Annotated in this window: 46 protein-coding genes and 1 tRNA gene (1 of these 47 running past the window's edge); 25 read left to right on the top strand and 22 right to left on the bottom strand. The window is 70.7% G+C overall.

The features are described 5' to 3' along the window. From odhB to lpdA, 3 genes are all read left to right on the top strand, one after another. Nucleotides 1-704, top strand: the 3' portion of a protein-coding gene (gene odhB / locus GGQ91_RS09605; protein WP_075379766.1) for a 2-oxoglutarate dehydrogenase complex dihydrolipoyllysine-residue succinyltransferase. Its footprint begins 625 nt before the window's first position; only the last 704 of its 1,329 coding nucleotides appear in the window; the start codon falls outside the window, past its left edge; its stop codon occupies nucleotides 702-704. A 7-nt stretch (nucleotides 705-711) separates the two neighbouring features. Beyond that, complete coding sequence (locus GGQ91_RS09600; RefSeq protein ID WP_075379767.1) at nucleotides 712-1,467, top strand: SDR family oxidoreductase; 756 nt, start codon at nucleotides 712-714, stop codon at nucleotides 1,465-1,467. Nucleotides 1,468-1,534: 67 nt separating this feature from the next. Beyond that, the gene (lpdA, locus tag GGQ91_RS09595) at nucleotides 1,535-2,938 is read left to right on the top strand and encodes a dihydrolipoyl dehydrogenase (RefSeq protein WP_043756043.1); all 1,404 of its coding nucleotides are present in this window, start codon (nucleotides 1,535-1,537) and stop codon (nucleotides 2,936-2,938) included. A 216-nt stretch (nucleotides 2,939-3,154) separates the two neighbouring features. Here lpdA and GGQ91_RS09590 read toward each other — a convergent pair whose 3' ends face one another. Beyond that, entirely contained in the window at nucleotides 3,155-4,012 is an 858-nt protein-coding gene (locus GGQ91_RS09590; protein WP_043354938.1) for a response regulator, read from the bottom strand. A 155-nt stretch (nucleotides 4,013-4,167) separates the two neighbouring features. Beyond that, a complete protein-coding gene (locus tag GGQ91_RS09585) occupies nucleotides 4,168-5,136 on the bottom strand; it encodes a tyrosine recombinase XerC (RefSeq protein ID WP_078947303.1) in 969 nt (322 codons plus the stop codon). Between the two features lie 113 nt (nucleotides 5,137-5,249). Between GGQ91_RS09585 and ruvC the strand changes: the two genes are divergently transcribed. Further along, nucleotides 5,250-5,873, top strand: a complete 624-nt coding sequence (ruvC, locus tag GGQ91_RS09580; RefSeq protein ID WP_043354934.1) for a crossover junction endodeoxyribonuclease RuvC — start codon at nucleotides 5,250-5,252, stop codon at nucleotides 5,871-5,873. Between the two features lie 17 nt (nucleotides 5,874-5,890). Here the strand turns inward: ruvC and GGQ91_RS09575 are convergent. Further along, nucleotides 5,891-5,974 (bottom strand) — tRNA-Tyr (locus GGQ91_RS09575). 256 nt (nucleotides 5,975-6,230) lie between these two features. Here GGQ91_RS09575 and GGQ91_RS09570 point away from each other — a divergent pair. The 4 genes from GGQ91_RS09570 to GGQ91_RS09555 all read left to right on the top strand — a co-directional run bounded on the left by GGQ91_RS09570 (nucleotide 6,231) and on the right by GGQ91_RS09555 (nucleotide 9,809). Continuing rightward, on the top strand, nucleotides 6,231-8,081 hold the full coding sequence (locus GGQ91_RS09570) for a DEAD/DEAH box helicase (protein WP_182591872.1): 1,851 nt from the start codon (nucleotides 6,231-6,233) through the stop codon (nucleotides 8,079-8,081). Between the two features lie 23 nt (nucleotides 8,082-8,104). Beyond that, the gene (locus GGQ91_RS09565; protein WP_182591871.1) at nucleotides 8,105-8,428 is read left to right on the top strand and encodes a hypothetical protein; all 324 of its coding nucleotides are present in this window, start codon (nucleotides 8,105-8,107) and stop codon (nucleotides 8,426-8,428) included. Between the two features lie 97 nt (nucleotides 8,429-8,525). Then, nucleotides 8,526-8,927, top strand: coding sequence for a DUF3597 domain-containing protein (locus tag GGQ91_RS09560; RefSeq protein WP_043388871.1), 402 nt, complete (start codon nucleotides 8,526-8,528; stop codon nucleotides 8,925-8,927). 42 nt (nucleotides 8,928-8,969) lie between these two features. Next, on the top strand, nucleotides 8,970-9,809 hold the full coding sequence (locus tag GGQ91_RS09555) for an ankyrin repeat domain-containing protein (RefSeq protein WP_343066776.1): 840 nt from the start codon (nucleotides 8,970-8,972) through the stop codon (nucleotides 9,807-9,809). Between the two features lie 147 nt (nucleotides 9,810-9,956). Here GGQ91_RS09555 and GGQ91_RS09550 read toward each other — a convergent pair whose 3' ends face one another. Together GGQ91_RS09550 and GGQ91_RS09545 are read right to left on the bottom strand one after the other, a co-directional pair. After that, nucleotides 9,957-11,084: a polyamine ABC transporter substrate-binding protein gene (locus tag GGQ91_RS09550; protein ID WP_075379771.1), complete on the bottom strand. Its 1,128-nt coding sequence runs from the start codon at nucleotides 11,082-11,084 to the stop codon at nucleotides 9,957-9,959. Next, nucleotides 11,081-11,437: a RidA family protein gene (locus GGQ91_RS09545; protein ID WP_043354990.1), complete on the bottom strand. Its 357-nt coding sequence runs from the start codon at nucleotides 11,435-11,437 to the stop codon at nucleotides 11,081-11,083. The genes GGQ91_RS09550 and GGQ91_RS09545 overlap by 4 nt, the downstream gene beginning before the upstream one ends. Before the next feature lie 182 nt (nucleotides 11,438-11,619). Here GGQ91_RS09545 and GGQ91_RS09540 point away from each other — a divergent pair, with 182 nt between their 5' ends. Further along, nucleotides 11,620-11,883 carry a GlsB/YeaQ/YmgE family stress response membrane protein gene (locus GGQ91_RS09540; RefSeq protein WP_043354988.1) on the top strand — a complete coding sequence of 88 codons (264 nt, stop codon included), beginning with the start codon at nucleotides 11,620-11,622 and terminating at the stop codon, nucleotides 11,881-11,883. A gap of 80 nt (nucleotides 11,884-11,963) precedes the next feature. On the opposite strand, the gene GGQ91_RS09535 is transcribed toward GGQ91_RS09540, so the two are convergent. The 3 genes from GGQ91_RS09535 to rpsO all read right to left on the bottom strand — a co-directional run bounded on the left by GGQ91_RS09535 (nucleotide 11,964) and on the right by rpsO (nucleotide 15,666). Further along, entirely contained in the window at nucleotides 11,964-12,185 is a 222-nt protein-coding gene (locus GGQ91_RS09535; protein WP_043354986.1) for a YgaP family membrane protein, read from the bottom strand. A gap of 783 nt (nucleotides 12,186-12,968) precedes the next feature. Next, complete coding sequence (pnp, locus tag GGQ91_RS09530) at nucleotides 12,969-15,188, bottom strand: polyribonucleotide nucleotidyltransferase (protein ID WP_043388877.1); 2,220 nt, start codon at nucleotides 15,186-15,188, stop codon at nucleotides 12,969-12,971. 208 nt (nucleotides 15,189-15,396) lie between these two features. Continuing rightward, nucleotides 15,397-15,666 carry a 30S ribosomal protein S15 gene (gene rpsO, locus GGQ91_RS09525; protein ID WP_012317943.1) on the bottom strand — a complete coding sequence of 90 codons (270 nt, stop codon included), beginning with the start codon at nucleotides 15,664-15,666 and terminating at the stop codon, nucleotides 15,397-15,399. A gap of 479 nt (nucleotides 15,667-16,145) precedes the next feature. Here rpsO and GGQ91_RS09520 point away from each other — a divergent pair, with 479 nt between their 5' ends. The 3 genes from GGQ91_RS09520 to GGQ91_RS09510 all read left to right on the top strand — a co-directional run bounded on the left by GGQ91_RS09520 (nucleotide 16,146) and on the right by GGQ91_RS09510 (nucleotide 20,334). Next, entirely contained in the window at nucleotides 16,146-18,146 is a 2,001-nt protein-coding gene (locus tag GGQ91_RS09520) for a hypothetical protein (protein ID WP_182591870.1), read from the top strand. Next, the gene (locus tag GGQ91_RS09515) at nucleotides 18,139-18,813 is read left to right on the top strand and encodes a hypothetical protein (protein WP_182591869.1); all 675 of its coding nucleotides are present in this window, start codon (nucleotides 18,139-18,141) and stop codon (nucleotides 18,811-18,813) included. Before GGQ91_RS09520 ends, GGQ91_RS09515 begins: the two co-directional genes overlap by 8 nt. Before the next feature lie 132 nt (nucleotides 18,814-18,945). Then, the gene (locus GGQ91_RS09510) at nucleotides 18,946-20,334 is read left to right on the top strand and encodes an amino acid permease (RefSeq protein WP_403091098.1); all 1,389 of its coding nucleotides are present in this window, start codon (nucleotides 18,946-18,948) and stop codon (nucleotides 20,332-20,334) included. Here the strand turns inward: GGQ91_RS09510 and GGQ91_RS09505 are convergent. The 4 genes from GGQ91_RS09505 to GGQ91_RS09490 form a co-directional block, all read right to left on the bottom strand. Continuing rightward, nucleotides 20,318-20,728, bottom strand: a complete 411-nt coding sequence (locus GGQ91_RS09505; protein WP_043348870.1) for a flagellar basal body rod protein FlgC — start codon at nucleotides 20,726-20,728, stop codon at nucleotides 20,318-20,320. The genes GGQ91_RS09510 and GGQ91_RS09505 overlap by 17 nt on opposite strands. A gap of 62 nt (nucleotides 20,729-20,790) precedes the next feature. Beyond that, on the bottom strand, nucleotides 20,791-21,651 hold the full coding sequence (locus tag GGQ91_RS09500; protein ID WP_182591867.1) for a formyltransferase family protein: 861 nt from the start codon (nucleotides 21,649-21,651) through the stop codon (nucleotides 20,791-20,793). Continuing rightward, a complete protein-coding gene (locus GGQ91_RS09495; RefSeq protein WP_043348866.1) occupies nucleotides 21,651-22,418 on the bottom strand; it encodes an SDR family NAD(P)-dependent oxidoreductase in 768 nt (255 codons plus the stop codon). The genes GGQ91_RS09500 and GGQ91_RS09495 overlap by 1 nt, the downstream gene beginning before the upstream one ends. Nucleotides 22,419-22,526: 108 nt before the next feature. Beyond that, nucleotides 22,527-23,834, bottom strand: a complete 1,308-nt coding sequence (locus GGQ91_RS09490) for a capsule biosynthesis protein (protein ID WP_043348864.1) — start codon at nucleotides 23,832-23,834, stop codon at nucleotides 22,527-22,529. Between the two features lie 335 nt (nucleotides 23,835-24,169). Between GGQ91_RS09490 and GGQ91_RS09485 the strand changes: the two genes are divergently transcribed. From GGQ91_RS09485 to GGQ91_RS09475, 3 genes are all read left to right on the top strand, one after another. Beyond that, complete coding sequence (locus GGQ91_RS09485) at nucleotides 24,170-25,672, top strand: capsular polysaccharide export protein, LipB/KpsS family (RefSeq protein ID WP_182591866.1); 1,503 nt, start codon at nucleotides 24,170-24,172, stop codon at nucleotides 25,670-25,672. 218 nt (nucleotides 25,673-25,890) lie between these two features. Next, the gene (locus tag GGQ91_RS09480) at nucleotides 25,891-27,381 is read left to right on the top strand and encodes an LTA synthase family protein (RefSeq protein ID WP_182591865.1); all 1,491 of its coding nucleotides are present in this window, start codon (nucleotides 25,891-25,893) and stop codon (nucleotides 27,379-27,381) included. 193 nt (nucleotides 27,382-27,574) lie between these two features. Beyond that, complete coding sequence (locus GGQ91_RS09475; protein ID WP_182591864.1) at nucleotides 27,575-28,759, top strand: polysaccharide biosynthesis/export family protein; 1,185 nt, start codon at nucleotides 27,575-27,577, stop codon at nucleotides 28,757-28,759. Nucleotides 28,760-28,948: 189 nt separating this feature from the next. Here GGQ91_RS09475 and GGQ91_RS09470 read toward each other — a convergent pair whose 3' ends face one another. From GGQ91_RS09470 to GGQ91_RS09460, 3 genes are all read right to left on the bottom strand, one after another. Further along, the gene (locus tag GGQ91_RS09470) at nucleotides 28,949-30,316 is read right to left on the bottom strand and encodes an aminotransferase class I/II-fold pyridoxal phosphate-dependent enzyme (protein WP_043351049.1); all 1,368 of its coding nucleotides are present in this window, start codon (nucleotides 30,314-30,316) and stop codon (nucleotides 28,949-28,951) included. Beyond that, the gene (locus GGQ91_RS09465; protein WP_182591863.1) at nucleotides 30,313-37,755 is read right to left on the bottom strand and encodes a type I polyketide synthase; all 7,443 of its coding nucleotides are present in this window, start codon (nucleotides 37,753-37,755) and stop codon (nucleotides 30,313-30,315) included. The genes GGQ91_RS09470 and GGQ91_RS09465 overlap by 4 nt, the downstream gene beginning before the upstream one ends. A gap of 368 nt (nucleotides 37,756-38,123) precedes the next feature. Continuing rightward, nucleotides 38,124-39,467: a UDP-glucose dehydrogenase family protein gene (locus tag GGQ91_RS09460; RefSeq protein ID WP_043386365.1), complete on the bottom strand. Its 1,344-nt coding sequence runs from the start codon at nucleotides 39,465-39,467 to the stop codon at nucleotides 38,124-38,126. A 311-nt stretch (nucleotides 39,468-39,778) separates the two neighbouring features. Between GGQ91_RS09460 and argB the strand changes: the two genes are divergently transcribed. The 3 genes from argB to rplS all read left to right on the top strand — a co-directional run bounded on the left by argB (nucleotide 39,779) and on the right by rplS (nucleotide 42,155). Next, nucleotides 39,779-40,672 (top strand): acetylglutamate kinase, encoded by an 894-nt coding sequence (gene argB / locus GGQ91_RS09455; RefSeq protein WP_043351054.1) that lies wholly within the window; start codon nucleotides 39,779-39,781, stop codon nucleotides 40,670-40,672. Between the two features lie 188 nt (nucleotides 40,673-40,860). After that, nucleotides 40,861-41,622 carry a pyrimidine 5'-nucleotidase gene (locus tag GGQ91_RS09450; RefSeq protein ID WP_043351056.1) on the top strand — a complete coding sequence of 254 codons (762 nt, stop codon included), beginning with the start codon at nucleotides 40,861-40,863 and terminating at the stop codon, nucleotides 41,620-41,622. Between the two features lie 131 nt (nucleotides 41,623-41,753). Continuing rightward, nucleotides 41,754-42,155, top strand: coding sequence for a 50S ribosomal protein L19 (rplS, locus tag GGQ91_RS09445; protein ID WP_043351057.1), 402 nt, complete (start codon nucleotides 41,754-41,756; stop codon nucleotides 42,153-42,155). A gap of 115 nt (nucleotides 42,156-42,270) precedes the next feature. On the opposite strand, the gene GGQ91_RS09440 is transcribed toward rplS, so the two are convergent. The 3 genes from GGQ91_RS09440 to GGQ91_RS09430 form a co-directional block, all read right to left on the bottom strand. Continuing rightward, entirely contained in the window at nucleotides 42,271-43,857 is a 1,587-nt protein-coding gene (locus GGQ91_RS09440) for a methyl-accepting chemotaxis protein (RefSeq protein WP_246410640.1), read from the bottom strand. Between the two features lie 496 nt (nucleotides 43,858-44,353). Next, complete coding sequence (locus tag GGQ91_RS09435; protein WP_182591861.1) at nucleotides 44,354-44,737, bottom strand: Rid family hydrolase; 384 nt, start codon at nucleotides 44,735-44,737, stop codon at nucleotides 44,354-44,356. Beyond that, a complete protein-coding gene (locus tag GGQ91_RS09430) occupies nucleotides 44,734-45,948 on the bottom strand; it encodes a lytic murein transglycosylase (protein WP_182591860.1) in 1,215 nt (404 codons plus the stop codon). Before GGQ91_RS09430 ends, GGQ91_RS09435 begins: the two co-directional genes overlap by 4 nt. 171 nt (nucleotides 45,949-46,119) lie before the next feature. Between GGQ91_RS09430 and GGQ91_RS09425 the strand changes: the two genes are divergently transcribed. Beyond that, nucleotides 46,120-46,461, top strand: coding sequence for a carboxymuconolactone decarboxylase family protein (locus GGQ91_RS09425; protein ID WP_210281225.1), 342 nt, complete (start codon nucleotides 46,120-46,122; stop codon nucleotides 46,459-46,461). 50 nt (nucleotides 46,462-46,511) lie between these two features. Here the strand turns inward: GGQ91_RS09425 and GGQ91_RS09420 are convergent, their stop codons facing one another. Continuing rightward, on the bottom strand, nucleotides 46,512-47,165 hold the full coding sequence (locus GGQ91_RS09420) for a TetR/AcrR family transcriptional regulator (RefSeq protein WP_043350541.1): 654 nt from the start codon (nucleotides 47,163-47,165) through the stop codon (nucleotides 46,512-46,514). A 94-nt stretch (nucleotides 47,166-47,259) separates the two neighbouring features. On the opposite strand from GGQ91_RS09420, the gene GGQ91_RS09415 reads away from it, so the two are divergent. Continuing rightward, nucleotides 47,260-47,931: an O-methyltransferase gene (locus GGQ91_RS09415; RefSeq protein ID WP_043350544.1), complete on the top strand. Its 672-nt coding sequence runs from the start codon at nucleotides 47,260-47,262 to the stop codon at nucleotides 47,929-47,931. 73 nt (nucleotides 47,932-48,004) lie between these two features. On the opposite strand, the gene leuD is transcribed toward GGQ91_RS09415, so the two are convergent. Beyond that, nucleotides 48,005-48,607, bottom strand: coding sequence for a 3-isopropylmalate dehydratase small subunit (gene leuD, locus GGQ91_RS09410; RefSeq protein WP_043350546.1), 603 nt, complete (start codon nucleotides 48,605-48,607; stop codon nucleotides 48,005-48,007). 69 nt (nucleotides 48,608-48,676) lie between these two features. Further along, on the bottom strand, nucleotides 48,677-49,408 hold the full coding sequence (locus GGQ91_RS09405) for a HisA/HisF-related TIM barrel protein (RefSeq protein WP_182591859.1): 732 nt from the start codon (nucleotides 49,406-49,408) through the stop codon (nucleotides 48,677-48,679). A 9-nt stretch (nucleotides 49,409-49,417) separates the two neighbouring features. Here GGQ91_RS09405 and GGQ91_RS09400 point away from each other — a divergent pair, with 9 nt between their 5' ends. Genes GGQ91_RS09400 through GGQ91_RS09385 form a run of 4 tightly spaced genes read left to right on the top strand, consistent with a single transcriptional unit; the run spans nucleotide 49,418 to nucleotide 52,125 of the window. Then, nucleotides 49,418-50,467, top strand: coding sequence for a hydantoinase/oxoprolinase family protein (locus GGQ91_RS09400; RefSeq protein WP_182591858.1), 1,050 nt, complete (start codon nucleotides 49,418-49,420; stop codon nucleotides 50,465-50,467). Beyond that, nucleotides 50,464-50,664, top strand: a complete 201-nt coding sequence (locus GGQ91_RS09395; protein ID WP_043350558.1) for a hypothetical protein — start codon at nucleotides 50,464-50,466, stop codon at nucleotides 50,662-50,664. Before GGQ91_RS09400 ends, GGQ91_RS09395 begins: the two co-directional genes overlap by 4 nt. Nucleotides 50,665-50,687: 23 nt before the next feature. Then, complete coding sequence (locus GGQ91_RS09390) at nucleotides 50,688-51,470, top strand: hypothetical protein (RefSeq protein ID WP_182591857.1); 783 nt, start codon at nucleotides 50,688-50,690, stop codon at nucleotides 51,468-51,470. Between the two features lie 34 nt (nucleotides 51,471-51,504). Beyond that, nucleotides 51,505-52,125 (top strand): GNAT family N-acetyltransferase, encoded by a 621-nt coding sequence (locus GGQ91_RS09385; protein WP_182591856.1) that lies wholly within the window; start codon nucleotides 51,505-51,507, stop codon nucleotides 52,123-52,125. 78 nt (nucleotides 52,126-52,203) lie between these two features. On the opposite strand, the gene hpnH is transcribed toward GGQ91_RS09385, so the two are convergent. Then, nucleotides 52,204-53,367: an adenosyl-hopene transferase HpnH gene (gene hpnH / locus GGQ91_RS09380; protein ID WP_043386340.1), complete on the bottom strand. Its 1,164-nt coding sequence runs from the start codon at nucleotides 53,365-53,367 to the stop codon at nucleotides 52,204-52,206. Nucleotides 53,368-53,987: 620 nt separating this feature from the next. Between hpnH and GGQ91_RS09375 the strand changes: the two genes are divergently transcribed. Further along, nucleotides 53,988-56,654: an MMPL family transporter gene (locus GGQ91_RS09375; RefSeq protein WP_043386381.1), complete on the top strand. Its 2,667-nt coding sequence runs from the start codon at nucleotides 53,988-53,990 to the stop codon at nucleotides 56,652-56,654. Nucleotides 56,655-56,688 lie beyond the last annotated feature (34 nt).

Raw genomic sequence — 56,688 nt, 5'->3', positions numbered from 1 at the left:
ACGCCGCGCGCGAGGAACGCGTGCGGATGACGAAGCTGCGCCAGACCATCGCGCGCCGCCTCAAGGACGCGCAGGACACGGCGGCGATGCTGACGACGTTCAACGACGTCGACATGTCGGCCGTGATGGCGATGCGCAGCCAGTACAAGGATATCTTCGAGAAGAAGCACGGCACGAAGCTCGGCTTCATGGGCTTCTTCACCAAGGCGGTGATCGGCGCCCTCAAGGACGTGCCGGCGGTCAACGCCGAGATCGACGGGCAGGACCTTGTCTACAAGAACTACTACCACATCGGCATCGCGGTCGGGACCGATAAGGGGCTCGTCGTGCCGGTGGTGCGCGACGCCGACGACCTGTCGATCGCCGGCATCGAGAAGAAGATCGCGGGCTTCGGCAAGAAGGCCCGCGACGGCAAGCTCTCCATCGAGGAGATGCAGGGCGGCACCTTCACGATCACCAACGGCGGCATCTACGGCTCGCTGATGTCGACGCCGATCCTCAACGCGCCGCAATCGGGCATCCTCGGCATGCACCGCATCGAGGAGCGCCCGGTGGTCCGGGCCGGCAAGATCGAGGCCCGGCCGATGATGTACCTCGCGCTGTCGTACGATCATCGCATCGTCGACGGTAAGGAGGCTGTGACCTTCCTGGTGCGGGTGAAGGAGGCGCTGGAGGATCCGGCGCGGCTCGTGCTGGACCTCTGAGGTCGTCATGTCGGGCGCTGAGAACAGGGTTGCGATCGTCACCGGCGGCAGCCGCGGCATCGGCCGGGCCGTGTCGCTGCTTCTCGCGGAGCGCGGCTACGCGGTCTGCCTGAGCTACGTGTCGGACGCCGCCGCAGCCAAGACCGTGGTGGACGCGATCACCGCCCAGGGCGGCAAGGCGCGCGCCGTGAAGGGCGATGTCGGCAGCGAGGCCGACGTCATCGCGCTGTTCAGGGCGGCCGATGGGCTCGGGCGCCTCGCGGCTTTGGTCAACAATGCCGGCGTCGTCGACGTGAAGTCCGACGTCGCCGACATGACCGAGGGCCGGCTCCAGCGGATGATGACAACCAACGTGGTCGGCAGCTTCCTGTGCGCCCGCGAGGCGGTCCGGCGGATGTCGACCAAGCGCGGCGGGGCAGGGGGCGCCATCGTCAACCTGTCCTCGGTGGCGGCGCGGCTGGGCGGCCCCGGTCAGTTCGTGGATTACGCCGCCTCGAAGGGGGCCATCGACGCGCTGACGATCGGGCTCGCCCGGGAGGTGGCCGCCGAAGGCATCCGGGTCAACGCGGTGGCGCCCGGCATCATCGCCACCGAGATCCATGCCAGCGGCGGCGAGCCGGACCGGGTGGAGCGCCTCGGCCCGGGCGTCCCGATGAAGCGGGCCGGCACCGCCGAGGAGGTGGCCGCACCGATCGTGTGGCTGCTCTCGGAGGAGGCCTCCTACACCACGGGCGCCATCCTCGACGTCGGCGGCGGCCGCTGAGCCTCAGCCCGACCTGACATTCCCTGCCCGTCTCACACGCGGCACGACCGAGCGGAAGCGAAGCCTCATGTCCTACGATCTCGTCGTCATCGGCACCGGTCCCGGCGGCTACGTGTGCGCCATCCGCGCGGCGCAGCTCGGCCTGCGGACCGCCGTGGTCGAGAAGCGCGCGACCCATGGCGGCACCTGCCTCAATGTCGGCTGCATCCCGTCCAAGGCCCTGCTGCACGCCTCCGAGGCGTTCGAGGAGGCCAACACGCATTTCGCCGATCTCGGCATCGATGTCGGCACGCCGAAGCTCGACCTGAAAAAGATGATGGCCTTCAAGGCCGAGGGCGTGGCGGGCAACACCAAGGGCGTCGAGTTCCTGCTCAAGAAGAACAAGGTCGAGACCTTCCACGGCACCGGCCGGATCGCGGGAGCCGGCCGGGTCGAGGTCGTGTCCGAGGATGGCGGCAACCAGATGCTCGAGACCAAGAGCATCGTCATCGCCACCGGCTCGGACGTGGCGCGGCTGCCCGGCGTCACCATCGACGAGAAGGTGGTGGTTTCCTCGACCGGCGCCCTGGAGCTCGACCGGGTGCCGAAGAAGCTCCTGGTCATCGGCGCCGGCGTGATCGGTCTGGAGCTGGGCTCCGTCTGGCGCCGGCTCGGCTCCGAGGTCACCGTGGTCGAGTATCTCGACCGGGTGCTGCCCGGCATGGACGGAGAGGTCGGCAAGCAGTTCCAGCGGATCCTGACCAAGCAGGGCATCGCCTTCAAGTTGTCCACCAAGGTGACCGGCGTCGAGGTCGGCAAGAAGGGCGGCGCGACCGTCACCGTGGAGCCGGCCGCGGGCGGCGCGGCGGAAACGCTCCAGGCGGACGCGGTGCTCGTCTGCATCGGCCGGGTCCCCTACACGGAGGGCCTGGGCCTCGACACGGTGGGCGTCCAGCGGGACGACAAGGGCCGGATCCTCACGGACTCGCACTACGCCACCAACGTCACCGGCATCTACGCCATCGGTGACGTGATTGCCGGCCCGATGCTGGCCCACAAGGCCGAGGACGAGGGCGTCGCGGTGGCCGAGATGCTGGCCGGCCAGTCCGGCCACGTGAATTACGGCGTGATCCCGAACGTGGTCTACACGTTCCCGGAGGTCGCCTCGGTGGGCAAGACCGAGGAGGAGTTGAAGAAGGACGGCGTCGCCTACAATGCCGGCAAGTTCCCCTTCACGGCCAACGGCCGGGCCAAGGCGAACGGCACCACGGACGGCTTCGTGAAGGTGCTGGCCGACGCCCAGACCGACCGCGTGCTGGGCGTGCACATCGTCGGCGCGGATGCCGGCAACCTGATCGCCGAGGCGGCGGTGGCGATGGAGTTCGGTGCCTCCTCGGAGGACATCGCCCGGACCTGCCACGCGCATCCGACGCTGACCGAGGCCGTCAAGGAAGCCGCCCTGGCGGTGAGCAAGCGCGCGATCCACGTCTGAGTGGCGGGCGGACGCAGGAGCGTCCATCCGCAGGGGCGCTGGGACAAAAGGGGCGGCTGACCGAACTGCCCCTTGTCCTGAGTCGCCGGAGCGCAGCGCAGACCATGCGGGAGGGCGCCGGAGACCGTCGCGCTCCCCGAAGCCCTCCTTCGAGGCCCGCTTCGCGGGCACCTCAGAAAGAAGCTGGGAGATCGCAGCCGCCTGCCGGCGGCGGGATCAGGCGATCTTGCGCCTGGAGTTCGGCAGGTCGGCGATCCGCAGGAGGGCACTCGGTGCGGGCGGCGCCGTCAGGGCGTTGAGCAGGTAGGGCCTGCGCAGGCCCAGGGCGTTGTGCAAGGCGAGGTCGATGTCGCGGGCGTAGAACGGCATTCGCAGGACCGCATCGACGCCGAAGTAGCGGCCGGCCTGGGCGACGGGCTCCAGCTCGGACGTCGTCAACAGTGTGATCCGGGTCGGAAGGCTGAGGGGCTGGATCTGGCAGGCCAGTTCGAGCCCGTCGATGCCACCGAGCTTCACGTCGATGAAGGCGAAGTCGTAGGCGGCAAACTTCAGCTGCCTGAGGGCGTGGCGTCCGTCATCCGTCTCGTCGAGGTCGATGGCGAAGCCGCTGCGCGCCACGACACGGCTGATGGCCGAGCGCCCCGCCGGGGTCGAGCAGGCGAGCAGAGCCCGGGTCGGGGCGCGGCGCCGGGCATCGGCGTGGAGCAGCTGCTCGATATGGCCTGGATCGAGGGGGGTCTTCAGGACCTCGTAGGCCCCGAGGCTGGTGGCGATCTCCTGCCAGTGCGGCAGGACGCGGGTGGCGACCAGAACCAGACAGGGCGGCTCCGCACCCGCGCGACGCGCCACGGCGACGGCTTCGGGCCCGCTCAGGTCGTCAAGCTGAAGCCCGACGAAGGCCAGAGTCGGGCGGTGACGCAGCAGGATGTCGCAGAGCGCCTGACCGGAGGTCGCCTCGTCGATCACGGCGCGTGGATCGAAGCGCAGGACGATCTCTCGCAGGGAGAGGCGCCGGCCCGGATCGCAATCCGCGATCACGACACGTGCCGGCGCCCCTCCGTCCTCAAGCTCCATGACGCCCGCCCAAGCCGATCCGAATGTTCATGCTCATAGTGGCTGAAGATCGTGACGAAGCTCTTAAAAAGTGCGGTTGTGCAATGAGCCGATCGAATGACGCGTCTATAGATGATGTTGAACAGCCCCGAAGTCGAAACTTCCAGCACTCTTGATCAGCGACCCGCCCGGGGATGGGCCGCCGCGTAGGCGCTCATGAGACGGGCGGCATCGACCTGGGTGTAGAGCTGAGTGGTGGACAGGGAGGCGTGGCCGAGGAGTTCCTGGATCGCGCGCAATTCTCCCTGGCGGGCCAGCAGATGGGTGGCGAAGGAGTGCCGCAGGGCGTGCGGCGTGGCGCTGTCGGGCAGGCCGAGGGCTCCCCGCGCGCGGGCCACCGTATACTGGATGATCCGCGGCGACAGGGCCCCCCCGCGCGCGCCGACGAAGAGCGGCCCCTCCGGCGGCAGCGGCAGCGGGCAGGCGGCGACGTAGTCGGCCACGGCCTGCGCCACCACGGGCAGGATCGGCACCATGCGCTGCTTGCCGCCCTTGCCGAGCACGGTGACCTGGTCGACCCCGGGCAGGGGCGCGTCGCGGCGAGTCAGTCCGAGGGCCTCGGAGATGCGCAGGCCTGCGCCGTAGAGCAGCGCCAGCACGGCGGCATCCCGGGCGAGAACCCAGGGCGCGCGTTCCTCGCCGGCGCGAATCGCCGTGTCGGTCAATGCCACGGCGGCGCTGACGGGCAGGGGTCGCGGAAGCCGCCGCGGAACCTTGGGCGAGCGCACGCCGCCCAGGGCCGAGACGGTGCCGAAGCCCTCGCGTTCGAGGAAGCGTGCGAAGGAGCGCAGGCCCGCGAGCATGCGCATCAGCGAGCGTCCGGAGACCTCCTCGGCCCGGCGCGCCGCCATGAAGGCGCGGATGTCCCGCACCTTCAAGCCGACGAGCATCGGGATGGTCGGCGTGCTCTGCCGCGACGCGAGGTGGTGGAGAAACTGACGGAGGTCACGCCCGTAGGCCTCGACGGTGTTGGGCGACATTCGCCGCTCGCGGGCCAGCCCCTCGATCCAGGCCTGGACGGCCGCGCGGAGGCGGGCATCGCCCGGAAACAGCAGCCGATCGCCTTCGGTTTCGTGCGCGCTCATGGAGCCACTCGACCGGATCATCCTTGCTGGGAGCTTAAGACCCTGCCTTGGTGAAACCGGGCGTTCACGATACGTACGGCAGCCTCGGGCCGTTCACCGAGCCGTGGAGCCGCATGACAACCCCCATCCGCATCCTCGGCATCGATCCCGGCCTGCGCCGCACCGGCTGGGGCCTGATCACCGCGCAGGGCACGAAGCTCACCTACGGCGATTGCGGCGTCGTGACCTCGGACGGCGACCTGCCGCTGGCCCTGCGCCTGCGCGAGCTGTTCGAGGGGATCAGCCGCATCGTCGAGACCGTGCGGCCCGACGAGGTCGCCGTGGAGGAGACCTTCGTCAACAAGGACGCGCAGGCGACGCTCAAGCTGGGTCACGCCCGGGCGATGGCGCTGGTGGTGCCGGCCCTCGCCGGCCTGCCCGTGTTCGAATACGCCGCGAACCTGATCAAGAAGACCGTGGCGGGCTCCGGTCACGCCGAGAAGGTACAGATCCAGGCGATGGTGCGCTTCCTCCTGCCGAAGGCCGAGTTCCGCGTGGCGGACGCCGCCGACGCGCTGGCCATCGCGATCACCCATGCCAGCCATCGGGACGCCCACGCCCTTCGGCAGGCGCATCTGCCGAAGGGCAAGCGCCGCACGCTCACAGGCCAGGCGTCCGCAGGACAGGGGCTCGAAGGGAAGGGATTCTCCGCCGCCGCAGCCGCGCGCATCGAGGCCGCATTGGCGAAACAGGGCTGACGGGATCGGGAAGGACTTGGTGGGGGAAGTAGGACTCGAACCTACGAAGCTTACGCAGCGGATTTACAGTCCGCCCCCTTTGCCGCTCGGGACATTCCCCCAAGGCAGGTTTCTCACCCGCGGCGCCCTTATGGTGAGGGGGCGGCCGGGTGTCAACGCTTATGGTGAGCTGATCCGCGTTGGCGCGTGCGGCAACCGTGGAGAGCGGTGCGGTTTCGATTGATCGCACCGCGCGAGCGCCTCCCTGTCCGCCCCTCGGGGAGGGGGACGAAAACGCGAACGTTCCGCGACTCCAGGGATTCACAAAGGAATCCGGATCGGCCACGGTGCGCGGATGTCATCCTGCTTCGCCAGTCCTTGACCCGCCCCGCCCCGTCTCTGCGGTCCCACCAGCGCACGCTGATGGCCCTGGTCGCGGCCATGGCGCGCGGCGAGGCGGCCCATGTCCGGAAGATCCTGGCCGCGGTGACGCCGGGCGGCGGCAAGTCGCTGCTGCCGGTGATCGCCGCGCACGGGCTGATCGCCGCCGGGCTCGTCGAGCGCGTGGTCTGGGTGGTGCCGCGGGATTCCCTGCGATTGCAGGCGGAGGAGGCTTTCGCCGACCCACTCTGGCGCGCCGCGTTCGGGCACGCCCTCAGCGTGCGGGCGGCGGACAACGAGCGCGACCCGGCGCGGGGTCTGGCCGGCTACGTCACCACCTATCAGGCGGTCGCCGCCGCCCCGGCGCTCCACCTCGCGGAAGCCCGGGCGCACCGGACCCTGCTGGTCGTCGATGAGGTCCATCACCTGCCGGTGCCCGGACGGCCCGGCGCCGACGAGAACGCCGCCGAGGACGCGGAAGCGGGGGCGTGGTCCCGCGCGATGCTGCCCGTCATGGAGGCAGCGACCGTTCGCCTCTACCTGTCCGGGACGCTGGAGCGCGCGGACGGGCGACGCATCCTCGGCCTGCCCTATCAGCCCGCCGCGCCCGGCCGCGGGCCGGATCTCGACCTCGACGCGCCCGGCCTCGCGGTGATCGGCTATTCGCGGGCCCAGGCGCTGGCGGAGCGGGCGGTGCTGCCGGTGACCTTCGGCGCCATCGACGGCGAGGCCAGCTGGCTGGAGGGCGGCCGGATCGCCGGCGACAGTCCGCGGGTCGGCCCGCACCGGCTGGGTGCGGGCTCGGTCCGGATCACCACCCGGCCGGCCCTGTTCACCGCCCTGCGGACCGGCTTCGCCCGCGACCTGCTGAGCGAGGCCTTCTTCGCCACGAAGCGCCTGCGTGCCCGGCGCCGGGCCGAGCGGGATCTCCCGCCCGGCGAGCCGGCCCGGGGGCTCGGCAAGCTCCTCGTGGTGGCGCCCGATCAGGCGAGCGCGCGGGCCTACCTCGCCACCCTGCGGGACTGGATGCCGGCCGGGCAGGGCGAGCGCGACGTCCGGCTCGCGACCTCCGGCCAGGGCGACGCCCACGCGGCGCTCGCCGCGTTCCGGCTCACGCCGGAACCGGCCGTGCTGGTGACGGTGGCCATGGCGTATGAGGGCCTCGACGCCCCCGAGGTCGCGGTGGTCGCAGCGCTGACCCATATCCGCTCGCGGCCCTGGCTGGAGCAAATGCTCGCCCGGGCCACCCGGGTCGATCCGCATGCGGGCCCCTACGACGGGCAGCAGGCCCTGATCTTCCACCCCGACGACCCGCTCTTCGCCCGGTTCCGCCTGGAACTGGAGACCGAGCAGGGCAGCAGCGTGCGGCCGCCCCGCGAGCGGCCGGCGAGCGCCATCGTGCCCGAGCGGACCCGCTGGCGCGACGACGAGCCGGCCGGGATCACGCCCCTGGAGAGCAACGCGATCGGGCTGCGCTACGCCCTGCTGCGCCCCCGCCTGCCCGAGCCTGTCCCCACGACACCCGCGCCCGAACCGCCGTCCATCACCGAGCGGACCCTGCGCCAGCGGCTCGCCGCCGCGGTGGCGGCCCAGGCGGTCGAGGACGAGACGTCCCTGCGGGTGCCCCGCGGCGGCAACCTCGCCCACCGGTACAACGCCGTGCTCAAGCGCGTCCTCGGCAAGGGGCGTGCGACCATGACCCTGCCCGAGCTGGAGGCGGCCTTGTCCTGGCTTGAACGCAACCGCCTCGCCGACCATCTCGACTGCCTCGACGGCGATGCCCGCTACGCGTGGTCCGCCCGCCAGCGCCGCGGCCGCTGGCTGCCGGAGCGCGCCGCCGGCCGCTGAACCGGCACGGGAGGGAGAGAGCCGTGACCGAGAGCCTGCCCGCCGCCTTCACCGCGACACTCTCGGCGCCCGAGCCGCCGCCCGGCTGGCCCGCACCGCTCGCCGCGCTCTGGTGGCTCGCCCACGATCCGTCCGGACCCGCCTCCGACGCCTGGGACCGGGCCCACCGCCTCGTTCAGGACGCCGCCGGGCCCGATGCCGCCTGGGTGCACGCCCATCTCCACCGGATCGAGGGCGATGACGGCAATGCGCGCTACTGGTACGGCCGCGCCGGCCAACCGGGCCCGCATGGCACGCTCGCGCAGGAGCGGGCCGCGCTCGTCGGCGCCCTCTTTAAGCCGATCTGATCGCCCGGCCCCCGCCGAGTCTCGGAACGCCCGGCCTCACAGCCAGTTGAATGGCCGCCCGGTGCGGAGATCGGGCCTCGATCATCGGAGCGGATCCATGAGCCTTCTCGGCAGCATCGTCAGCAAAATCCTCCATCCGTTCGGCGGGGGTAGCGCGGACGCGGCCCCCGCCCCCTCCGGCGGCACGACCGGCACGAGCGCCCCGTCCACCCCGTCGGCCCCCGGCACCGCCGGCGGCGAACCCGTGGACGTCGCGGCGGTCCTCACCGGCCTCGCCGAGAAGAACCCGCAGAAGCTCGACTGGCGCCACTCGATCGTCGACCTGATGAAGCTGCTGGGCCTCGATTCCGGTCTCGCCTCGCGCAAGCAGCTCGCCGACGAGCTGCACTACACCGGCGACAAGGACGATTCGGCCAGCATGAACATCTGGCTGCACAAGCAGGTCATGCAGAAGCTCGCCGAGAACGGCGGCAAGGTCCCGGACGATCTGAAGCACTAGATCGCCCGTTTCATCTTACCTGAGCATCGCCGCGGGCGGCCTGTGACGGCCGCCCGCGGCACTGTCCCGGACGATGCGGGCGGGAGAAGCGAGGCTGCCGAACGCCTGCGCTTGTCCCCGGCAGCGGGCCTTGCAGGGGCCCTGTCCTTTCCGATCACATGGACCGCGTCACACAGCGCCGAATCACGGGGCGCCGGGGAGCGATCGGTCATGTCCATACCGATGGGGCATCACAGGGACCCGTTCCGAGGGCTGCACCTTGCGCCCATCGCCGCCGCCGTCGCCCGCGGCGATCTCGCCGGCATCGCCGCGCTGGCCCCGGGCGTGAACCTGTCCGACCGCGGCGACCAGAACATGACCCTCCTCGAATGGGCAATCTGGAACGGGCAGCCGCGCGCAGTGTCCGCGCTTCTCGAGGCCGGCGCCGACCCGTCCGAACCGGGCCTCGACCAAGAGACCGTCATGCACATGGCGGCGATGGTCGAGGATCCGCACTATCTGGAGATCCTGCTGCGGCACGGCGCGTCGGTCGATCCCGTGAGCGTGCCCCGTCACTGGACGCCCCTGTTCCGTGCAGTCCAGAATCGCCGGGAGGCACAGATTGCGTCGCTGCTGCAGGCCGGCGCGGATCCGAACCGGGTCGATGACACCGGCAATTCCCTGCTCCATCTGGCAGCGCAGGTCGGTGCGGCCAATCCGTGGGTGCTGAGGCTGCTTCAGGCCGGCCTCGACCCGACGCTGCGCAATGCACAGCAGAAGACATTCCAGCCGTATTTCTTCACGACGCCCGATCATCTGCTGAACGATGCCGCGCGGCAGACCCGCTCCGCCGTCCGCACCTGGCTGATCAATCACGACATCCCGCTGGACGAGGCGTGCTGACGGGGCATCCACAGGGTCCGACGCGTCAGCGCGGCCAAGGCATGCCCGGGCCGGCCACGCGCGATCCGTCCGATCCGCCGCGAAGCCCCCGCGGGACATCGCATCGGCGGGGGGCCGAGAGGCACACGCCCCCCCGGCTCTCGCCCGTCAGCGCCCGGTGCGGACCCGGGTCCAGAGCCGGGTGACGAAGCGCTGGGTACGGTCGTCCCAGGCGGTGTTGATCGACAGGCGCTGCATCGTCGCCTCGTCCGGGTAGATGCCGGTATTGTTCAGGATCTCGGGCTTCACGAATTTCTTCGCCGCGAGGTTGCCGCTGGCATAGGACACGAAGTTGGTGTTGGCCGCCGCCACATCGGGCCGCATCATGTAGTCGATGAAGGCCAGGGCCTCGGCCGGGTGGGCGGCATCCTTCGGGATCGCGAAGGTGTCGAACCACATCAGCGCGCCCTCTTTCGGCACCACGTAGGCGATGTCGATCCCGTTCTTGGCCTCCTCGGCCCGGCGCTTGGCCTGCATGATGTCGCCGGAATAGCCCACCGCCAGGCAGATATCGCCGTTGGCCAGCGCCTGGATGTATTCCGACGAGTGGAACTTCCGCACGGCGCCGCGCACCTTGTAGAGGGCGTCGGTCACCAGGGTCAGGTCGTCCCAGCGCTTCGAATCCGCCTTGGCGCCGAAGACCGGGAGCAGGCTGGGGATCAGATCCTCGGGGCTGTCGAGCATCATGATCCCGCACTCCTTCAGCTTGTTCGCCGAAGCGGGATTGAGGACGACGCCCCAAGAGTTCAGCGGCGCATTGGGACCCAGCCGCTCGCGGACGGCGGCGACGTTGTAGCCGATGCCGGTCGTGCCCCACATGTAGTCGACGGCATAGGTGTTGCCGGGGTCGTAGGCCGCCAGCCGGCTGGTGACCTCCGGCCAGAGATTGCCGAGGTTCTTGAGCTTGGACTTGTCCAGCGGCAGGAAGGCGCCGGCCCGGATCAGCCGCTGCAGGTAGGGCCCCGACGGCACGACGATGTCGTAGCCGGACCGGCCGGCGAGCAGCTTGGTCTCCAGGATCTCGTTGTTGTCGTAGGTGTCGTAGACGACCTTGATGCCGGTCTCGCGGGTGAAGGCCTCGAGCACCTTCGGGTCGATGTAATCCGACCAATTGTAGATGTTGACGACCCGCTCCTCGGCGGCCGGGGCGGGCGGCACGAGGGGCAGGGCCGCCAGGACGCCTCCCAGCAGGGCGGCCGCGGCGGCCGCCAGCACCGAGCGACGGCGGCCGCTCATCGGCTCTTCGCGGCCACGATCACGATCTCCACGAGGTACTCGGGCGCCGCGAGCTTGGCCTCGACGGTGGCGCGCGCCGGCGGGTTCTCCGGGGAGACCCAGGCATCCCACGCGGCGTTCATCTCCGCGAAGGTCGCGATGTCGGCGAGGTAGATCGTGGCCGCGAGGATGCGCGCCTTGTCGCTGCCGGCGGCGGCCAGGAGACGGTCGATCTCCGACAGGATCTGCTGGGTCTGGATCGTCACCCCGGTGCCGACCGTGTCGGACGCGACCTGACCGGCGAGATAGACCATGTCGCCGAAGACGACGGCCTGCGACATCCGCTTGCCCGGCTCGATCCGCTGAATGTCCATACCCGCCTCCACAACCTTGAGAACCGGCGTATCTGCCGTCGCACCCACCCGGCCGTAAAGGGCCACACACGCACGCACCGCTGGAACACGCGGAAAATCGTCACCGCGGGGCAGGGTGCGGGCAACCGTCGCGGGTCTCGAAGCGTTCTGCCGCCATCGACAGTCATGCTTTGGGGTTTGTCATGGGTATCCTCTGGACCATCATCATCGGTTTCCTCGCGGGCGTCATCGCCAAGTTTCTCATGCCGGGACCGAATGAGCCGGCGGGCTTCATCCTCACGACGATCCTCGGCATCGTCGGCGCCTTCGTGGCGACGTTCCTCGGCCAGGCCGTGGGCTGGTACGGGCCGAACCAGGGAGCGGGCTTCATCGGCGCCATCGTGGGCGCCGTGGTGGTTCTGTTCATCTACGGCATGATCGCCGGCCGCCGCACCACCACCTACTGATCCTTCCGGCCGACCCGGAAACGATGAGGGGCGCCCCGCGGGGCGCCCCTTTTTCTTTGTCGTCCGATCGGCCTGCGCGCTCAGAAATGCTCGGAGGCGGCCTTCACGGCGCAGTGGCCGGTCGCGCCACGCACCGCCAGGCCGACGCCGACGACGAGCGCCAGCAGGCTCAGAAGCTTGTTGGGCCGCGGCTGTGCGGCCACGGCCGCGATCCCGAGCCCGAGAGCCACCGAGACAGCGCGCTCGGTGGTGGAGATGTTCGGCTCCCCGCTGAAGATGTCGTGCATCATGTCGTTGGCCATGGACGGATCCCTGTTGTGAAGGTCGCCGGTCGAACGCGGGCGCGCCGGCTGCGTTCCCTTCGCGGTCGGACGGGGCGGCCGCGGATGCCGCCGGACCCGTCGCGCAGGGTGCCGGACGCGGTGGCGATCCTGGTCCTCGCTTACACCCCCGGTGTTCCAGCGCGGCGCCCTAGCGCTGCGCCGGCCCGTGACCCGCCGCGGCGAGGCTGCGGGTGCTCGACGACGCCGTGGACGCGCCGCCGGGCCGGAGACTCCGCGGGCCGTGCTGCGGCACCTCGCGGAGGCCGCGCATGCGTGTCCTCCGGACTGGGTGATCGCCCTCGCGGATCACCGGTCGCCGTCGATCAGGCCTCTTACACATCGAAGGCGCAGGGCCTGTATCCGCCGTTTGGCCTTCGGCTGGCGCCCTTGTCCGCGTGGATCGCGCAGACGCGCGATGTCCTGAAACCCGGAACGGCTTGGGCCGTCGCCCCACTCGCGAGATGACGAGCGACGGGCGCGGATCGCCAAGACGGGCCATGCGCAGGCGTGGCAGCGACGTCCGCTTCGGTGCGTGTACAGCCGGGACGCGAACCGTCGCGAAGCCACCCATCGCAGCCCCCATGCGGTCGAACCGGGCAGGCTCCGTGCGGGTGCGCGTCGCCGCGCCCGCGATGAGGGAGGGGGCACCGCTCCGGGCGGAGGCGGGGCGATGCGCCATGAAAAAGGGCGCGGCCCCGTAGGACCGCGCCCATCTGAACCATCCCGCGCCGGCCGAAGCCCGCACGGGGTGCGTGCGCGCGCTTACTCGCCCGCCTCGCGGCGGCGCTCGCCGCGGTGACGGCCGCCCTCGCGGGGCTCGCGGGACTCGCCGTCCCGCTCGCCGCGGCTGGAATCGCGCTCGGCCTTCACCTTCTCGGTGATGTCCTCGCCGGTCTGCTGATCGACGACCTTCATGGACAGGCGGATCTTGCCGCGGTCGTCCTGACCGAGGAACTTCACCTTGACCTTGTCGCCCTCCTTGACGACGTCCTGCACCTTGGCGACCCGCTGGGCGGCGAGTTCCGAGATGTGGACGAGGCCGTCCTTGGCGCCGAAGAAGTTCACGAAGGCACCGAACTCCATGCACTTCACGATCGTGCCGTCGTAGATCACGCCGACCTCCGGCTCCGCCACGATCGAGCGGATCCAGTTGTAGGCCGCCTTGATCGCCTTGCCGTCGGCCGAGGCGATCTTGACGATGCCGGTATCCTCGATGTTGATCTTGGCGCCGGTCTTCTCGACGATCTCGCGGATCACCTTGCCGCCGGTGCCGATCACGTCGCGGATCTTGTCGGTCGGGATCTGCATCGTCTCGATGCGCGGCGCGTACTCGCCGAGCTCCGGACGGGCAGCGGTCAGGGCCTTGGCCATCTCGGCCAGGATGTGGGCGCGCCCGTCCTTCGCCTGATCGAGGGCGACCCGCATGATCTCCTCGGTGATGCCGGCGATCTTGATGTCCATCTGGAGCGAGGTCACGCCCTCGTCCGTGCCGGCCACCTTGAAGTCCATGTCGCCGAGGTGATCCTCGTCGCCGAGGATGTCGGACAGGACCGCGAAGCGCTCACCCTCGAGGATGAGGCCCATGGCGATGCCGGCCACGGGACGGCGCAGGGGCACGCCCGCATCCATCAGCGACAGCGAGCCGCCGCAGACCGAGGCCATCGAGGACGAGCCGTTCGACTCGGTGATCTCCGACACGACGCGGATCGTGTAGGGGAACTCGTGGGCCGGCGGCAGGACCGGGCGGATCGCCCGCCACGCCAGCTTGCCGTGGCCGATCTCGCGACGGCCGGGGGAACCCATCCGGCCGGTCTCGCCGACGGAATAGGGAGGGAAGTTGTAGTGAAGCAGGAAGCGCTCCTTGTAGGTGCCTTCCAGCGAGTCGATGAACTGCTCGTCCTCACCGGTGCCGAGCGTGGCGACCACGAGGGCCTGGGTCTCGCCGCGGGTGAACAGCGACGAGCCGTGGGCGCGGGGCAGGACGCCGACTTCGGAGACGATCGGGCGGACCGTCTTCAGGTCACGGCCGTCTATGCGCGAGCCGGTGTCGAGCACGTTCCAGCGCACGACCTTCGACTGGGCTTCCTTGAAGGCGGCCTTGACCTTCTCGGCCGGGAACTTCTCGGCACCCTCGGGGCAGAGGGCGGCCATCACCTTCGCCTTCACGGCGTCGACGGCGGCGTAGCGCTCCTGCTTGACGGTCTTGGTGTAGGCGGCGCGCAGCTCCGTCTCGCAGATCTCCAGGACCGCCTTCTCGACGTCGGCGTTCTCGGGGGCCTTGAAGTCGCGCGGCTCCTTGGCGGCCTTCTCGGCCAGGCGGATGATCGCCTCGATCACCGGCTGGAAATGCTTGTGGCCGAACATCACGGCGCCGAGCATCACGTCCTCGGAGAGCTCCTTAGCCTCCGACTCGACCATCAGCACCGCGTCCTGCGTGCCGGCGACGACGAGATCGAGGCTGGATTCCTCCTTGGTCTCGGTGACCAGCGGGTTCAGCCGGTAGCCGCCGTTGATGTAGCCGACGCGGGCGCCGCCGATCGGGCCCATGAACGGGACGCCCGACAGGGTCAGGGCCGCGGAAGCCGCCACCATGGCGACGATGTCGGGATCGTTCTCGAGGTCGTGGGTCAGGACGGTGACGACGACCTGCGTGTCGTTGCGCCAGCCCTCGACGAAGAGCGGACGGATCGGGCGGTCGATCAGGCGGGAGACCAGGGTCTCCTTCTCGGAGGGACGGCCCTCGCGCTTGAAGTAGCCGCCGGGGATGCGGCCGGCCGCGTAGGCCCGCTCCTGGTAGTTCACGGTGAGCGGCATGAAGTCGATGCCGGGCTTGGGCTCCTTCGTGGCGACCACGGTGGCGAGCACCGAGGTCTCGCCGTAGGTGGCGACCACGGCGCCGTCGGCCTGACGGGCGACCTTGCCGGTCTCGAGGACGAGCTTGCGGTCGCCCCACATCAGCTCTTCGCGTTGAACGTCGAACATTCTTGATCTCTTCCTTGCCTGCGACGGGCCTGGCCCGGCGCCGCCCGGGGGCAAGACGGCGCGACACTTCCCGCTGAAGTGTCGTGCGATCCTGCCCCGATGCCGGCGCCTCGAAGCGGCCCGTTTGTCGGGAGGCCGGACCCATTCCGGCAGCCCGCGATGGTGAAACGCGGCCCCGGGCCGGGCCCGGAACCGCGCGAAACGCGCCTTAGCGGCGGATGCCGAGACGCTCGATGAGGGCGCGGTAGCGGGCCTCGTCCTTGCGCTTGACGTAGTCGAGCAGCGAGCGGCGCTGCGAGACCAGCTTCAGGAGGCCGCGGCGGGAATGGTTGTCCTTGCCGTGGGTCTTGAAGTGGCCGGTCAGGTTGGTGATCCGCTCGGTGAGGATCGCCACTTGGACCTCGGGGGACCCGGTGTCCTTGGCGTCCTTGCGGTGTTCCTTGATGAGCGCGGTCTTGCGCTCTGCCGTGATCGACATCGCATGCCTTTCGGGTTGTGCTGGTCGGATGCGGCGCCCCGTTCGGGCGCGCGCGGGCTCGGCGTTCGGCCGGTGCCGGGATGTCGTCCAGCACGGTCACAGCGCCAAGCGGCTCAAGCCCCGCCCGGTAACCCGGGTCGAGGCCGCGCGATCCATACACGAAATCGGCAATTATGCCAGCCCTCGGCGAAGCGGTCGCGACTGGACCGTTCTCGCGGCGACCCGCGTGCCGGCCCCGCCGGGCCGGGCCGGGTCGTGCAAAGCCGCGGCCCCCTGGCGCAGCACCCGTCCGGGAACGGGCATCGGGCTCGCGACGCCCCCGCGGCCCTGGCCCGGACAGGCGGAATGCTCGTGGAAACGGCCCCGATCCTGCGCAAGGACAGGGCGCGAAGCCGCCGCACCAAGGGGCCCCGGATTTTCCAAGGGAACGGTTAACGCGTGCATGGTAGCCGAGCCGGAGCACGAAACGCGGCCCGGCGATGAACGGCACCCTCTCGGATGCGTGCGGCGTCGTGGTGGCGACGCTGCTCGGCATCCCCCTCGTCCTCCTGCCGGGCTACGCCCTGGGCAGGCTGACCGGCATCCTCGGCTTCCGTGCGCTCGCGGCCGGCGACCGCCTGCTGTGCGGGGCGCTCCTCGGGATCGGGCTCCTGCCCGCCCTCGACAGCCTGGTGATCCAGGCAGCGGGCGTCCCGGCTGCGGCACTGGCGAATGGCGTGTTGGGACTCGCCGCGCTGCTTCCGGCCCTGCGAAGCCTGCGGACGTCCCTCAACCGGGCGGTCCTGGCGCTCGCCGCACTCTGGCTCGGCGTCGTGGCCTATGCGCTGATCGACATCGACACCGGCACCGCCCTCTATCAGCCCGTGACGGTCATCGACCTCGTCAAGCACGCGGCCCTCACACGGGCGATCGTCGCGCATGGGCTTCCGCCCGTGGATCCCTTCTTCGCCCGGCCCGATCGGGCGGGCTACTACTATGAGTTCTATACGCTCACCGCGCTGGTCGACGGGGTTGGAGGGCGCCTCGTCGACGGGCGCACCGCCTTCGCGGGGCTGGCCTTCTGGACCGGTCTCGCGCTCCTCGGCCTGCTGGACCGGCTCCTGGCCGCGACCGGCCTCCTGGGAGACGCCGCGCCCCGGCTCGTCCGCCGCGCGGTGCTGTTGTTGCTGCCGGCGGGCGGCCTCGACATCCTGCTGGTCCTCGCCGATCGGGCCGCGTCCGGGACCTGGCTACCGGTTCCGGAATGGGTGAACGAGCAGGTCCTCAACTGGCCCGCCTCCCTGGTCTGGGTGCCGCACCACGTGGCCGGCGCCCTGGCCGGATGGCTCGGCCTCCTGGCCCTGGCCGAGGTGGCCGACCGCACGCAGCCGAGCCGGCATACGGAAGCCGTGGCGATCGGTGTCGCGGGCCTGGCCTTCGCGGCCTGCGCGGGCCTGTCGGTCTGGGTCTGTCTCGGCACGGCGACCGCCGCGGGGATCTGGCTGGTGCTGCTGGGCCTGGAGCGCCGCTGGCGCGCCGCGGCCCGGTTGGCGGTCGCCGGCCTGCTCAGCGCCGCGCTGGCCGCGCCCTGCCTGCTGAGCATCCTGGCGAACCGGACCGATGGTGGCTCGCCGATCCGATTCGCGATCCGGCGATTCGGGCCCCTCGACGGACTCGTCGACGAGCCCGCCCTGAGCGCGCTCCGGATCGTCCTGCTGCCGCTGAACTACTACGTGGCGCTGGGCGTCTTCGCCGCCGGGACGCTGCTGTTCTGGCGGCTCGTCCCGCGCCGTGAAGCGCATGCCTGGGAGGCGGGGCGGTTGCTCACCCTCTGCGCAGCGGCCAGCCTGCTCCTCGGCGGCTTCCTCCGCTCGGCGATCCTCAACAACGACCTCGGCGCCCGCGTGGTCCTGCTGGCGCAGGTCGCGGCCCTCGTCTGGACCGTCGTGGCCCTGAGCCGCCTGGTCGAGGCGCGGCGGCTCCGGTTCCCCGGCCTGCTCGCCACGCTGTTGATCCTCGGATACGCGACGACCCTCTACGGCTTCGTCGGGATGCGCGCCTATTCCGCCTCCGACCGGCCCGCCTTCGCCCGCTTGGCCGGCCGTCCCGACATCGACCGGGCGCTGCGCGCGGCCTATGCCTGGGCCGGCCTGCACCTGCCCCGGGATCTGGTGCTGCAGCAATCACCGGTGCCGCGGCGGGTGTTCGATTTCGGCCTCTACGGGCTCCAGCCGACGGGAGTGGCCGACGCAGAGGCGCGGCTGTTCGGCGCCCCGCCCGAGGCCGTGGCGTCCCGGCTCGCCGATGTCGCGCCGATCTTCCGCGACCGCCTGGACGGTCGCGAGGTGCGCCGCCGGGCCGAAACGGCCGGGATCGGCGCCCTGGTCGTCACCGCGCAGGATGCCCCCTGGAGCAGCCCGGATTCCTGGGTCTGGCGGCACCGTGCGGTCTATGCCGATCCGCTCGTCCGGATCCTGCGGGTCGAGGATCTTCATGACTGACGCCGGCTCCAGGCCCCCCGCAGGCCAGCGCGCCGGACAGGTCGTGCGCTGGCTCTGCGCCCAGGCGCTGCTTCAGGCCGGCGCCGTCGCCCTCGGCCTCGGCTGCTTCGTGCTGCTGTTCCAGACGGATCTCTGGTCCGGCGTGACCATCCTGTTCTACCGCGGCCTGATCCTGCTGGGCGTCGCCTTCCTGCTGACCCTGGCGGCGACGGCGGCGCTGGCCAGCCTCGGCTGGGCCTGGGGGCTGCGCCGCCGGGACGCCCTCGGCGCCTGCGTCCTGTCGCTGGCCCTCAACCTGAGCGCCTTCGTGATCCTGCCGGTGACGGTCGACCGCTCGATCAGCGTGTTCTTGCTCGGCCAGATGGCGGCCCATCCCGAGGAGCGCTTCACCCCGGAGCGGGCGCGGATGGTGTTCGAGACGGTCTATCTCGGCGCCTTCCGGCAGATGGAGCGGCGCCTGTCCGAGCAGCAGGCCTCGGGCAACGTCGCGCAGACGGCCGACGGCTACGTCATCACCCCCCAGGGCCGCGCCTTCATCCGCTTCTGCGGCCTCGTGGCCCGGGCATTCCGGACCGACACCCGGATGATCGATGCCGCCGCGTCCGCCCCGTCTGCCGCCCGCGATCCGGGAGCGCCCGACGGGTCCGCGGGCGTGGTGCCGCGATAGGCTGGTCCGCCAACGACAGGACTTGGACCGGACCGGATTTGGTCACGCCTCCGGGGAGGCCGGCATCCCGGCATGGACTGTGCCAGATGACCATCCGGGCGAGGGAGAAGGGACGCGATGGCGGATCCCGCGATGACCAAGAATAAGCGCGCGGATGCCGGGGAGGGGCGTGAGCTCGCCCGGAGCCTCACCGCTCCGGGCCTCGTCGCCATCGGCCTCGGCGCCACGATCGGCGCCGGCATCTTCGTGCTGACCGGAACGGCGGCGGCGCAGTATGCGGGTCCCGCGCTCAGCCTCTCCTTCGTGATCGGCGGCATCGCCTGCGGCTTGGTCGGCCTGTGCTACGCCGAATTGGCCGCCATGATCCCGGAGGCGGGATCCACCTACACCTACACCCGCGCCAGCCTCGGCCGCCTCCCGGCCTGGATCATCGGCTGGGACCTCGTCCTCGAATTCGCCGTGGCGGCGGCGACCGTGGCGGTCGGCTGGTCCGGCTACGCGCAATCCCTCGCGGCGGAGTTCGGCCTGCATCTGCCGCCGGCTTTGGCCAGGGCCCCCGGCGATGGCGGGCTCGTCAACCTGCCGGCCGTCGGCATCGTGCTGCTGCTCAGCGCGCTCCTGATGCGCGCGACGAAGCAGGCTTCCCTGGTCAACGGGCTGCTGGTCGCCTGCAAGGTCGCGATCATCCTGGCCTTCGTGGGCGTCGGAGCCGCCCATCTCCGGCCCGAACTCTGGCACCCCTTCGTGCCCGAGAATACCGGCGCCTTCGGCGCCTATGGCTGGAGCGGCGTGTTCCGCGGCGCCGCGGTGGTGTTCTTCGCCTTCGTGGGCTTCGAGACCGTGGCGACGGCCGCGGGCGAGTGCCGGGCGCCGCAGCGCGACGCGCCGGTCGGCCTGATCGGATCGCTCCTGATCACCACGATCCTGTACGTGGCCATGGCGGCCGTCCTCACCGGCCTCGTGCCCTATCGCGATCTGAACGTTGCCGACCCGGTGGCCACGGCGGTGGACGTGATCGGCCTGTCGGGGTTCTCGACCGTGATCAAGGTCGGCGCCCTGATCGGCCTGACGACCTCGGCGCTGACCGCCCTCTACGGACAGAGCCGGATCTTCTTCGCCATCGCCCGGGACGGACTCCTCCCGGAGATCTTCTGCCGGGTCCATCCGGTCACGCGGGTGCCCGTGGCGAGCCAGCTCGTCATCGGCGTGTTCACCGCGGGTGTCGCGGGGCTCGTGCCCATCGACGTGCTCGGCGAGATCGTCAGCATCGGCACGCTCCTGGCCTTCTGCCTCGTCTGCGCCACGGTGCTGATCCTGCGCCGCACCGCCCCGGACCGGGCGCGTCCGTTCCGCGTGCCGGCGGTGACGCTCACGGCGGGGCTCGGGATCCTGTCCTGCGTGACGCTGATGGCCGCCCTTCCGGCCGACACCTGGATCCGCCTCGCGATCTGGCTGGCGATCGGCCTCGCGATCTACGCCGGCTACGGCCGGCGGCACGCCCGGTTCAGCCGATCAGGTTGATCGTGGCCTGCGTGAGCGTTTTGATCGACGACGAGGCGTTGAGGCTGAGCTCGTAGTTCCGGATCACCCGCTGCAGGTCGGCCGATTCCACCGCGATGTTCACGTTCGGCAGGCGGACATAGCCCTGGAGGTCCGCACCGGGATTGGTCGGGTCGTAGCGGCTGCGGAAGCCGGTGGTGTCGCGGACGATCCGGCCGACCGGGTCTCCGGGGGCGTCGGCGACCACGGGGGCGAACACCGCGATCTTGCGCGCATAGGGGGCGCCGCCGGGGGTGGTCGGGACCGAATCGGCGTTGGCGAGGTTCTCGGAGATCGCGCGGATCCGCCCGCTCTGCACCTGCCGGCCGGCGGCCAGCGCGCTGGAGGCCGAGTGGAGGGCGCTGGAATCCGGCATGCGCGGGCCCTGTCGACGGCGAGGATCTGACCGAAACCTTGCCGAACAGCCTTAACCCGCGGTTAAGACGCCCGGGCGGAGAGGCTCAGCGCCTCGCGGAGATCCTGCCCATCCGTCAGACGCAGCCCGCGGCGGCGCAGGGAGGCCAGCATCGCGCGGTCCGGGAATGGGCAGTAGGGCAGCACCGGCTCGGTCCGCCCCTCGGGCAGGCTACCGGTCCGGTCGATCGTGTCGAGCAGCCCGTCCAGCATTCCGCGCCCGTGGGCATGCAGCGCCACGGCGGCCCGGGTGGCGGTGGTGCCGGCAGGCAGCGGCACGGCTTCCTGGGCGAGGATCGCCCCGGTATCGATCGCGGCCGCCAGCCGGTGCAGGGTCATGCCGAAGCTGCCGGGGCCCTCGGCGAGGGCGTGGATCGTCGGCACCGGACCGCGGTGGCGCGGCAGCAGGCCGGGATGTCCGTTGATGCCGCCGAGCCGCGCCAGCCCGATCGTCTCGGGCTTGAGGATCTGGTCGAAATGGTAGGTGAGGATCAGGTCCGGCGCCGTGTCCCGCAGGGTCCGCGCGACCTCGGGACCGTTGACGTCGTCGACCGTCACGGTCGGGATGCCCAGGCGGCGGCACAGGGTCTTGAGCGGTGTCGCCTCCGGCGCATCGCCGCTTCCGGACGCCGCCTGGGTCAGGGGCGCCAAGGGGCGCAGCAGGTCTGGCAGGCCGAAATTGACCGCCAGATACGGCAGGATCCCAGTGCCCGAGCGCGCGAGGTGTCGCCGGATCTGGCCCGTGAGGCCGCCGCTCGAGGGCCGCTCGGCATTGGAGAGGCCCACGAACGCGATGTCGGCCCGGTAATCGGCGACGAGCCGGCGCACCACGCGGGCGTTCGGCAGCGCCTCCAGGACGAACAGCGCGATCCGGGGCCGCGCCATCAGCGCCGCTTCCGGCGCTGGAATCGGAAGGCGTAGAGGCCGGCCTTGCGGACGTTCTCCGGCAGGAGCAGCACGGTGCGGGCGAGCGCCGTGAGGATGAAGGGGAAGGCGATCACGTCGCGGTTGGCCGCGATGCCCTTGGCGATGCGCACGGCGGCCGCCTCGGCACTGATCTCGAGGGGGCGCCAGCCCTTCAACTCGCCGCCCATCGGCGTCTTCACGTAGCCGGGCGTGACGACGTTGACCTTCACGCCCCGGGGCGCGACCTTCTGGCGCAGGGCGAGGCCGTGGGCGACGAGCGCCGCCTTGGCGCCGCTATAGGCCGGCGCGTCCTGAAGCGGCGCGTAGGCCGCCAGCGACGACAGCAGCACGATCTGACCGCGCCCGCGCTCCAGCATCCGCGTCAGGGCGGGCAGCATCACGTTGAGCGAGCCGGTATAGTTGATGTCCGCGGTCTCGAAGGCGACGTCCTCGGCCTCCACCTGGCCCTCTTGATTGCCGCCGTTCACCGCCGCATTGGCGATGACGAGGTCGAGGGGCGCCTCCGTGTCCGACTGCCGCACGAGCGCCACCGTGGCGGCCCGGTCGCGGGTGTCGAGGCGGGCGGTCTCGGCGGTGGCGCCGCTGGCACGGCAGTCGCGGGCGACCGCCTCCAGGCGTTCGGCGTTGCGTCCGACGAGGACGAGGCTCACGCCGGGTTGCGCGTAGTGGCGCGCCAGCGCGGCGCCGATGCCGCTCGACGCGCCGGTGATCAGAATGCGGGGCATGGGGCGGGTTACGCCGCCGCGCATGGAAAGATCAAGGTCGCGAAAGACTCACCGGCGGCGAAAGCCGCATCAAAGGCCGCCGAATGACGACGGACTGCGGCCGGCCGGTCAGTAGACCGGCGCGAGTTCGCCGTCCCGCTCGGCCGCCTCGACGACCGCCCGCGCCGCCGCCAGCATCGAATCGGGCAGGGCCGATTCCATCCGCGGAACCGAGCCGGCCACGGCCCGGTCAATCGCTTCCTTGGAAAAGAAGCCGCCATTGACCTGGGTCCGGTGCAGGACGACGCGGCGGAAATCCGCCATCAGATCCATTTCCGGCGGCGTCGGGCTCTTCCAGAAGCTGTCGAGATCGCCCTGATGGGTCAGGCCGGCCATGTTGTAGATCGCGGTGCCGACCGCGTGGGTCGGACAGCCCATCTCCAGGGACAGCATCCCCACCGTCGAATTGACGATGACCACGCCGCGGGCGCTCTTGATCAGGGCCGGGAGGTCGCCGCCGTCGATGAAGTCCAGCCGATCGCTGACGCCGTGGCGGCGGGCCGAAGCGCGGGCGAACTTGCGCCAGTTGATCAGGCCGCTGTCGAGCGGGTGCAGCTTCACCAGGAGCCGGGTCGGCGCCGAGGAGCCGTCCGCGAAAGACTTGATCACCCGGTCCATAAAGCCCTCGACGCCGAGGAACGGCGAGTGGACCCGGATCTGGTAGTCGCTGTCGAGCTGGAGCGGCAGCAGGAAGTAGTCGCAGCCGACCGCGCGGTAGATCTCGTCGCAGCGCGCCGCCTCGCGGCGGGTATGGGCGCGGCGGGCGAACTTCTTGACCCAGCCGGCATACTCGGCAGCGATATGGGTCGGCCGGTGGCTGCGGAAATGCGGGAAGAGGTAGGGGAACAGGACGTTGGCGAGGTTGTAACCGACGTCCCAGACGCTGCGGCGGGCCATGTCGCCGGTCGAGGGCATCGCCCGGCCGGGCTGCGGCAGGCGCCGCGCCAGAGCCCGGATCTCGGCGGCCGTCCGGGGGAGGGACGAGAAGCCGTTCACGCCGCCGAGTTCGCAGGTGATCCAGTTCGGCCGGATATAGCCTTCCTCGAACACATGCACCCGCAGGCCGCGATACTCGGCGATCATGCGGGCGGCCTTGTGGAACGGCCGGCAATCGCCGAACAGAACGATGTCGGTCACGGTTTCGCGGTCGAGATAGGCCTCGAGATACTCGCCCCAGGCCTCGCGGCGACCGCGGTAATTGTCGGCGTCGCCGCTCCAGAACAGCCAGTCGCCGGGGCAGAGATTGATGCGCCGGACAGTGTGTCCCCGTGCGCGCAGCGCCTTTCCGAGATCGGAGAAGAACGGCGTCGCGATGCCCTGCAGGAAGAGGAAGGTCGCGGGGCGGTCGCGAGGGACGTCGAGGGCGGGCTGTTGCATTCCGCGGCGCTTCTGTCCTTGACCCAGGGCCGGATGAACCGAACCGACGAGAGACTCTTGAGGTGGCACGGCGCCCGGCGGGCCCGCAATCCGAAGCCATGCCGCGGCATGGCATTTCCGCGCCTGCGTGGCCCGTCTGCAACGGTCGCACGCCTGCGGCTCAGCCTTCGGATTAGGCGGGCAATCGCGGCGACGATATGTCCAAATCCTTTCCAGGACGTGGCGACGGCGACGCGCGCTCAGGTTGTCCCCGCCTTGCACCACATCCCAGGCCGACGAAAATGCGCTACAGGCGGGCCCAGCACTTCACCCGACCGGAGCCGGACGCACCGACCATGCCCCCTGACCCGACCTCGTCGCTCTACGCGACCGGCCGCACGATCCGCCGCCTGCGGGCGGAAATCGAGGCCGCGACGGGCCTCGCCTTCGGGGCGGCGCGTCCGGGCGCGATCGGCGCGGTCTGGGGCGCGGGAAGCTTGGCCGCGCGGATTCTGGCGCTGACGGGCCGGCGCCGCCTCGTGGTCGCCCCCGGGCCGCTCCTGAGCCCGTACGACTCGCCGGAGACCGGCTTCGCATCCCTGCGGATCAGCCTCGACGGGGCGCCGGTCGGCGGGGAGGGGGGCGTCCGCTACCTCGACCCCTGGACCCGGCTGCCGATCGACCGCGCGGCGTGCGCCGAGCGGGTGGCATGGCTCGCCGCGCGCTTCGCCGAGAACGACCGGCGGGTGGTCTATGTCGGGATGTCCCGCTGGAAGCGGCCCGCCTTGGACGTCCTCGGCGCCGGGCCCGCCGGCCGGCCGATCCACACCATGACCACCGAGGCCGCGATCGCGGCGGGGCGGCGCCATGACGGCCGCCTCCTCGCCTGGGCGACGCGGGCCCCGGGCCAGCTCGAGGAGGCCTGCGCGCGGGCCGGCCTGCCCCTCGCCCGGGTGGAGGACGGGTTCCTGCGCTCGGTGGGCCTCGGCGCCAGCCTTCAGCCCGGCGCCTCCGTGGTGGTGGACGACCTCGGCATCTACTACGACCCGCGCCGGGAGAGCCGCCTGCAGCGCCTGCTGGCCGAGGCCGACTTCACCCCGGACCTCGTCGCCCGGGCGCGGCGCCTGCGCGAGGAGGTCGTGGCGCGCCGGCTCAGCAAGTACAATGTCGGCCTCGACGCCGCGGCCCTCGACTGGCCCGCCGGACGGCGGATCGTGCTGGTGCCGGGACAGGTGGAGGACGACGCCTCGGTGCGTCACGGTTCGCCGCTGGTCCGCTCGAACCGGGCCTTGCTGGAGGCGGCGCGGCGGCGGAATCCGGACGCGTTCCTGCTCTACAAACCGCATCCCGACGTGGAGGCCGGGTTCCGTCCCGGCATCATCCCGGAGGCGGAGGCCCTGACCCTGGCCGACCGGATCGTCGCGGGCATCAGCATCGTCGACCTCCTCGACCGAGTGCATCACGTCGAGACCATGACGTCATTGGCCGGATTCGAGGCCCTGATCCGCGGACTCAGCGTGGCGACGCACGGCCGGCCGTTCTACTCGGGCTGGGGCCTGTCGGAGGATCTCGCGCCGGGCGCCGATCGCGGCCGCCGGCTGAGCCTCGACGAGTTGGTGGCGGGCGCCATGATCCTCTATTCGCGCTACCTCGACCCCGTGGCGATGAAGCCGTGCAGCCCGGAGCAGCTCCTCGACCGCTTGAGCGCGGCCCGCGCGGCGGCGCCGCGCAACGCCCTCTCCCTCGGCCGGACGGCCCATTTGGTGATGCGCGCGCGCTACGGCCTCCTCAATCCGGTGGTCCGGGCCCTGCGCCTCCGGCGCGGCGTCGGCCGCGAGACCGGAGGCGGCCCGCGCTAGACCGGGGCCGTCGCGCGGAATCCGGTTTCACGAGACTCTGATGTGACACCAAAGCGATAGCGCGCGCTGCTAGAGTCAGACCTCAGCAGCCCGCCCCGGGGCCGGTCCCGATCATTCCGGATCAGGAACGGCTCGCAACTCCTTGCTCCCGCGCGCTGTTTCCCGCCGGACCGGATTCCGGCGGAGAGCAGGCCCGCCCCACGCCGAGTGTCCGAGTCTTGACGACGTTCCTCATCGCCACCGGTCTCGCGCTCGCCGTCTGCCTCGCCCTGGAGGTTTTGGCGGGCGACTCGCTCAGCCGGGCGAGCCTCGCGCCGCGGGATCTCGGCCTGCGGCTGCTCGGCTACCTGCTGATCCTGCTGTTCTGGTTCGCATTCTCCTGGCGCCCCTGGCTCGCCGGGCTGACCTGCGTGATCACGGTGGCGATCCTCATCGTCGTCAGCCGCGCCAAGCGCTCGGTGATCGGCGAGCCGCTGCTGTTCAGCGATTTCGCCCTGCTGCCCCAGGTGCCGCGGCATCCGCAGCTCTACTACATCCCGCCCCTGTGGGATCCGCGCATCGCGGGTCCGGTCCTGCTCACCCTGGCGGTGACCGTGTTGTGGTACCGGACCGAACCGAGCGTGCTGCCCGCCGCCACGCTGCCGCGCATCCTGGCCCTGCTCGGCCTGCCGCTCGCGCTCTGGCTGCTGGTCAAGGCCGCGCCGCGCCCGCCGCTCGCAGGGCTGATCGCCCGCTGGTTCCCCCAGCCCGACCTGGAGGCCGACGTGACCCGGGTCGGCCTGCCGGCGAGCCTTCTGGGCTACACCGCCCGGGCGATGGCGGGCGGCGAGCCCGTGCCCGAGGCGCCGGCGCTGCCGCACGGGCCGGGCGACGACGTCGTGGTGGTGATCCAGCTGGAATCCTTCGTCGATCCGGAGCGGCTGGGCGGCGCGAAGCTGCCGGTGATGGACCTGTTCCGCACCCGGGCCGCGCAGTACGGGCGCCTTCGGGTCCCGGCGCACGGTGCCTACACGATGCGCAGCGAGCACGCGGTGCTCACCGGCCGGCCCTCCGACAGCCTCGGCTTCGGCCGGTACGACCCCTACACGTCCCGGAGCGGGGACGAGCCGACGAGCCTCGCGCGGCTCGCCCGCGGACGGGGCTACGGCACACTGTTCCTGCACCCGTTCCACAGGGACTTCTTCCGCCGGGCACGGGTGATGGAGGCCTTCGGCTTCGCCGACCTCGTGATGGGCGAAGCCTTCACGGAAACGCCGCGCGTCGGCCCCTATGTCGGAGACATCGCCCTCGGCGACCGCCTCCTCGCGGAGGTCCGGGCCCGGCAGACGCCGCTGTTCCTGTTCTGCGTGACCATGGAGAACCACGGCCCCTGGAAGCCGGGGCGGCTGCCGGGCATCGACGACCCGCAGGCCCAGTATCTCCACCACGTCGCCAATACCGGACAGATGGTGGAGGACATCGTGGCGGGCCTCGACGTCATCGCCCGCGAGCGCCACCAGACCATCACGCTCTGCGTGTTTGGTGACCACGCACCGTCGCTGCCGAGTTGCAAGCCGGGCTTTGGAGGCCGGACCACCGACTACGCCCTGTTCCGCTTCGGCCAACCGCAGGGCACTCCGGCTCAGGTCGACATCGCCGCCGACGAGCTCGGGCGGGCGCTGCGGGGGATTCTCGCGAGCGCACCGGCGGACATGGCTACCGGGACATGATAAGGTTAAGCTTGCGCGCCATAAGCGTGGCCGTGCCACGCTGGTGACGCATTGCCCACGGATAGCGCGACCGTCCGCGAGGCGGCCGCCGGTTCGGCGCGGCCGTTAAAGCGATCGCAGCGTTTGGCGGTCAAACTGGATGTCCCGGCCCGGGCCAGCGATGGCGCGGGGTCGGCGAGGAGAAGTCTCTGTGATGCTGCGTAAGACGGCGCGCACCGCCCTGATGGCCGCTCTGGCGGCGGGATCTGCAGGGGGTTGCACCTACCTGCCTGCGGCGGGTCCGACGGCGGGCGCGATCCAGGCGGGGGCGGAGGTGGCCACCGCCGACGGCGGCCTGCTCGCCCGCTACGAGATCATCGACGTCACGCCCTCGGTGGTCGAGGCCCTGCGCGGCCGGCCGCTGGACAGCCTGCTCGCCTCCTTCGGCGACCACCGTCCCTCCTCGGAGCCGGTGATCGGCGTCGGCGACATGGTCTCGGTCTCGATCTGGGAAGCCGGGTCGGGCGGCCTGTTCTCCGGGCCGCTGGTGGCCGACCGCTTCTCGGCGGGCTCCAAGTCCGCCCTCATCCCCGAGCAGCCCGTCGGGCGCGACGGCGCCATCTCGGTGCCCTATGCCGGCCGCATCAAGGTCGCCGGCCGCCGCACCCAGGACGTCCAGGCGCTCATCGAGAACGAACTCGCCGGCAAGGCCATCCAGCCGCAGGTGCTGGTCTCGGTCACCCGGCCGATCAGCCAGGCGGTGACCGTCACCGGCGAGGGCGCCGCCGGCGCCCGCCTGCCGCTCTCGGGCCACGGCGACCGCATCCTCGACGTCATCGCCGCCGCCGGCGGCAACCGCGCGCCGGTCAACGAGACCTTCGTGCGGCTCTCGCGCGGCCCGGTGACCGCGACCGTGCCGCTGACCACGGTGGTGTCGAACCCCAAGGAGAACATCTACCTGCGGCCCAACGACGTGCTCACCCTGGTGCGCGACCCGCAGACCTTCATCGCGGTGGGCGCGCTGGGCAACAGCACCGAGCTGCCGTTCCAGGCCGACGGCATCACCCTGGCCCAGGCGCTGGCCAAGGCGCGCGGCCTGTCGGACTTCGCCGCCGACCCGGCCGGGACGTTCATCTTCCGGTTCGAGCCGGCCAGCGTCGTGCGGCGCCTCAGCCCCAGCTCGCGGCTGCTCGGCACGCCGCTGGTGCCGGTGGTCTACCGGATCGACATGCGCGATCCCAACAGCCTGTTCGTCTCCCAGGCGTTCCGCATGCGCAACCGCGATCTGATCTACGTGTCGAACGCGCCGTTCACCGAGGTCCAGAAGGTGCTCACCGCCTTCAGCGGCGTCACCGGACCGGTCTCCTCCGCCGCCTTGGCCTACTCCTACGCCAAGTAGGGAGCGGCCCGCATAGGGGACGATCGGGATCGCGGCGCCGCCTGTGCGCGCGATCCTGGATCCCGGCCCTTCCTTATCGCGCCTGCGGACCCCCTGGATTCAAAGCGAAACGGGGCGCGGATGTCATCCGCGCCCCGTTTCCCGTCATAACGCTCGTCGTGGATCCGGGGCCCACGGCCCCGGACGGGCTCAGACCCGCTTGGCCAGCAGCTGCTCGATCAGCGAGCCGCCCTTGTCGATGGCCGCCAGTTCCTCGGCCACCGCGTTCACGGTGTCGCGGATCTGGTCGGGGGTGTGCTCGGAGGTCAGGAAGAAACGCAGGCGCGAGGCCCGCTCCGGCACCGCCGGGTGGATGATCGGCTGGACGTTGATGCCCCGGCGGAACAGCCGGTCCGACAGGGTGACGGCTTTCAGCGAGTCACCGACGATGATCGGCACGACCGCGAGGCCCAGGCTGAAGCCGGTATCGAGGCCCAGCTTCTTGGCGGTCGCCAGGAACAGGGTGCCGTTCTGGCGCAGGCGCTCGACCCGCTCCGGCTCGGCATGCATCACCGCGAGGGCCACCTCGGCAGCGGCGGCGAGCGGCGGCGACATGCCGACGCTGTACACGAATCCGCCCGCCGTGTGCTTGAGGTACTCGATCAGGGCAATCGGCCCGCAGATGTAGCCGCCGCAGGTGGATAGGGTCTTCGACAGCGTGCCCATCCAGATGTCGACCTCCTTCGGGTCGACACCGCAATGTTCGAACAGGCCCGCGCCGGTGCGGCCGGTGACGCCGAGACCATGGGCCTCGTCGACCATCAGCCACGCGTCGTAGCGCTTCTTGAGGGCCACGAGCCCGGCGAGGTCCGGCGCATCGCCGTCCATGCTGTAGAGGCCCTCGACCACGATCAGCGCCCGGCGGTGCTCGTGGCGGGTCGACTGGAGCAGAGTCTCCAGGGCATCGAGGTCGTTATGCGCGAAGGAGCGCCGCTGCGCCCCCGAGAGTTGCGCGCCCGTGACGATGCTGTTGTGGGAGAGGGCGTCGTGGAAGATGACGTCGCCGGATTCCAGCAGGGCGCCGATCGTCGTGACGTTGGTGGCGTGCCCACTCACCATCACGACGCAGCCCTCGGACTGATAGTGCTTGGCCAAAGCCTGTTCGAGGCTGATATGGCCCGGCCGCTCCCCCGCCACGACACGGCTCGCCGACGAGGAGGTGCCGTAGGCATCGATCGCCTCGCGGGCGGCGTTGCTCACCCGCGGATGGCCGTTCAGGCCGAGATAGTCATACGACGAGAAGTTGGTGAAGGCCTTCTGGTCGATCCGGGTGGTTGCTCCGGCCTTGGCGTCGTGGACGCGGAAGAACGGGTTGCCCAGGCCGATCAGCTCCGCCGCCTGACGCTGAAGCTTCAGCTCCCGGTAGCCCGGCAGGTTCTCGAAGTTCTGCGCCGCCGACTTCCCGGCCGGCGAGGCCGCTTTGACGGGGGCCGGGCGCGGCGTGGCGCGCCCGAGCCGGTTGGTCACGAAGCCGGCGAGCGCCGCCCGCCCGCCGTCCGGCCGTGCCGTGTCGGTCATGAGTTGGTCTCTTTGATCCCGCTGGACGTCTGCTCGATGAGTTCCTTGAGAGGCGCGATCATCTGCGCATCGACCTCACCGCCGACATGCTTCGCCACGAGGCTCATCGCGACGCCGGCGGTCTCATCCATGGGCGCGGAAACCGCCTGAATTAAGGACTCCGACAGTTCGGTGACGGTCATGCCCGAGGACAGGCCCGCGGGCGGCGCGTCGAGGGCGAAGCGCTCCTGCAGGCTGGCGCCGAGTTCGACGCCCATCAGCGAGTCGAGGCCGATCTCCGAGAGCTGGCGGACGCGGCTGATGTCGTCCTTCGGCAGGCGCAGGATCCGGGCGATGTCCTCGACGATCGCATCCGACACGGTCTTGCGGACCGCGTCGAGGTCGCCCCCCTTGAGGAGCGCCCCGATGTTGATCGCCTGGACGCCGCCGGCCTCGACCTGCTGGTCCGACCCGAGTTCCGCGTAGCTCGGCGAGCGCATGGTGGCGAGCCGCTCGCGCGCCTTGCCCCAATGCATCGCCGCGATGGCGATCACCGCCTCGTCGGGGGACGTCCCCTGGCATTCCAGCGCCTCGGCCATCAGGTCGAGGCAGCGGCGGGCCTCCATCGGCGTGACGCCGACGCGACCGGCCAGACCTTCCATGACCGCCCTGTTGCGGGCGAGCATGCCGACATCACCGATGGCCCCCCAGGCCACCGCCAGGGCGGGCAGACCGCGGCGGCGGCGCTGGCGCGCCAAGCCCTCCATGAAGCCGTTGGCGGCCACGTAGGAGCCCTGACCGGGATTGCCGATGAAGGTCGTCGCCGAGGAGAACAGGACGAAGTAGTCGAGGCTCCGGTCGCGGGTCGCGGCGTCCAGGTGCTGGGCGCCGATCACCTTCGGGCCGATCACCGCGTCGAGCGCAGCCGCGTCGATGTTGGAGATCAGGCCGTCCTGGAGCACCGCCGCGGCGTGGAGCACGCCCGCGAGCTTCTTGCCCTTCTGCTCGATCTCGGCGAGCAGACGGTCCACCGAGGCGCGGCTGGTGATGTCGACGGCCTTCGCCTCGACGGTCACACCCTGGGCCGACAGCTCGGCGACGATCGCCTTGGCCTCATCGGTGGCCGCCCCCTTGCGGCCGGCCAGCACGAGGTGCTTGGCACCCCGGTCGATCAGCCACCGCGCCGCCTCGAGGCCGAAGCCGCCGAGGCCACCGGTCAGCAGGTGGACGCCCGTCTCCGAGACCGTGAACGGCTTCGCCGTATCCTTCATGATCGTGCCGGCCTTGGGCGGGCTGATCACGATCTTCCCGATGTGACCCGACTGCTGCATCAGCCGGAACGCGTCCGAGGTCTCGGCCGCCGTGAAGGGCTGGTAGGGCAGGGGCTTCAGGCCGCCGTCGTTGAACAGCGCCATCACCTCGCGGAACATCCGCGCGCCGTCATCGCCCTGGTGCTGGATCACCTGATCGAGGTCGACGCCGAAGTAGCTGAGGTTCCGCCGGAACGGGCGCAGGCCGATATGGGTGTTGGCGACGTAGTCGCGCTTGCCCAGCTCGACGAAGCGGCCGAAGGGCCGCAGCGCGTTGAGCGAACGCTCCATCGCCTCGCCGAACAGGCTGTTCAGCACGATGTCGACGCCGTCGCCGGTGATCGCCCGGACCTCGTCCACGAAGGCGAGCGAGCGGGAATCGAGCACATGCTCGGCGCCCAGCGCCTTCACGAGGGCCCGCTTCTCGCGGGAGCCGGCGGTGGCGATGACCCGCGCACCCTTCAGCTTGGCGATCTGCAGGGCCGCGAGGCCGACGCCACCCGCGCCGCCATGGACCAGCACCCACTCGCCGCGCCGCATCCGGGCGCAGGAAACGAGGCCGTAATAGGCGGTGAGGAAGGCCACCGGCACGGTGGCGGCCGCCATCGGGTCGAGGCCCTGCGGCATCGGCGCGACGACGAGGTCGGGCACCACGATATGCGTGGCGAAGCCCGACTGGGCGAAGGCGACGACCGGATCGCCGACCTTGAAGCCCTTCACGCCCGGGCCGACGGCCGTGACGCGGCCGGCGCATTCGAGGCCGAGGCGCGGGCCGGCGAAGCCGTCCTCCAAGATTTCCTCGGGGAGCATCGAGAGCGCCCAGAGAACGTCGCGGAAGTTGAGGCCGGTGGCCTCGACCGCGATCTCCATCTCGCCCTTGCCGGGGGCGCGGCGCTCGGCCGGACCCCAGACCATCTCGCTGAGGCCGCCGGTGTTGCTGCGCTCGAGCCGCGCGGCCTCGGCCGGGACGGTATCGGCCGGATCCCGGTGCTGCGGCCGGCCGGCGTGGAAGCGCACGACCTGGGTCCGCTCGTCGTCCAGCACGATCTCGGTCTCCGGCGTGCCGGAGAGGATCAGGTCGCGCAGGCGCTCCGAGGCGCGCTTCGACGACATCTCGGGGGAGAGGTCGATGCGGCGGACGTCGAGGTTCGGGGCCTCGTTGGCGAGGGTGCGGGAGAAGGCCCACACGCCGGCCTCGATGTTGGTGGTCTGGCCGCCGCGGTCGCGGGTGGCCCCCGGCGCCACGACCCACAGCCGGGTCTGGCGGGCGCCGAGATGCTCCGTGCAGCGCTTCAGGCTGAGGCAGCGGTCGCGCAGCCGCTCGGCCGCCTCGCCGCCTCGGGTGAAGGCGCCGGCCAGGAACACCACCGTGTCGGGGGTCTCCTTCTCCAGCTCCATCAGGGAGGTCTCGGAGTCGAGGATGATCGAGACATGCACGCCGCCCGCGACCAGCAGGGTCGCCAGGGACGAGGCGGTCTCGGCCGCGAACTCGTCGTCGGAGCCGATGATGAACGCGAAGCTCTGTGCCGGGGCCGGGCCCGGACGCACCGGCGCCTCGGCCGTCAGCAGGAGGTCGTCGCCGTTGGCGGAGGCCGCCCGCTCGACCTCGACCTTGACGAGGCCGTGGGCGCTCAGCGTGCGCTGCCAGCCCTCGATGTCCTCGAGCCGGCCCACGGGCATGCCGCCCACGGCCTCCTCGAACCAGCCGGTCGTGAGACCGAACACGAGGTCACGGAACAGGGACGCTCCCGGCTCGACCGCCACCAGCAGGCCGCCGGTGGCGAGCGCTCCGGCGAGCTGGCCCGGAAGGGACCGGTCGCCCCGGTGGAGGCTGCCGGCTGCCAGGATCAGGTCGAAGCTGCCGGGAGCGAGCTCCTCGGCGGTCTCGACCACGGCGGCGGCGCGTCCCAGGGACAGGCGGGCGCGCTCGGCGAGCCGGCGATCGGTCTCGAAGACGGTGAGCCGGGCCTCGGCGGCGGCCGCGAAGGTCGCGGTTTGCGCCGAGAGCGGGCCGAAGCCGACCTGGAGGACCCGCAGCGCCCGCTCCTTCGGGAGTTGGGCTCGGCTCCGCTCGATCAGGCTGGCGACCACGTCGGCGCCGTGGCGCGCGGTGGCCGAGCGCAGCACGAAGGCGTCGATCGCCCCCTGCGGCAGGGCGGGCGCGTCACTCAGCTTCCCGGCGAGCAGCCGGTCGACCAGGGCGCCGACATCGGCGATCAGCACCAGTTCGGCCGAGAGATCCGGATGGTCACCGGCGATCCAGCGCATGATCTCGTCGGGCGCCGGCAACGCGGAGCCGTCGCCCAGCGTCCAGTTCTGGCCCGCACGCTCGGCGAGGCCGCTGCTTTCCAGGGCGTAGAGGGCGTTCAGCAGCCAGGGGCGCAAGGCCTCGGGCACGCGGCTGTCGGTGACAGAGACGGTCGCACCCTGAGCCAGACCGGAGGCGAGGCGGTAGGCGAGCGAGGTCGCCCAGCCTTCCAGCAGGAGGTGCCCCGGAGACAGGGCGGCGTCGGCCGGCCCCTTCGCCTCGGCGGCCAGCGGGCGCAGCCGCGCGGCCACGCTCGGACGGCGTTCCATGGGGATCGCGGTCGGCTCGGTGGCGAGTTCCGGCACCTGCGAGATCGCGAAGGCCGCGAGGTCACCGCCGCTCTTGGCCCGCAGGGCCTGGAATCGGCCCTCGCGGATCGTGGCGACCACCGCCCCCTCGGCATCGAGGAGGGTGAAATCCGCCAGGATCGAACGCTCGTTGCAGCGGCGTGTCCGGATGATCGAACGGGCGATCACCGCGCCGGGGCGCAGCAGGCGCACCTCTCCGAAGCGGACCGGGATGTAGGCCTTGCCGCCATTCTCGCCGAGAAGATCGGCGAAGAGCAGGATCAACCCGTGAAAACAGGCATCGAGCCGGTTCGGCACCAGGGCGTAGCGGCTGTCGGGCTCGGCCGGCAGCAGGTCGGACACGATGGTGGCGTCGTCCAGCCGGGCGCTCATCGCCACCTGCTGGAAGCTCGGGCCGAAGGCCAGACCCGAGGCGAGGGCCTTGGCGTAGAGCGCGTCGCCGGTGAGCACGTGCTCGCCGGCGGTCTCGAAGCTGAAGCCGTTCAGGTCGGGGGCCTTCGGCGACGAGAAGGTGCCCTCGACGATCTTCGCCTGGGCGTGGAGCTGCCAGGGCGTCTGCGTCAGGCGCGGACGGCTCAGCACCTGGATGCCGTTGCCGGAGCCCGAGAGGCGCACCGCGACCTCGCGCAGGGCCTCCTCGGCGAACACCATCGGCGCCACGATCTCGAAATCAGCCAGCACGACCTCGTCGTCGCGCAGGGCCTCGCGAACGCAGGCCAGCGCCATCTCGACGAAGCCGGCGCCGGGCATGATCACCTGGCCGTCGACCTTGTGGTCCTCCAGCTCCGGCACGGTGACCGGATCGACGAAGCCGTTCCATTCCAGTCCGTCGAAGGTCGTGCGCGACCCGATCAGCGGATGGTAGGGGCGGGGGCTCATCGCGCCGACGCCTTCGGTGGTGTCGGCGAGACGGAACGGCCGGCGCTGCCACGGATAGGTCGGCAGGCGGACATCGCCCTTGGGCGCGTCGCCGAACAGCAGTGTCTCGTCGACCTGCGCGCCCTGGACCAGCGCGGCGCTGACCGCCTTGGCGATCGGATCGCCACCGGAGGCCTTGCGGTGCATCACGCCGACCGTGGCGGTCTCGATGCCCAGCGGCTCGACCGCGTCGCCGACATGGGACATGAGGGTCGCGCGCGGGCCGACTTCGACGAAGACACGGGCGCCGCGGCGGGTCGCGTCCTGCACGGCTTCACAGAAGCGCACCGGCTCGCGGATGTTGCGCCACCAGTAGCCGGCGCCGAAATGGCTGCCGTCCAGCACGCTGCCGGTGACGGTGGAGACCATCGCGGTGGTGCCGGCCTTGGCCTTCAGCCCGGCGAGATCGCGCAGGAGCGGCTTCTCGGTCGGGTCCATCAGCCGGCCATGGAAGGCGTAGGCGAGGTCGAGCTTGCGGCCGCGGCGGCGCTTGCGCGACAGCGCCTTGAGGGCGGCGTCGATATCGGCCACCGGCCCGGCGACCGTGACGGCCTTCGGGCTGTTGTAGGCGGCGATGTCGAGGGACGGGTAGTCCTTGAGGAAAGCCTCGACCTCCTCGGACGGCATCAGCAGCACCGCCATGGTGCCCTGGCCGTGCGTCGTCTCCTGATGGTGGCTGCGGTAGTAGATGACCCGGACCGCGTCCTCCAGGCTCAGGATGCCGGCGGCCTCGGCGGCCGCGATCTCGCCCACGCTGTGGCCGAGGACATAGGACGGGATCAGACCCTTGGCCTTGAGGGCGGCCGTGGAGGCGCTCTCGATGGCGAAGATCAGCGGCTGCGAGACGCTGGTGAGCACGAGGCGCTCGTCTAGGTCGTCGGCGTAGAGGGCGTCCTTGAGCGACCAGTCGGAGTAGCCCTGGAACAGGGTGTCGATCCGGTCGAAGGCGGCGCGGAAGGCGGGGTTCTCCTCGTAGGCCTCGCGGCCCATGCCGGCCCACTGGCTGCCGTTGCCCGAATAGACGAAGGCCACCTCGGCGACGCGGTCGACGGCGGTGCCGGTGAAGGCGTCCTGCGTGTCCTCGCCCTCGCCGACGGCGCGCAGGGCGGCAACCACGTCGGCCTTGCCGTCGAGGGCGATGGCGAGGCGAGCCGACATGCGCTCGCGGCGGTGGGCGACGGCGGCCGCGATGGTCGGAACCTGGGCGGGCTCGGCCTCCAGGCGCTCGGCGTAATCGAGGGCCAACTCGTTCAGTGCGGCCCGGCTCTGGGCCGAGAGCAGCAGCACCTGGGCTTCCGGCGCCGGGGCCGACTCGGCGGCCCTGGACCAGGCCGGGGCGTCGGTGATGACGACATGGGCGTTGGTGCCGCCGAACCCGAAGGAGTTCACGCCCGCGAAACGCTCGCGCGCGCCGCGGGTGATCGGCAGGGCCTTCCGCACCACGTGCAGGTTGAGGTCGTCGAAGGGGATCTCGGGATTCAGTTCAGCCGCATGCAGCGACGGCGGCACGAGGTCGTGCTCCAGCGCCAGCGTCGCCTTCATCAGGCCGGCAAGGCCCGAGACAGGCTCGGTGTGGCCGATATTGGTCTTGATCGAGCCGATCGGCAGCGGCGCCTGCCGGCCGCGGCCGAGCTTCGAGCCGATGGCCGAAGCCTCGATCGGATCGCCCACCGGCGTGCCGGTGCCGTGCGCCTCCATGAAGGCGAGGTCGTCGAGACCGATCTCGGCCTCGCGGTAGACCTTCTCCAAGAGGGCGCCCTGGGCGTAGCCCGAGGGCAGCGAGATGCCGGTGGTGCGCCCGTCGGAATTGATGCCCGAGGCCGCCACCACGGCGCGGACCGTGGCGCCGTTGCGCCGCGCGGCCTCGGCCGATTGCAGCACGAACACCACGCCGCCCTCCGAGCGCACGTAGCCGTCCGCGTTCTTCGAGAACGCCTGGCACAGGCCGGTGCGCGAGAGCATCTGCGCGGTGGAGAAGCAGATGAAGTTGAACGGGCTCGCCAGCACGTTGACGCCCGCAACGACGGCGGTGTCGACGCGGCCCGACCGGATCGCCTGGACGGCGTTGTCGAAGGCGACGAGGGAGGACGAGCATGCCGTGTCGACCGTGAAGCTCGGGCCCTTCAGGTCGAAGATGTAGGAGATGCGGTTCGAGATGATCGAGAGCGTGTTGCCGGTGGCCGCATAGGCGTCGCCCGACGGCGCGTCGAGGATGCGCAGGTTGCCGTAATCGAGCGACGAGGCGCCGACGAACACGCCGATATTGCTGCCGGCCACGCTGGACGGGCGCAGGCCCGCATCCTCAAGAGCCTCCCAGGTCAGTTCCAGCAGCATCCGCTGCTGCGGATCCATCTGCTCCGCCTCGCGGGGCGAGATGCCGAACACCGCAGGGTCGAACGACCACACGTCGTCGATGACACCGGCGGCCCAGGTGTAGCTCTTGCCGCGCTCATGGGCGCGGGGATGCGCGAACCGCTCCAGGGAGAACCGGTCGGCCGGCACCTTGCTGACGGCGCAGCGCCCCTCGGACAGGAGTGACCACAGCCCGTCGACGCTGGGGGCCCCGGGCAGTCGGCATGCGCGTCCGACGATCGCAATGTCTGTACGTTGTGTCACGTTCGGTTCGCACACGCTCGTTATCGGAAGTCGGCTCGGCTCTCGACGAGTGAGTACCCTCTCACCCCTTACTGTGGCACCATTGCGGTGTCCAACCAGCCCCAACGCGAGGTCATCCCTCTGCGGCGAAATTGCCAGAGGCTGTGACATGTATTCATCAGCGGCTTATCCAATCCCTGCGCCCAAAACGCCAAGATTGAACCGCTGGACCGCCTGTCGAGACGCGAACTCGACCACGAGAAAGCCACAGTTGCCCCTCGGGGGCGGCAGCCCGTCTAGCGGCATCGGGCCCGATTCCGGAAGAAATCTTCGCGCGCCGGCGCAGATCCCGCACAGGAATTCAGGCCCGTCGGTCTCCACCGCGATGATCAAGACCCGTTCCGCGCGACGCTCTCCTTGGTTCGTCCGACGCCGCAATAGGTGAAACCGTGTCGCGCCGCGCTCGCGGGGTCGTAGATGTTGCGCAGGTCGATCAGCACGGGGGCCGATCCGTCGGAGGACATGATCTGACGCAGCCGGTCGAGGTCCAGCGCCCGGAACGCGTTCCACTCGGTGACGATCACCAGGGCGTCCGCACCCTCCGCGCAGGCATAGGCGTTCTCGGCGTAATCCACAGCCGGCATCAGGATCCGGGCCTGCTCCATGCCCTCCGGATCGTAGGCGCGCACCTTCGCCCCCGCATCCTGAAGCCCGGCGATGATCGCCAGCGAGGGCGCATCGCGCATGTCGTCGGTGTTCGGCTTGAAGGTCAGGCCGAGCAGCGCCACCGTCTTGCCGCGTACGCTGCCGCCGCAGGCCTTGATCACCTTGCGGGCCATGGCGCGCTTGCGCTGGTCGTTGACCGCCACCACCGTCTCGACCATCCGCAGCGGGGTGCCGGCATCCTGGGCGGTCTTGACCAGCGCCAGCGTGTCCTTGGGAAAGCACGAGCCGCCGTAGCCCGGCCCGGCATGCAGGAACTTCGACCCGATCCGGTTGTCCAACCCGATGCCGCGGGCCACCGCCTGAACGTCGGCGCCGACCGCCTCGCACAGGTCCGCGATCTCGTTGATGAAGGTGATCTTGGCCGCCAGGAACGCGTTCGCCGCGTATTTGGTCAGTTCGGCGGTGCGCCGCGCGGTGACCATGATCGGGGCCTGATTGAGATAGAGCGGCCGGTAGACCTCGCGCATCACGGCCTCGGCCCGCGCCTCCTCGGCGCCGACCACGATGCGGTCGGGACGCTTGAAGTCGGCGATGGCCGCGCCCTCGCGCAGGAACTCGGGATTGGACACCACCGCGACGTCCGCGTCGGCATTGGTCTCGCGGATGATGCGCTCGACCTCGTCGCCGGTGCCCACCGGCACGGTCGACTTCGTCACCACCACGGTGAAGCCCGAGAGCGCCCCGGCGATCTCCCGGGCGGCATCGAACACGAAGCTCAGGTCGGCGAAACCGTCGCCGCGGCGGGACGGCGTGCCCACCGCGATGAACACCGCGTCGGCCTCGGCCACGGCCTCCCGCATCGATGTGCTGAATGCGAGCCGTCCCTGGCGGACGTTCTCGGTCACCAGCGCGTCGAGGCCGGGCTCGTAGATCGGCATGCGGCCGGCATTCAGGCTCGCGATCTTGTCGGGATCCCGGTCGATGCAGACGACCGCGTGGCCGAAATCGGCGAGGCATGCCCCGGAGACCAGGCCGACATACCCGGCCCCAATCATCGCAATCCGCATCGGGCCCTCCCGGCAGCTCGCCCAGCGGCTTGCTGCGATGCAACATGATCCCGGCCGCCAGACGATGCAAGCCGGGCCAGCCTGGATCCGGTCCAGTCTGTCACGGGAATGCAACACCCGCGAAGGATGACTGTAGTTTGACAACCACCGGGGCGCCGCGCGCCGGCGGCCGGGCCGCGCGCCGCCGATCCGCGAATGGAGGCGGGGCGGCTTCGCAGCGCGGACGGCTTCCTGTAGAAGCGCCACCGCCCGAAGGGGAGGCCGCAGATCCGCCCCCGAGGACCCGACCCAAGGATCGGCGAAGGACCGCGATGACCGAATTGCCCAACGTGCACGTGCGTGCCGAGGTCCTGGCTCAGGCGCTGCCCCACATGCAGCGCTACGACCAGGAGATCGTGGTCATCAAGTACGGCGGCCATGCCATGGGCGACCGGGCCGCGGCCGAAGATTTCGCCGAGGACATAGTCCTCCTGGAACAGTCCGGGCTGAAGCCGATCGTCGTGCACGGCGGCGGGCCGCAGATCGGCAAGATGCTCGACCGGCTCGGCATCCAGTCTGAGTTTCGCGGCGGCCTGCGCGTCACCGACGAGGCCACCGTCGAGGTGGTCGAGATGGTCCTGGCGGGCCTGATCAACAAGCAGATCGTCGGCTGGATCTCCGCCGAGGGCGGCCGGGCGGTCGGCCTGTGCGGCAAGGACGGCAACATGGTCCGGGCCAAGCGGGCCATGAAGACCGTCGTCGATCCCGAGAGCCACGTGGAGCAGACCGTCGATCTAGGCCTCGTCGGCGAGCCGGATCACGTCGAGCGCGGCGTCCTCGACGCGGTGCTGAAGGCCGAGCTGATCCCGGTCCTGGCGCCCGTCGCCTACGGCGCTGACGGCCAGACCTACAACGTCAACGCCGACACCTTCGCGGGGGCGATCGCCGGGGCGCTTCGGGCCAAGCGCCTGCTGCTGCTCACGGACGTGCCGGGCGTGCTCGACAAGGACAAGAAGCTGATCCCGGAACTCACCGTGGAGGATTGCCGGCGCCTGATCGCGGACGGCACCATCACGGGCGGGATGATCCCGAAGATCGAGACCTGCATGTATGCGCTCGAGCGCGGTGTCGAGGCGGTGGTCATCCTCGACGGCAAGGTCAACCATGCGGTGCTCCTCGAGCTGTTCACCGATTACGGCGCCGGCACCCTGATCCGTCGGGGCTGAGAATCGGACCGACCCGCACCGCGCCGCCTCCCGGCGCGGTGCCGCCCGCATCGGTGGCGGCAACATCTGCGCCCGCCGCGCATTGTCGTACCCCGCCCACGAGACCAGCCCCGGACAAGCATCAAACTTGCGAGCTTGACCGTTCCGGTCCACAGATTCCGTGGGTATCAGCAACCTGAGGGGTTCCGGTGCACCACCCCGGCAAGGCCCAGTTCACCACCCCCGCGGCGCGCGGCTTCGCCGACGTCGACACCTGGGTGTTCGACCTCGACAATACCCTTTACCCGAGCGATGCCGCGGTCTGGCCGAAGGTCGACGAGCGCATCACCCTGTACGTGATGCAGCTCTACGGACTCGACGGGATCTCGGCGCGCGCGCTGCAGAAGCATTTCTATCACCGCTACGGCACGACGCTGTCGGCGCTGATGGTCGAGGCGGGCGTCGATCCCCACGATTTCCTCGACTTCGCCCACGACATCGACCACTCGTCGATCAAGCTCGACAAGAGCCTCGGCGACGCGATCGAGCGGCTGCCCGGGCGCAAGCTGATCCTGACCAACGGGTCGCGCCGGCACGCCGAGACCGTCGCCGCCAAGCTCGGCATCCTCGATCATTTCGAGGACGTGTTCGACATCGCCGCCGCCGACTTCGTCCCGAAGCCGGAACGCACGACTTACGAGCGGTTCCTGGAGAAGCACGCCGTCGAGCCGACCCGCGCGGCTCTGTTCGAGGACATCGCCCGGAACCTCGCGGTGCCGCACGACCTCGGCATGGCCACCGTGCTGGTGGTGCCGAGGGTCACCGATCCCTACCGCGAGGCCTTCGAGCAGGAGGCGGTGCGCGAGCCGCATATCGACCACATCACGGACGACCTCGCCGCCTTCCTGGCCGCCTGCGTGCTGCCCGAGGCCGAGGCGGCGCGAGAGCCGGTCGACCGGGACCGTCGCTGAACCGCGTCCAACGGCAATCGACAAGCCGGCAACGATCCTGTAGAGAGCCGCCCAACTCACAACAGGATCGCCGAAATCCTGGCGCCGATCGCCCATGAGGGGCGAAGCGGCGCGACGGCCGGAGCTATGCCATGAACATCATCGAGCAGCTGGAGCGCGAGGAAGTCGCGCGCCTCGCCAAGACCATCCCGGATTTCGAGCCGGGCGATACGCTGATCGTCAACGTCCGCGTGAAGGAAGGCGAGCGCACCCGCGTTCAGGCCTACGAGGGCGTCTGCATCGCCCGCTCGGGCGGCGGCCTCAACGAGAGCTTCACGGTCCGCAAGATCTCCTACGGCGAGGGCGTGGAGCGCGTCTTCCCGGTGCACTCGCCGATGATCGATTCGATCAAGGTGGCCCGTCGCGGCAAGGTGCGTCGCGCCAAGCTGTACTACCTGCGCGACCGCCGCGGGAAGTCGGCCCGCATCGTCGAGCGCACCGACCGCTACAAGACCAAGGACGCCCCGGCCGCCGCGCCCACCGCCGCCGAGTAAGCTGTCCGAATCGCTCCGCAGGCCGGAGCGATCGCCCGGTTTCAGACCGGCCCGGCTCAGCCGGGCCGGTTTTTTCTTGGCCGGCCGCCCCGTCCCGGCCGCCGATACGATCCGCTCAGGCGGCCCGGATCCCGTCCAGGAACCGGCGGATCTCGGCGGCGAGTTGCTCGGACCTGCGCGACATGTCGATCGCGGCGTCGAGAACACGCTCGGCCGCCCCGCCCGTCTCCTCGGCGCCCTGCGAGACGTCGGCGATGTTGCCGGTGACCGCCTCGGTGGCCGCCGCGGCGCGCCCGACGCTGCGCACGATCTCTTCGGTTGTCGCGCCCTGCTGCTCGATCGCCGCAGCGACCGTGGCGGCGAGGGTGCTGACCTCCCCCATGGTGCGGCCGATCCCCTGGATCGCCTCCACGGCCTGGCAGGTCGACGCCTGGACCGCGCCGATCCGTAGGGCGATCTCCTCGGTGGCGCTGGCCGTCTGCTCAGCCAGCGCCTTGACCTCGGCCGCCACGACGGCGAAGCCCCGGCCCGCCTCGCCGGCCCGGGCCGCCTCGATCGTGGCGTTGAGGGCCAGGAGGTTGGTCTGACGGGCGATGCCGGCGATCATGTTGGCGACGGCACCGATCTGCTCGGCCCCGTTCGCGAGGTCGCCCACGAGGGTGTCGGTGCGCTGCGCCTCGGTCGCGGCCTGCGCCGTCTTGGCCGAGGATTGCGCCATCTGTCCGGAGATGTCCTGGATGGTGACCGCCATCTCCTCGGTGGCGGCGGCGACGCTCTGCACGATCCCGGCGGTCTCCTGCGCGGCCTCCGCCACATGGGTGGCCCGGACACTCGTGCGGGAGGCCCGCCGTGCCATGGCCTCGGCGGTCGCCTGCATCTGCGCAGCGGCCGCGGAGACGCCCGTCATGAGGGCCCCGGCATCGGCCTCGAACGCCCGGGTGAGCACGTCGAGCCTCTGCACGTGCTGGGCTTTGGCCGCCGCTTCCTGCGCCGCCGTCCGATCCATCTCGGCCTTGACGGTCAGCGCTTGGCGGAAGACCTCCACGGTTCGGGCCATCTGCCCGATCTCATCCGTCCGATCGAGCCCGGGAATCGAGCCCGTCCCGTCGCCCTCGGCGAGGGCCTGCATCCGGCGGCCGAGCCGGTCGAGCGGACGCGTGATGCCGCGCCCGATCAGGACCGAGCCGAGCACGCCGAGGGCGCCGACCCCGAGAAGCAGGCCGCTTGCCGCCAGAGCGAGCGACAGGAAAGCGTCCTTGATGTCGTCGGTATAGGTCCCGGCCGCGATCATGATGTTCCAGGGCGTGAACCTGACGGCGCGTGTGGTCTTCAGGTACAGGCCCTCGCGGCCGGGTCGCGGATACTGATACGTCGTCAGGGCCGTGTCGGAGGTCTTCAGCAGATCGATCAGCGTCCCGGCCACGCGCACCCCGTTGACCCGGACGTCCAGCTGGTTGCTGCCGACAAGCCTGCGGTCGGGAACCGCCAGAGCCGTACCGTCCATCGCGTAGATGGCGACGTAGTTCGTGCCGTTGTCGAAGCGCATGGCCATGGCCGTCTCGGCAAGTTCCGCCAGGGCGGCTTCGCGGGTCAGGGCGCCGCTTCTGACCCGGGACTCAAGGTTTTGTGCGTAGGTGGTGAACAGCTCCGTGATCGCGCGCAGGGATTGAAGCCGCTCGGACAGCATTTCCTCGTAATACAATCGCAATCCGCCAGCGCCAATGGCTGAAACGATCAATACGGTGAGTACAATTTGCGCCATCATACGACGAAACAGACTTACGCTGAAAAATCGAACGCGCATAATTAATTCCCGCAGATCGCCAAATCCAGCGATACCGCGGCATGATCTGATAAATTCGATTGCTCATGTCAACAGAAGCGCGCAGATCAAGATCATGACCTACAAGTTGAACGAACGAGATCTGCAGATGAGGCGACGATGCCGTTGCTTTTGACATGGCGCATGCCGGCCGCACGGATGGGCTGCCGCCAGCGACGACAGAACCTGAGATCGCCCCGGCGAACCGCACCTGCACCACAGCAATGGACGGGTCGAATGCCCCCGGCACCCGGGACGGGCGCGGCCGCAATGCGGGCGCGGCGGAGATGATCGGGTCGGAGGATCGGATGGCGCTGCGGCCCGGCGGAACGGCATGCGGGGGCCGCTCGCCGTAGTCGGCGCGATCGGGGCGCCGCTACCGGGTCCGCGCGGTGACCTCGATCTCGACGCGCATCTCGGGGCGTAGAAGACCCGCCACGACCAGCATCGTGGCGGCCGGCCGGACATCGGCCAGCACCCGGCCGCAGACCGCCAGCACGGCCTCGGCGTCGTCCCGGTCGATGACGTAATAGGTGGCGCGCACGATGCCGGCGAGATCTGTTCCGGCCTCCGCGAGCACCGAGCGGATCGTGCGCCAGCAGGCCTCGGCCTGCGCGGCGGCCCCCTCGGGCATGGTCATCGTGGCGTAGTCGTAGCCGGTCGTCCCGGACAGGTAGACGGTGTCCCCGTCGACCACCGCCCGGGAGTAGCCGTAGTCCCGCTCGAACGGGGAGCCCGACGTGATCAGCCGCCGTCTCACCCGCCGCGCAGCGCCTCCAGCACCTTGCCGCCGGGACGGCCCGTGGGCGTCATCCCGAGCCGGCGCTCCACGTCCTTGATGGCATCGCGCGTCTTCTGGCCGACCTTGCCGTCCGGCTCACCGACATCGTAGCCGCGGGCGGCCAGCCGGGTCTGGAGATCGCGCCGCTCGGCCCGGGACAGGGGCGGGTCGTCGGTCGGCCAGGCGGCCTGGACGCCGGGCTTGCCGCGCAGCCGGTCGGAGAGGACCGCGATGGCGAGACCGTACGACTCGGCGGCGTTGTACGAGTAGATCGCGTCGAAGTTCTTGGTCACCAGGAAGGCCGGGCCGTCGATGCCGGCGGGCGCGATGATCCCGGCCGGGCCCTCGCCCGAGAGCGGGCGCCCGTCCACGCGGGTCACGCCGAGCGAGGCCCAGTGGGCGACCGGTTTCTTGTTCTTGCGTCCGGCGGCTCCGACGTTGAAGCCCCGGGGCAGCTTCACCTCGTAACCCCAGACCTGGCCGTTCTGCCACTTGGCGACGTGCAGGAAGTTGGCGGTGGACCCGACGGCGTCGGCCACCGAATCGACCACGTCGCGCCGTCCGTCGCCATCGCCGTCCACGGCGAGGCGGTGATAGGTGGTGGGCATGAACTGGGTCTGGCCGAAGGCGCCCGCCCAGGAGCCGGTGAGCCGCTCCGGCGCGATGTCGCCGCGCTCGATGATCCGGAGCGTGGCGATCAGCTCGCCGCGGAAGAAGTCCCGGCGGCGGTTGTTCGAGCAGGCCAGCGTCGCCAGCGACTGGACCAGCGGCATCTTGCCGAGGTTCTTGCCGAAATTCGACTCGACGCCCCAGACGGCCGCGATCGTATAGCGGTCGACCCCGTAGCGCGCCTCGGCCTGGGCCAGGGCCGCCGCGTGCTGGCGCATGGCCGCCCGCCCGTCCTCGACCCGCTCGTCGTCGACCAGCGCCGCCATGTAGTCCCAGATCGGCGTCTTGAACTCGGGCTGCGCCTGAGACAGCTCGATCACCTTGTCGTCGTAACTGATGCCGCTCGTGGCGGACCGGAAGGTCTGCGCCGAGACGCCCGCCGCGGCGGCCTGCCCTTGGATGCCGGCAAGGCAGCTGTCGAAATCGGCCCGTGCGGGCAGGACTGCCAGCGGCACGACCGCGATCCCGGCGAGCAGCCCGAGCGCGCACGCTTTCCTCGGTCCCGTCGGGTGCTTCGGCATGCTGGCGATCCTCACGATGCGGGGCGGAGTCTGGGCGCGGATTCAGGCGACATGTGGGTTAACGAAGGGTGAGGAAATCCGCGTCGTCTTGACCACCGCGCCTACCAATCGATAGGTTGGCTCGGAGCCCGCCAGCGAGCGGCGGGCCCTCCAAGGCGGGAGACGAAACGCATGATGAAGGATTGGAATCAGTACGGCGCCGAGCTGGTGAGCACGCTCGGGCGCATCGGCGCGGTGAGCCCGGACCTGCTCAAGGCTCATGACCAGTTCGCCGCGGCGGCGCCGACCGAGCGCAAGCTCGACGCGAAGACCCGCGAGCTGATCGCCCTCGCGGTGGCGGTGACGACCCGGTGCGACGGCTGTATCGCCGTCCATTCCGAGGCCGCCCGCAAGGCCGGGGCGAGCAAGGAGGAGGTCGTGGAGGCGCTGGGCGTCGCGGTGGCGCTGAATGCCGGTGCCGCCCTGGTCTACACCGCCCGGGCCTTCGAGGCCTTCACCGGCGAGAACGGCTGAGGCGGCGAACCGCGTCGATCCCGGGCCCTCGCGCGGGCCCGGTGCCGGCTTCAAGACGAGGCGCCCGCCCGGCCCAGGCTCCGCAGGCGGTCCAGGTAGGCGCACAGCATGTCGGCCAGCGCGCCGGCGGAGGCTTCCACGGCGGCCTGCGTCCGCGCCGCCTCCGAGATGCGCTCGCCGACCTCGCCGAGGGTCATCGCGATGATCGCGCCCGCGACCTGCAGATCCGCCTCGGGAACCGCCGGAAGCGCCTCGCGCAGGAAGTCGCGAAACGCCTGCGTGCCGGCCAGCTGCGGCTCCGCGGCCTCGGGCGCATCGCGATAGGCCGGGGCGGCTGCGTCGAGGGCCCGTCGCATCGCCGCCTCCGCGCATTCCGAGCGCACGAAAGCGTGGACCGCGACGCGCAGCCGATCGCCCGGCATCATCGTGCGATCCTGCAGGATGCCGGCGAGGAGGGCCGTCGTGTCCCGCCATTCGTCGCTCTGCAGCTGGAACAGGATCGCCGCCTTGTTGGGGAAGTACTGGTAGAGCGAGCCGATGCTGACGCCGGCGCGCTCGGCGACCCGCGCCGTCGTGAACCGCTCCGCCCCGACCTCCGCCAGAACCTGAGTGGCCGCCTCAAGGATGGCCGCGACGAGGTCGCTGGAGCGCGCCTGCCGGGGCTGCTTTCGCTTGGAAATTCCGAGGCTTGGCCGATCGGGCATGACGTGTGGCTCGGAACGCGAATAGGCGCGGGCAGGGGGCGCCGGTATTCTGCGTCGTGTTCAGTCGAGCACGCAAGACGGAAAGCAAATCGCCATGTCACGCTCAGCTTCTACTCTCGCCGAGCCGCGTATCGCGTCCTTGTTGGACAGTCTCTTCACGCAATCAGAGGCCTCCTCACCCGTGAGCGCCATCGGCGATCTCTCGGCGGACGAGCGGACGCGCCTCATGGGCAGCCGAACCGGCTACCGAGACTTCTACAGCCGGCTCAAGGACATGCCCCTCGCGGTCTCACGGGAGACCGGCCGGCTGCTCTACATGCTCGCCCGGACCCGCCGTGCGCGGACGATCGTCGAGTTCGGCACCTCCTTCGGCCTCTCGACCCTGCACCTCGCCGCGGCCCTGCGCGACAATGGCGGCGGCCGGCTGATCACCTGCGAGTTCGAGCCGTCCAAGGTGGTGCGGGCGCGGGCGAACCTGATGGAGGCCGGGCTGGCGGATCTCGTGGAGTTCCGCGAGGGCGATGCCCTGCAGACCCTCGGCCTCGACCTGCCCGACTCGGTCGACCTGCTGCTCCTCGACGGGGCGAAGGGGCTCTATCCGGAGGTTCTCAGCCTCGTGGAGAGCCGCCTCGGACCGGGCGCCCTGGTGGTCGCCGACAACGCGGACCACAGTCCGGACTACCTGGCGCGCGTGCGCGCGCCGAGCCGCGGCTACCTGTCGGTGCCGTTCGCCGAGGACGTCGAGCTGTCGATGCGGCTCGGGTGAGGCAGGGCCCGGTATCCGGGCCGGACCGGCGGCCGCCTCAGCGCGACCGCCGTCGGGACACTCAGCGGGCCGCTCAGGCCCATTCGCGCTGGGCGAGCTTCTGCTCGTAGGCATCGATCGACGCAGCGCGCGCCAGCGTCAGGCCGATCTCGTCGAGGCCGTTCAGCAGGTTGTGCTTGCGGCCCTCGTCGATGTCGAAATGCAGGGTGCCGCCGTCCGGCCCCCGGATGGTCTGCGCCGCCAGATCGATCGACAGGGTGGCGTTCGCGCCGCGCTCGGCATCCTCGAACAGCTTCTCCAGGTCCTCGGGGGACACGACGATCGCCAGGATGCCGTTCTTGGCGCAGTTGTTGAAGAAGATGTCCGCGAAGCTCGTGGAGATCACGCAGCGGATGCCGAAATCGGCCAGCGCCCAGGGCGCGTGCTCGCGGGACGAGCCGCAGCCGAAATTGTCCCCGCACACCAGGATCTTGCTGTTCCGGTAGGCGGGCTGGTTGAGGATGAAGTCCGGGTTCTCGGAGCCGTCCTCGCGGTATCGCATCTCGGCGAACAGGCTCTTGCCGAGCCCGGTCCGCCGGATCGTCTTAAGGTATTTGGCCGGGATGATCCGGTCGGTATCGACGTTGATCGTCCGCAGGGGCGCCGCGACGCCCTCAAGGGTCGTGAACTTTTCCATCGTCTGACGGCTCGTGTCGGTGGTCTCTCTGTCGCGCGGTTTAGCAGCCGCAGGCCCGGGCCGGAAGCATCACGCGAGGTCGGGTGCCGTCGCACGGGACAGGGTGCCGTCGTGGAGCGCGGAGGCGACCAAAGCCCCGGCGATCCCGGCCGCCCGCAGCGCCCGCAGGTCGTCCGGGCCGCGCACGCCGCCCGCCGCGTAGAGGCGGCGATCCGGCGCCCGCACCCGCAGGGCTCCCAGGGCCGCGAGGTCCGGACCGGCCCCGGCCCCGACCTGCGCCAGCGTCATGGCGATCACCTCCGGCGGCCAGAGCGACGGATCGTCGTGGAGGGCCGCCGGGCCGAGCCGCTCCGCCCCGCGGGTGTCGAGGGAGAACACCGCCCGGTCGCCGAGCCGCGTCACGAGGCCGGCATCCGCCTGGCTCTCGCTGCCGATCACCGGGCGCCCGAGGCCGGCGGCCAGGAACGCCGCGACGCCCGCAGGCTCGGCGAAGCCGGCATCGACCCACAGGGCGATTCCCGGGCAGGCACGGGCGATCGCCTCCAGGGCGCGGAGGTCGGGCGCGGCGCGATCGATGATCGCGTCGAGGTCGGCGACGTAGAGGATCCCGGCGGGCCACGCATCGACCAGCCCGCGGGCCACCGCGTCCGGCGCCGAGCCCTTTGCCAAGGGCGTCTCGATCGGGGCATAGGAGGAGCGCTCGCCCCGGCGCGCCCGCACCACGCGGCCGCCCCGGAGATCGAGCACCGGGATCACCGCGAAGCCGGGGCGCCCGATCCTGTGGTCCATCGAGGCGCTCATCGCGGTCCCATGCGCTCATCAAACCCAATGACGATCGGGTGGGACCTCGGCGGGGTCCACGTCAAGGTCGCCCTGGTGGAAGACGGCCGCGTCGTGGCCGCCGCCCAGGTGCCGTGCCCGCTCTGGCAGGGCCTGCCGGCCCTCGACCGGGCGCTGGAGGCCGCCCCCGACTGGGCCCGCGGCGCGGCCCTGCACGCCGTGACCATGACGGGCGAACTGACCGATTGCTTCGCCGACCGGCGCGACGGCGTCGCGGCCCTGTCCGGATGGGCCGAATCGCACCTCGCCGGAACCGTGCGGATCTATGCCGGCCGATCCGGCTTCGTCGCCCCGGAGGCGGCCGCCTCCCTGTCGGCGGACGTGGCCTCGGCCAACTGGCACGCCACCGCGGCCCTCGCCGGCCGGGTCGTCCCGGACGCGCTCCTGATCGATATCGGCTCGACCACCGCCGACCTGATTCCCATCGTGGGCGGGCGGCCGGCCGCGACCGGCTACAGCGATGCCGAGCGGCTGGAGACCGGCGAGCTCGTCTATACCGGCGCGGTGCGCACGCCGGTGATCGCGCTGTCCGGCCACGCCCCCTTCGCGGGCCGCCGGACCCGGCTGATGACCGAGACCTTCGCCCACATGGCGGACGTCTACCGCATCCTCGGCCTGCTCCCCGAAGGCGCCGACCAGCAGCCGAGCGGCGACAGCAAGGGCAAGACGGTCGCCGAGAGCGAGACCCGGCTCGCCCGGATCGTCGGGCGCGACCGGGCGGAGGCGCCCGCCTCGGCCTGGACGGCGCTCGCCGCCCACTTCGCCGAGGCGCAGCTGCGCCTGCTCCACGACGCGGCGGCGGAGCTCCTCAGCCGGCCCGATCTCGGCGCGGACGCGCCCCTCGTCCTGTGCGGCGCCGGCGCCTTCGTGGGCGCCCGCCTCGCGGAGCGGCTCGGCCGGCCGGCGACGCCGCTGGTGGCGCTGCTGGCGGACCGGATCGCCGGTGCCCGCGACGGGATCTCGACCTGTGGACCGGCGGTGGCGGTCGGCCTCATCGCCGCGGAGGAGGCAGTCGCATGAGTGCAATCAAGATCCTGGCCCGGATCCTGACGGCCCGGGTGGGGCCGCATATCGAATTGGCCGTGGAGACGGAATCCGGGGAGGTTCTGAAGGTGCTCGCCACCGAGGACCAGATCGACCGGCTGGTCGACGAGCTGGACGACATCCTCAACTCGCCGGCCGACCCGGAGGATGACGGGCCGCCCCAGGCGGCCTGACGCCGCGGGCCGCTCGGATCGCCATGAGCCTGATCGCCGCCAAGATCATCGTCACGCCGACGCTGATGTGGGCCGTCTCGGCGGCGGCGCGGCGGTGGGGCAGCCTCGTCGGCGGCCTGCTCTCGGGGCTACCGCTCACCTCGGCGCCGATCTCGATCTACCTCGCCGCCGAGCAGGGCGAGCGTTTCGCCGCCGACGCCGCGATCGGCTCGGTGGAGGGGCTGGGCGCGGTCACGGCCAGCTATCTCGCCTACGCCGTCTCCGCGCCACGGATGGGGATCCTCGCCGCCATCCTCCTCGCTCTGGCGGCCTTCATCCTCGGCAGCGCCCTGCTGCACGGACTCCTCCAGCCCGACCTGTGGCTCGCCACGGCGATCGACCTGCCGGCGATGGCGCTGGTGGTCGCCCTGTGCCGGCCGCGCACGGGGACCGAGGCGCCGGTCCGCCGGTCGCGCCCGCCGCGCTGGGACATGCCGGCCCGGCTCGCCGCCGCCACGGCCCTGGTCCTGCTGGTCTCGACGCTGGCGCCACATCTCGGCTCCGGCCTGAGCGGCGTCCTGGCGCCGATCCCGATCATCTCCTGGCCGCTGATCGTCTTCGCCCGGGTTCAGGACGGTGTCGGCGCCGCCCTCGACGTGGTGCGCGGCAGCGCCCAGGGCGCGTTCGGCGTGCTCGCCTTCTATGTCTGCGTGCACCTGCTGCTCGGGCGAATCGACCCGGTCGCGGCCTACGCCGTGTCCATCGCGGTCTCGGCGCTCTGCGTGCTGCCGTGGCTCGTCGCGCGGCGCCGCCCGCGGGCCGCGTGACCGAGCCGCGCCGACGCGACAGCGGAGGAGATTCATGCTGCCGGATACGGGGATCCCGACCCTCACCCCGGGCTACGCGGCGGTGCCGCCGGGCCATCTCGCCACCATCGTCACCAGCCTGGAGATGCTCCGCCCGCCGCCCCCGCGTCCCGGACGGCCGTTCCCGCCGGGACTCGCCCTTGAGCCCCTGGCGCGCACCGACCCGGAGACCTACCGGACCCTGTTCCGGGAGGTCGGCGCCGACTGGCTCTGGTTCTCGCGGCTCACACTGGCGGATGGGGCGCTGGCGGCGATCCTGGCCGACGGGGACGTCGAGATCTTCGCGCTCCGGCGGGACGGGCGGAACGTCGGCATGCTGGAACTCGATTTCCGCCGACCCGGCACCTGCGAGCTGGTCTTTCTCGGACTGACCGGGGACGCGGTCGGAACCGGGATCGGCCGCACGCTGATGAACGCGGCGATCGGCCGGGCCTGGGCGCGTCCGATCACGCGGTTCTGGGTGCATACCTGCACCCTGGACCATCCCGGCGCGCTCGCCTTCTACCGGCGCTCGGGCTTCGTCCCCTTCGCGGTCCATGTCGAGGTCGCGCCCGATCCGCGGCTCGACGGGACCCTGCCGCGCGCCTGCGCCCCTCACGTGCCGCGGCTCGACTGACGCGTTGCGGGGATCCGGAAACCAAAAGACCCGCGGCCTCGCGGCCGCGGGTCTCGTGTCGTCAATCGTTCGGGCCGGTCAGGCGGCGGTGCGCTTGCGGGCTTCCTGCTTCGTGTCGACGCCGGCCGCTTTGATCTCGGACAGCTTCTGCGCGACGTTGCGCGAGAACACGAACTCGGCCGGGCGCTGGTTCTCCAGGCTGACCTCGGGGGCCATCGCGCCGTCGGTCTTGATGCCGCGGATCGCGTGCACCAGCGGCTTCCAGGGCTTGCGGACCGAATCGACCACCGAGGAGGCCTCGTAGCCCGAGTGGACCATGCAGTCGGCGCACTTCTCGTAGTTGCCGGTGCCGTACGAATCCCAGTCGGTGGTCTCCATCAGCTCCTTGAAGGTCGCCGCGTAGCCCTCGCCGAGCAGGTAGCAGGGCTTCTGCCAGCCGAACACGGTGCGGGTCGGGTTGCCCCACGGGGTGCAATGGTAGGTCTGGTTGCCGGCCAGGAAGTCGAGGAACAGGCCCGACTGCTGGAAGGTCCACTTCTCGCGGCCCTTCTCCTTGCCGTGCCGGAACACGCCGCGGAACAGGTCCTTCGTCGCCTTGCGGTTCAGGAAGTGCTTCTGGTCGGGGGCGCGCTCGTAGGCGTAGCCGGGGGAGACGGTGATGCCGTCGATACCCATCCGGGTCACGCTGTCGAAGAAGTCGGCGATCTTCTCCGGCTGGGAATTGTTGAAGAAGGTGCAGTTGATGGTGACGCGGAAGCCCATCTCCTTGGCCTTCGCGATCGCCGCCACGGCCTTGTCGTAGACGCCGCGCTGGCACACCGACTGGTCGTGCATCTCCTTGTCGCCGTCCAGATGGATCGACCACGTGAAGTACGGGCTCGGCTTGTACTCCTTGATCTTCTTCTCGAGGAGCAGCGCGTTCGTGCAGACGATCGCGAACTTCTTCTGGGCGATGATGCCCTCGACGATCTGCGGCAGATCCTTGTGCAGGAGCGGCTCGCCGCCGGCGATCACCACCACCGGAGCGCCACACTCGCGCACCGATTCGAGGGCGTCGGCGACCGGCAGGCGCTTGTTCAGGATCTCGTCCGGATAGTCGATCTTGCCGCAGCCGGCGCAGGCCAGGTTACAGCGGAACAGCGGTTCCATCATCATCACAAGCGGGTAGCGCTTGCGGCCCGTGAGGTGCTGCTTCAGGATGTAGCCGCCGATCTTCGCGACGTACCGGAGGGGGATACCCAAGATTGCGGCTCCTTACTTCGTCGACCCCGGGGCATTGGGGTGCTTAACGCGAAAAAATCTCGAATTCCAGCGATCTAGCTTGGAACTAATCTGAAACGACCCCGTTTCGGCGAGGTCATGACATCTTATCCTGCTCCTGACGCAACGGCGCCACACGCACCGCTCCCGCGGGATCCGTGGGCGGAGACGTCCGATCGTTGAGGACAGCACGTGCATTGCGTCGGCAATACGACCGGAATCCCAAGATTCTGGTGGCCGCGCCAGGATCGCCGTGCGCTAGCGCACACGGACAGGCGCGGGATGCGCGCCACAGCGGCCGCGTTGCAATCTGGCATCGCCCTCTTTACTGAGCCTCGTGGCCGCGATGCAAGTCCCGGCCCGCGGCGGGTGACCCGACCGCGGACCGCATCATCGGGCGGAGTCGGGTCCTGGACGCGCACGGCGTGGCCAGAACGGGCAGTGCGGCGTTCCTCGAACCCGATGCGCACCCGACCGGATCGCGGCGCGATCGGCCGGCGGAGCCCGGGGCCCGTCCGTGTCGGTGGGCGGGGTCTGGACCGGACGAATGACAGGAGCCGGTCGCGCATGGGGCGCGTCCGATGCGAACAGGCAGGGTGCTCGTGATCGAAAGTCTCGTCGCGTTCTCGGTGCGGTATCGGTGGATCGTGATCGCCTTCACGGCGTTCGTCACGGTCGCGAGCCTCGGGGTCGCGGCGCATCTGTTCCGAATCAACACGGATGTCGAGCGGCTGATCGACCCGAAGGAGCCGTGGCGGCAGGACGAGATCAATTTCGAGAAGGCGTTCCCGCAGCGCAGCAACACGATCGTCGCGGTGATCAACGGCGAGACGCCCGAGGAGACCGAGGAGGCGGCCGCCAACCTCGCCAAGGCGCTGACCGCCCACAAGAACCTGATCGAGACGGTCTACCGGCCCGATGGCGGCCCGTTCTTCAACAAGAACGGCCTGCTGCTGATGTCGCAGGCGGACCTCGACAAGACCCTCGAAGCGCTGACCCAGCAGCAGGGCCTGCTCGGGCCGCTCGCCGCCGATCCGTCCCTGCGGGGCGTGATGCGGGTGCTGACGCTGGGCGCCCGCGGCGTGAAGACCGGCGACGCCAAGCTCGAAGATCTCGAGAAGCCCATGGGGCAGATCGACGACACGCTGCAGAAGGTGCTGGCCGGCAAGCCGGCGCGGATGTCGTGGCAGGAGCTGCTGTCGGGGGGCCAGACCAGCGTCACCGACAAGATGAAGTTCGTGGTGATCCAGCCGGTCCTCGACTTCAACGCCCTGGAGCCCGGCTACCAGGCGACCAAGCTGATCCGCAACGTCGCGAAGGATCTCGGGATCGACGGGCAGAACGGCCTGCGCATGCGTCTGACCGGCACGGTGGCGGTGGCGGACGAGGAGTTCGCGACGCTGTCGGAGGATGCGGGCCTCAACAACAGCATCATCGTCGGCGCGATCGTGCTGTTCCTGTGGCTGGCCCTGCGCTCGGGCAAGCTCGTCGGCGCGGTGATCATCACCACCTTCGCGGGTCTCGTGGTCACGGCCGCCCTGGGCCTCGTCATGGTCAAGGAGCTGAACCCGATCTCGGTGGCCTTCGCGGCCCTGTTCGTCGGGCTCGGCATCGATTTCGGCATCCAGTTCTCGGTGCGCTACCGGGCGGACCGCTACGAGCAGCCGACCCTGGAGAGCGCGATCCGCGCCGCCGCGCGCGGGGTCGGCTGGTCGCTGACGCTCGCCGCGGTGTCGCTGGTCGCGGGCTTCTTCGCCTTCCTGCCCACGGCCTTCCGGGGCGTGTCTGAGCTCGGCCTGATCGCCGGCGTTGGCATGGTCGTGGCCTTCCTGTTCTCCCTGACGCTGCTGCCCGCGCTGATCGCGGTGTTCAAGCCCGTGGGCGAGAAGGCGGCGGTGCAGACCAACTGGCTCGTCGGCGTCGATCCGTGGATCATCCAGCACCGCAAGCCGATCCTGATCGGCGTCGGCCTCGTGACCCTGGCCGGGGCGCCGCTGCTCTGGCACCTGCCGTTCGACTCGAACCCGATGCACCTGCGCAGCCCCAAGACGCAGTCCATCGCGACCTATCTGGACCTGATCAAGAATCCCGAGACCAGCCCGAACTTCATCGACGTGCTGGCGCCGAGCGTCGACGCAGTCCCGGCGCTGTCGAAGACGCTTCTGGCCCTTCCGGTCACCGCCTCGGTCAACAGCATCGACACGTTCGTCCCGCGCGACCAGGACAAGAAGCTGGCCCAGGTCGCCGATACGGCCCAGCTCCTCGACCCGGTGCTCAATCCCGGCCGCAGGCCGCCGCCGCCGACCGACGCCGACAACGTCAAGGCGCTCAAGGACGCCGCCGCGGCGCTCAACGGCCTCTCGACCGACGCCAAGGGCGACGCGAAGGGCGCCCAAGAGGCCAAGCGCCTCGCCGGCACCCTCGACAAGCTCGCCGCCGGCCCGGTGCAGATGCGCGAGGCGGCTTCGGTGGCGCTGACCAAGGACCTCGTGCCGCTGCTGGCGCGCCTGCGCGACCTGCTGCATCCCGAGAAGATCACGCTGGAGAACCTGCCGCCGCAGCTCAAGGCCGACTGGGTGGCGGCGGACGGGCGTGCGCGCATCGAGGTCCACCCCAAGGGTGATTCGAACGACGACACGGTGCTGCGCCGCTTCTCGGACGAGGTCCTGAAGGTCGCCCCGCACGCCACCGGTGCGCCCGTGGCCACGACGCAGTCGAGCTACACGATTCTGGGCGCCTTCGTGCAGGCGGCGGTGACGGCCTTCGTGCTGATCTTCGTCATCCTGTCGGTCGCCCTGCGGAAACCCTGGGACGTGGCGATGACCCTCGGCCCGCTGGTGATCGCGACCCTCTGGACGCTCATGGCGATGCGCATCGTCGGCATGCCGCTGAATTTCGCCAACATCATCGCCCTGCCGCTGATGCTCGCGGTCGGCGTAGCGTTCCACATCTACTACGTGATCGCGTGGCGGGCGGGCGTGACCGACATGCTCGCCTCCAGCCTGACCCGGGCGATCTTCTTCTCCGCGCTGACCACCGGCAGCGCCTTCGGATCGCTGGTCCTGTCGAGCCATCCGGGCACGGCGAGCATGGGCAAGCTGCTGGCGCTGTCGCTGTTCTTCACCCTGGTGGCGGCGTTCTTCGTCGTGCCGGCAACCCTCGGTGAGCCGCCGGCGCAGCCCGACGATGACCGTCCGGAAGCCGAGAAGGCGGCCGGCGCGGCCCTGCGCAAGACCGCCCCGCACCAGGATCCGGTGCCGGCCAAATAGGACGGGCCGAGTCGCGCCGGCCGGTCGCGGCCGG

This window comes from Methylobacterium fujisawaense (assembly GCF_014138435.1).
GTDB lineage: Bacteria > Pseudomonadota > Alphaproteobacteria > Rhizobiales > Beijerinckiaceae > Methylobacterium > Methylobacterium fujisawaense.
Note: the sequence above shows the minus strand (reverse complement) of the source record. Positions and strands in the feature narration are given on the sequence as shown.

What these genes read in the sequence shown, in the direction of transcription:
- ruvC (WP_043354934.1), top strand. Translation starts at nt 5,250, where the DNA reads ATGACAACCCCCATCCGCATCCTCGGCATCGATCCCGGCCTGCGCCGC.
- GGQ91_RS09600 (WP_075379767.1), top strand. Translation starts at nt 712, where the DNA reads ATGTCGGGCGCTGAGAACAGGGTTGCGATCGTCACCGGCGGCAGCCGC.
- GGQ91_RS09550 (WP_075379771.1), bottom strand. Translation starts at nt 11,084, where the DNA reads ATGAGCGGCCGCCGTCGCTCGGTGCTGGCGGCCGCCGCGGCCGCCCTG.
- GGQ91_RS09395 (WP_043350558.1), top strand. Translation starts at nt 50,464, where the DNA reads ATGAGTGCAATCAAGATCCTGGCCCGGATCCTGACGGCCCGGGTGGGG.
- pnp (WP_043388877.1), bottom strand. Translation starts at nt 15,188, where the DNA reads ATGTTCGACGTTCAACGCGAAGAGCTGATGTGGGGCGACCGCAAGCTC.
- rplS (WP_043351057.1), top strand. Translation starts at nt 41,754, where the DNA reads ATGAACATCATCGAGCAGCTGGAGCGCGAGGAAGTCGCGCGCCTCGCC.
- GGQ91_RS09505 (WP_043348870.1), bottom strand. Translation starts at nt 20,728, where the DNA reads ATGCCGGATTCCAGCGCCCTCCACTCGGCCTCCAGCGCGCTGGCCGCC.
- GGQ91_RS09415 (WP_043350544.1), top strand. Translation starts at nt 47,260, where the DNA reads ATGTCACGCTCAGCTTCTACTCTCGCCGAGCCGCGTATCGCGTCCTTG.
- GGQ91_RS09390 (WP_182591857.1), top strand. Translation starts at nt 50,688, where the DNA reads ATGAGCCTGATCGCCGCCAAGATCATCGTCACGCCGACGCTGATGTGG.
- GGQ91_RS09490 (WP_043348864.1), bottom strand. Translation starts at nt 23,834, where the DNA reads ATGCAACAGCCCGCCCTCGACGTCCCTCGCGACCGCCCCGCGACCTTC.
- GGQ91_RS09460 (WP_043386365.1), bottom strand. Translation starts at nt 39,467, where the DNA reads ATGCGGATTGCGATGATTGGGGCCGGGTATGTCGGCCTGGTCTCCGGG.
- GGQ91_RS09500 (WP_182591867.1), bottom strand. Translation starts at nt 21,651, where the DNA reads ATGGCGCGGCCCCGGATCGCGCTGTTCGTCCTGGAGGCGCTGCCGAAC.
- GGQ91_RS09425 (WP_210281225.1), top strand. Translation starts at nt 46,120, where the DNA reads ATGATGAAGGATTGGAATCAGTACGGCGCCGAGCTGGTGAGCACGCTC.
- GGQ91_RS09470 (WP_043351049.1), bottom strand. Translation starts at nt 30,316, where the DNA reads ATGACCGACACGGCACGGCCGGACGGCGGGCGGGCGGCGCTCGCCGGC.
- GGQ91_RS09405 (WP_182591859.1), bottom strand. Translation starts at nt 49,408, where the DNA reads ATGAGCGCCTCGATGGACCACAGGATCGGGCGCCCCGGCTTCGCGGTG.
- GGQ91_RS09520 (WP_182591870.1), top strand. Translation starts at nt 16,146, where the DNA reads ATGAACGGCACCCTCTCGGATGCGTGCGGCGTCGTGGTGGCGACGCTG.
- GGQ91_RS09475 (WP_182591864.1), top strand. Translation starts at nt 27,575, where the DNA reads ATGCTGCGTAAGACGGCGCGCACCGCCCTGATGGCCGCTCTGGCGGCG.
- GGQ91_RS09430 (WP_182591860.1), bottom strand. Translation starts at nt 45,948, where the DNA reads ATGCCGAAGCACCCGACGGGACCGAGGAAAGCGTGCGCGCTCGGGCTG.
- GGQ91_RS09485 (WP_182591866.1), top strand. Translation starts at nt 24,170, where the DNA reads ATGCCCCCTGACCCGACCTCGTCGCTCTACGCGACCGGCCGCACGATC.
- GGQ91_RS09385 (WP_182591856.1), top strand. Translation starts at nt 51,505, where the DNA reads ATGCTGCCGGATACGGGGATCCCGACCCTCACCCCGGGCTACGCGGCG.
- GGQ91_RS09545 (WP_043354990.1), bottom strand. Translation starts at nt 11,437, where the DNA reads ATGGACATTCAGCGGATCGAGCCGGGCAAGCGGATGTCGCAGGCCGTC.
- argB (WP_043351054.1), top strand. Translation starts at nt 39,779, where the DNA reads ATGACCGAATTGCCCAACGTGCACGTGCGTGCCGAGGTCCTGGCTCAG.
- GGQ91_RS09510 (WP_403091098.1), top strand. Translation starts at nt 18,946, where the DNA reads ATGACCAAGAATAAGCGCGCGGATGCCGGGGAGGGGCGTGAGCTCGCC.
- GGQ91_RS09515 (WP_182591869.1), top strand. Translation starts at nt 18,139, where the DNA reads ATGACTGACGCCGGCTCCAGGCCCCCCGCAGGCCAGCGCGCCGGACAG.
- GGQ91_RS09590 (WP_043354938.1), bottom strand. Translation starts at nt 4,012, where the DNA reads ATGGAGCTTGAGGACGGAGGGGCGCCGGCACGTGTCGTGATCGCGGAT.
- lpdA (WP_043756043.1), top strand. Translation starts at nt 1,535, where the DNA reads ATGTCCTACGATCTCGTCGTCATCGGCACCGGTCCCGGCGGCTACGTG.
- GGQ91_RS09560 (WP_043388871.1), top strand. Translation starts at nt 8,526, where the DNA reads ATGAGCCTTCTCGGCAGCATCGTCAGCAAAATCCTCCATCCGTTCGGC.
- GGQ91_RS09495 (WP_043348866.1), bottom strand. Translation starts at nt 22,418, where the DNA reads ATGCCCCGCATTCTGATCACCGGCGCGTCGAGCGGCATCGGCGCCGCG.
- GGQ91_RS09400 (WP_182591858.1), top strand. Translation starts at nt 49,418, where the DNA reads ATGCGCTCATCAAACCCAATGACGATCGGGTGGGACCTCGGCGGGGTC.
- GGQ91_RS09585 (WP_078947303.1), bottom strand. Translation starts at nt 5,136, where the DNA reads ATGAGCGCGCACGAAACCGAAGGCGATCGGCTGCTGTTTCCGGGCGAT.
- GGQ91_RS09540 (WP_043354988.1), top strand. Translation starts at nt 11,620, where the DNA reads ATGGGTATCCTCTGGACCATCATCATCGGTTTCCTCGCGGGCGTCATC.
- leuD (WP_043350546.1), bottom strand. Translation starts at nt 48,607, where the DNA reads ATGGAAAAGTTCACGACCCTTGAGGGCGTCGCGGCGCCCCTGCGGACG.
- GGQ91_RS09535 (WP_043354986.1), bottom strand. Translation starts at nt 12,185, where the DNA reads ATGGCCAACGACATGATGCACGACATCTTCAGCGGGGAGCCGAACATC.
- GGQ91_RS09420 (WP_043350541.1), bottom strand. Translation starts at nt 47,165, where the DNA reads ATGCCCGATCGGCCAAGCCTCGGAATTTCCAAGCGAAAGCAGCCCCGG.
- rpsO (WP_012317943.1), bottom strand. Translation starts at nt 15,666, where the DNA reads ATGTCGATCACGGCAGAGCGCAAGACCGCGCTCATCAAGGAACACCGC.